Origin of the sequence: Phyllobacterium lublinensis, from assembly GCF_020164435.1 — a bacterium.
Classification (GTDB): Bacteria; Pseudomonadota; Alphaproteobacteria; order Rhizobiales; family Rhizobiaceae; genus Phyllobacterium; species Phyllobacterium lublinensis.
The window spans coordinates 1-57,671 of record NZ_JAIUDQ010000018.1 but is presented as its reverse complement, the minus strand read 5'-3'; the positions used below and the strand labels follow the sequence as shown (position 1 = coordinate 57,671).

General features: G+C 56.4%; 51 protein-coding genes, 2 tRNA genes and 1 pseudogene (1 of these 54 running past the window's edge). 14 read left to right on the top strand and 40 right to left on the bottom strand.

Annotated features, from left to right (window positions below):
* The 6 genes in view from asnB to K9U38_RS19055 are tightly spaced (at most 25 nt apart) and all read left to right on the top strand, a layout consistent with a single transcriptional unit that may run on beyond the window.
* Positions 1-1,758 carry the 3' portion of an asparagine synthase (glutamine-hydrolyzing) gene (asnB, locus tag K9U38_RS19080; RefSeq protein WP_224495940.1) on the top strand. Its footprint begins 192 nt before the window's first position, so 1,758 of the gene's 1,950 nt are visible here — the last part of the coding sequence; its start codon lies off the left edge, out of view; it ends in the stop codon at positions 1,756-1,758.
* Positions 1,759-1,769: 11 nt separating this feature from the next.
* Positions 1,770-2,039 carry an acyl carrier protein gene (locus K9U38_RS19075; RefSeq protein ID WP_224495939.1) on the top strand — a complete coding sequence of 90 codons (270 nt, stop codon included), beginning with the start codon at positions 1,770-1,772 and terminating at the stop codon, positions 2,037-2,039.
* Positions 2,040-2,061: 22 nt separating this feature from the next.
* Entirely contained in the window at positions 2,062-3,600 is a 1,539-nt protein-coding gene (locus K9U38_RS19070; protein WP_224495938.1) for a class I adenylate-forming enzyme family protein, read from the top strand.
* On the top strand, positions 3,600-4,613 hold the full coding sequence (gene nadE, locus K9U38_RS19065) for an NAD(+) synthase (protein WP_224495937.1): 1,014 nt from the start codon (positions 3,600-3,602) through the stop codon (positions 4,611-4,613). Before K9U38_RS19070 ends, nadE begins: the two co-directional genes overlap by 1 nt.
* 25 nt (positions 4,614-4,638) lie before the next feature.
* On the top strand, positions 4,639-5,682 hold the full coding sequence (locus K9U38_RS19060; RefSeq protein WP_224495936.1) for a hypothetical protein: 1,044 nt from the start codon (positions 4,639-4,641) through the stop codon (positions 5,680-5,682).
* 24 nt (positions 5,683-5,706) lie between these two features.
* Positions 5,707-7,161 carry an O-antigen ligase family protein gene (locus K9U38_RS19055; RefSeq protein ID WP_224495935.1) on the top strand — a complete coding sequence of 485 codons (1,455 nt, stop codon included), beginning with the start codon at positions 5,707-5,709 and terminating at the stop codon, positions 7,159-7,161.
* Positions 7,162-7,294: 133 nt separating this feature from the next.
* Here the strand turns inward: K9U38_RS19055 and K9U38_RS19050 are convergent, their stop codons facing one another.
* The 4 genes from K9U38_RS19050 to K9U38_RS19035 form a co-directional block, all read right to left on the bottom strand.
* A complete protein-coding gene (locus K9U38_RS19050; RefSeq protein WP_224495934.1) occupies positions 7,295-8,632 on the bottom strand; it encodes an HlyD family type I secretion periplasmic adaptor subunit in 1,338 nt (445 codons plus the stop codon).
* A gap of 20 nt (positions 8,633-8,652) precedes the next feature.
* Positions 8,653-10,812, bottom strand: coding sequence for a type I secretion system permease/ATPase (locus K9U38_RS19045; RefSeq protein ID WP_224495933.1), 2,160 nt, complete (start codon positions 10,810-10,812; stop codon positions 8,653-8,655).
* Positions 10,813-10,844: 32 nt separating this feature from the next.
* Positions 10,845-12,884: a hypothetical protein gene (locus K9U38_RS19040; protein WP_224495932.1), complete on the bottom strand. Its 2,040-nt coding sequence runs from the start codon at positions 12,882-12,884 to the stop codon at positions 10,845-10,847.
* 111 nt (positions 12,885-12,995) lie between these two features.
* Positions 12,996-13,922: a hypothetical protein gene (locus K9U38_RS19035; protein ID WP_224495931.1), complete on the bottom strand. Its 927-nt coding sequence runs from the start codon at positions 13,920-13,922 to the stop codon at positions 12,996-12,998.
* A 668-nt stretch (positions 13,923-14,590) separates the two neighbouring features.
* Here K9U38_RS19035 and K9U38_RS19030 point away from each other — a divergent pair.
* Together K9U38_RS19030 and K9U38_RS19025 are read left to right on the top strand one after the other, a co-directional pair.
* Positions 14,591-15,418 carry a helix-turn-helix transcriptional regulator gene (locus K9U38_RS19030; RefSeq protein ID WP_224495930.1) on the top strand — a complete coding sequence of 276 codons (828 nt, stop codon included), beginning with the start codon at positions 14,591-14,593 and terminating at the stop codon, positions 15,416-15,418.
* Between the two features lie 4 nt (positions 15,419-15,422).
* The gene (locus K9U38_RS19025; protein ID WP_224495929.1) at positions 15,423-15,905 is read left to right on the top strand and encodes a hypothetical protein; all 483 of its coding nucleotides are present in this window, start codon (positions 15,423-15,425) and stop codon (positions 15,903-15,905) included.
* Between the two features lie 20 nt (positions 15,906-15,925).
* Here K9U38_RS19025 and K9U38_RS19020 read toward each other — a convergent pair whose 3' ends face one another.
* The 3 genes from K9U38_RS19020 to K9U38_RS19010 all read right to left on the bottom strand — a co-directional run bounded on the left by K9U38_RS19020 (position 15,926) and on the right by K9U38_RS19010 (position 19,258).
* Positions 15,926-17,044 carry a hypothetical protein gene (locus tag K9U38_RS19020; RefSeq protein ID WP_224495928.1) on the bottom strand — a complete coding sequence of 373 codons (1,119 nt, stop codon included), beginning with the start codon at positions 17,042-17,044 and terminating at the stop codon, positions 15,926-15,928.
* A gap of 20 nt (positions 17,045-17,064) precedes the next feature.
* A complete protein-coding gene (locus K9U38_RS19015) occupies positions 17,065-17,766 on the bottom strand; it encodes a N5-glutamine methyltransferase family protein (protein WP_224495927.1) in 702 nt (233 codons plus the stop codon).
* Between the two features lie 61 nt (positions 17,767-17,827).
* A complete protein-coding gene (locus tag K9U38_RS19010) occupies positions 17,828-19,258 on the bottom strand; it encodes an oligosaccharide flippase family protein (protein ID WP_224495926.1) in 1,431 nt (476 codons plus the stop codon).
* 347 nt (positions 19,259-19,605) lie between these two features.
* Between K9U38_RS19010 and K9U38_RS19005 the strand changes: the two genes are divergently transcribed.
* The 3 genes from K9U38_RS19005 (at position 19,606) to K9U38_RS18995 (ending at position 22,578) form a co-directional block, all read left to right on the top strand.
* Positions 19,606-21,168 (top strand): glucosamine inositolphosphorylceramide transferase family protein, encoded by a 1,563-nt coding sequence (locus K9U38_RS19005; protein WP_224495925.1) that lies wholly within the window; start codon positions 19,606-19,608, stop codon positions 21,166-21,168.
* 395 nt (positions 21,169-21,563) lie between these two features.
* Positions 21,564-22,241 carry a sugar transferase gene (locus K9U38_RS19000; protein ID WP_224495924.1) on the top strand — a complete coding sequence of 226 codons (678 nt, stop codon included), beginning with the start codon at positions 21,564-21,566 and terminating at the stop codon, positions 22,239-22,241.
* A 79-nt stretch (positions 22,242-22,320) separates the two neighbouring features.
* A complete protein-coding gene (locus K9U38_RS18995) occupies positions 22,321-22,578 on the top strand; it encodes a hypothetical protein (RefSeq protein ID WP_224495923.1) in 258 nt (85 codons plus the stop codon).
* A 3-nt stretch (positions 22,579-22,581) separates the two neighbouring features.
* On the opposite strand, the gene K9U38_RS18990 is transcribed toward K9U38_RS18995, so the two are convergent.
* The 10 genes from K9U38_RS18990 to K9U38_RS18945 form a co-directional block, all read right to left on the bottom strand.
* Positions 22,582-22,728, bottom strand: coding sequence for a hypothetical protein (locus K9U38_RS18990; RefSeq protein WP_224495922.1), 147 nt, complete (start codon positions 22,726-22,728; stop codon positions 22,582-22,584).
* A gap of 199 nt (positions 22,729-22,927) precedes the next feature.
* Positions 22,928-24,226, bottom strand: a complete 1,299-nt coding sequence (locus K9U38_RS18985; protein WP_224495921.1) for a glycosyltransferase family 4 protein — start codon at positions 24,224-24,226, stop codon at positions 22,928-22,930.
* A gap of 14 nt (positions 24,227-24,240) precedes the next feature.
* Positions 24,241-25,467 carry a glycosyltransferase gene (locus tag K9U38_RS18980; protein WP_224495920.1) on the bottom strand — a complete coding sequence of 409 codons (1,227 nt, stop codon included), beginning with the start codon at positions 25,465-25,467 and terminating at the stop codon, positions 24,241-24,243.
* 365 nt (positions 25,468-25,832) lie between these two features.
* Positions 25,833-26,573 carry a TfuA-like protein gene (locus tag K9U38_RS18975; RefSeq protein ID WP_224495919.1) on the bottom strand — a complete coding sequence of 247 codons (741 nt, stop codon included), beginning with the start codon at positions 26,571-26,573 and terminating at the stop codon, positions 25,833-25,835.
* A gap of 8 nt (positions 26,574-26,581) precedes the next feature.
* Entirely contained in the window at positions 26,582-27,838 is a 1,257-nt protein-coding gene (locus tag K9U38_RS18970) for a YcaO-like family protein (RefSeq protein WP_224495918.1), read from the bottom strand.
* 72 nt (positions 27,839-27,910) lie between these two features.
* Positions 27,911-28,294, bottom strand: a complete 384-nt coding sequence (locus tag K9U38_RS18965; protein WP_224495917.1) for a hypothetical protein — start codon at positions 28,292-28,294, stop codon at positions 27,911-27,913.
* A gap of 107 nt (positions 28,295-28,401) precedes the next feature.
* The gene (locus tag K9U38_RS18960) at positions 28,402-28,665 is read right to left on the bottom strand and encodes a hypothetical protein (RefSeq protein WP_224495916.1); all 264 of its coding nucleotides are present in this window, start codon (positions 28,663-28,665) and stop codon (positions 28,402-28,404) included.
* 36 nt (positions 28,666-28,701) lie between these two features.
* Positions 28,702-30,729 carry an AfsR/SARP family transcriptional regulator gene (locus tag K9U38_RS18955; protein WP_224495915.1) on the bottom strand — a complete coding sequence of 676 codons (2,028 nt, stop codon included), beginning with the start codon at positions 30,727-30,729 and terminating at the stop codon, positions 28,702-28,704.
* Between the two features lie 377 nt (positions 30,730-31,106).
* Entirely contained in the window at positions 31,107-31,466 is a 360-nt protein-coding gene (locus K9U38_RS18950) for a hypothetical protein (protein WP_224495914.1), read from the bottom strand.
* Between the two features lie 738 nt (positions 31,467-32,204).
* A tRNA-Phe gene (locus tag K9U38_RS18945) sits at positions 32,205-32,280 on the bottom strand.
* A gap of 191 nt (positions 32,281-32,471) precedes the next feature.
* Here K9U38_RS18945 and K9U38_RS18940 point away from each other — a divergent pair.
* Positions 32,472-33,557 (top strand): Gfo/Idh/MocA family protein, encoded by a 1,086-nt coding sequence (locus K9U38_RS18940; protein WP_224495913.1) that lies wholly within the window; start codon positions 32,472-32,474, stop codon positions 33,555-33,557.
* Between the two features lie 8 nt (positions 33,558-33,565).
* On the opposite strand, the gene yacG is transcribed toward K9U38_RS18940, so the two are convergent.
* The 9 genes from yacG to K9U38_RS18895 form a co-directional block, all read right to left on the bottom strand.
* Positions 33,566-33,775 (bottom strand): DNA gyrase inhibitor YacG, encoded by a 210-nt coding sequence (gene yacG / locus K9U38_RS18935; RefSeq protein WP_224495912.1) that lies wholly within the window; start codon positions 33,773-33,775, stop codon positions 33,566-33,568.
* Between the two features lie 15 nt (positions 33,776-33,790).
* Positions 33,791-34,417, bottom strand: a complete 627-nt coding sequence (locus tag K9U38_RS18930) for a Maf-like protein (protein WP_224495911.1) — start codon at positions 34,415-34,417, stop codon at positions 33,791-33,793.
* A gap of 30 nt (positions 34,418-34,447) precedes the next feature.
* A complete protein-coding gene (gene infA / locus K9U38_RS18925; RefSeq protein ID WP_008122731.1) occupies positions 34,448-34,666 on the bottom strand; it encodes a translation initiation factor IF-1 in 219 nt (72 codons plus the stop codon).
* Positions 34,667-34,794: 128 nt separating this feature from the next.
* Positions 34,795-35,271, bottom strand: a complete 477-nt coding sequence (locus K9U38_RS18920) for an arsenate-mycothiol transferase ArsC (RefSeq protein ID WP_224495910.1) — start codon at positions 35,269-35,271, stop codon at positions 34,795-34,797.
* Between the two features lie 8 nt (positions 35,272-35,279).
* Positions 35,280-35,765 carry a UPF0262 family protein gene (locus K9U38_RS18915; RefSeq protein WP_224495909.1) on the bottom strand — a complete coding sequence of 162 codons (486 nt, stop codon included), beginning with the start codon at positions 35,763-35,765 and terminating at the stop codon, positions 35,280-35,282.
* A gap of 7 nt (positions 35,766-35,772) precedes the next feature.
* Positions 35,773-37,065, bottom strand: coding sequence for a histidinol dehydrogenase (gene hisD / locus K9U38_RS18910; protein WP_224495908.1), 1,293 nt, complete (start codon positions 37,063-37,065; stop codon positions 35,773-35,775).
* A gap of 11 nt (positions 37,066-37,076) precedes the next feature.
* On the bottom strand, positions 37,077-37,514 hold the full coding sequence (locus K9U38_RS18905; protein WP_224495907.1) for a DUF2948 family protein: 438 nt from the start codon (positions 37,512-37,514) through the stop codon (positions 37,077-37,079).
* A gap of 135 nt (positions 37,515-37,649) precedes the next feature.
* A complete protein-coding gene (gene murA / locus K9U38_RS18900; RefSeq protein WP_224495906.1) occupies positions 37,650-38,939 on the bottom strand; it encodes a UDP-N-acetylglucosamine 1-carboxyvinyltransferase in 1,290 nt (429 codons plus the stop codon).
* A 119-nt stretch (positions 38,940-39,058) separates the two neighbouring features.
* Positions 39,059-39,253, bottom strand: a complete 195-nt coding sequence (locus tag K9U38_RS18895; RefSeq protein WP_224495905.1) for a hypothetical protein — start codon at positions 39,251-39,253, stop codon at positions 39,059-39,061.
* A 153-nt stretch (positions 39,254-39,406) separates the two neighbouring features.
* Here K9U38_RS18895 and K9U38_RS18890 point away from each other — a divergent pair.
* Positions 39,407-39,481 (top strand) — tRNA-Thr (locus K9U38_RS18890).
* A 413-nt stretch (positions 39,482-39,894) separates the two neighbouring features.
* Here the strand turns inward: K9U38_RS18890 and K9U38_RS18885 are convergent.
* The 10 genes from K9U38_RS18885 to K9U38_RS18840 all read right to left on the bottom strand — a co-directional run bounded on the left by K9U38_RS18885 (position 39,895) and on the right by K9U38_RS18840 (position 51,164).
* Positions 39,895-40,542, bottom strand: coding sequence for an NAD(P)-dependent oxidoreductase (locus K9U38_RS18885; RefSeq protein ID WP_224495904.1), 648 nt, complete (start codon positions 40,540-40,542; stop codon positions 39,895-39,897).
* 353 nt (positions 40,543-40,895) lie between these two features.
* On the bottom strand, positions 40,896-41,468 hold the full coding sequence (locus tag K9U38_RS18880) for an NADPH-dependent FMN reductase (RefSeq protein ID WP_224495903.1): 573 nt from the start codon (positions 41,466-41,468) through the stop codon (positions 40,896-40,898).
* Between the two features lie 45 nt (positions 41,469-41,513).
* Positions 41,514-42,179, bottom strand: a complete 666-nt coding sequence (locus K9U38_RS18875) for a nitroreductase (protein WP_224495902.1) — start codon at positions 42,177-42,179, stop codon at positions 41,514-41,516.
* 827 nt (positions 42,180-43,006) lie between these two features.
* Complete coding sequence (locus K9U38_RS18870) at positions 43,007-43,633, bottom strand: dual specificity protein phosphatase family protein (protein WP_224495901.1); 627 nt, start codon at positions 43,631-43,633, stop codon at positions 43,007-43,009.
* Positions 43,634-43,700: 67 nt separating this feature from the next.
* Positions 43,701-44,609 carry an inositol monophosphatase family protein gene (locus tag K9U38_RS18865; RefSeq protein WP_224495900.1) on the bottom strand — a complete coding sequence of 303 codons (909 nt, stop codon included), beginning with the start codon at positions 44,607-44,609 and terminating at the stop codon, positions 43,701-43,703.
* 69 nt (positions 44,610-44,678) lie between these two features.
* Positions 44,679-45,785: an ABC transporter substrate-binding protein gene (locus tag K9U38_RS18860; RefSeq protein WP_370632006.1), complete on the bottom strand. Its 1,107-nt coding sequence runs from the start codon at positions 45,783-45,785 to the stop codon at positions 44,679-44,681.
* A gap of 62 nt (positions 45,786-45,847) precedes the next feature.
* A complete protein-coding gene (locus K9U38_RS18855) occupies positions 45,848-46,987 on the bottom strand; it encodes an ABC transporter substrate-binding protein (protein ID WP_224495898.1) in 1,140 nt (379 codons plus the stop codon).
* A gap of 23 nt (positions 46,988-47,010) precedes the next feature.
* Positions 47,011-48,138 carry an ABC transporter substrate-binding protein gene (locus K9U38_RS18850; protein WP_224495897.1) on the bottom strand — a complete coding sequence of 376 codons (1,128 nt, stop codon included), beginning with the start codon at positions 48,136-48,138 and terminating at the stop codon, positions 47,011-47,013.
* A gap of 39 nt (positions 48,139-48,177) precedes the next feature.
* On the bottom strand, positions 48,178-49,311 hold the full coding sequence (locus K9U38_RS18845; protein WP_224495896.1) for an ABC transporter ATP-binding protein: 1,134 nt from the start codon (positions 49,309-49,311) through the stop codon (positions 48,178-48,180).
* Positions 49,311-51,164, bottom strand: coding sequence for an ABC transporter permease (locus K9U38_RS18840; RefSeq protein WP_224495895.1), 1,854 nt, complete (start codon positions 51,162-51,164; stop codon positions 49,311-49,313). The genes K9U38_RS18845 and K9U38_RS18840 overlap by 1 nt, the downstream gene beginning before the upstream one ends.
* Before the next feature lie 480 nt (positions 51,165-51,644).
* Here K9U38_RS18840 and K9U38_RS18835 point away from each other — a divergent pair, with 480 nt between their 5' ends.
* A complete protein-coding gene (locus K9U38_RS18835; protein WP_224495894.1) occupies positions 51,645-52,631 on the top strand; it encodes a LacI family DNA-binding transcriptional regulator in 987 nt (328 codons plus the stop codon).
* Here the strand turns inward: K9U38_RS18835 and K9U38_RS18830 are convergent.
* From K9U38_RS18830 to K9U38_RS18815, 4 genes and pseudogenes are all read right to left on the bottom strand, one after another.
* The gene (locus K9U38_RS18830) at positions 52,628-54,262 is read right to left on the bottom strand and encodes a Na/Pi cotransporter family protein (protein ID WP_224495893.1); all 1,635 of its coding nucleotides are present in this window, start codon (positions 54,260-54,262) and stop codon (positions 52,628-52,630) included. The two genes, K9U38_RS18835 and K9U38_RS18830, sit on opposite strands and share 4 nt — an antisense overlap.
* Before the next feature lie 137 nt (positions 54,263-54,399).
* Positions 54,400-56,043, bottom strand: a pseudogene (locus K9U38_RS18825) (metallophosphoesterase); the annotation flags it as partial.
* Positions 56,037-56,645: a dual specificity protein phosphatase family protein gene (locus K9U38_RS18820; protein WP_224495891.1), complete on the bottom strand. Its 609-nt coding sequence runs from the start codon at positions 56,643-56,645 to the stop codon at positions 56,037-56,039. The gene K9U38_RS18820 and the pseudogene K9U38_RS18825, both read right to left, overlap by 7 nt.
* A gap of 56 nt (positions 56,646-56,701) precedes the next feature.
* Entirely contained in the window at positions 56,702-57,550 is an 849-nt protein-coding gene (locus K9U38_RS18815; protein WP_255607429.1) for an inositol monophosphatase family protein, read from the bottom strand.
* Between the last annotated feature and the right edge of the window lie 121 nt (positions 57,551-57,671).

Genomic DNA, 57,671 nt, shown 5'->3' with positions numbered 1-57,671 from the left:
AGCGCCAGCGGCGATCTGGTCATCAGCTATAATGGCGAAGTCTTCAACTATGTCGAGCTGCGTGACGATCTGATCGCGCAGGGCCACCGGTTCCGTACCGGCAGTGACACGGAAGTCATCCTGCATCTTTATGAGGAGATGGGGCCGGATTGCGTCAAGATGCTCAACGGTGATTTCGCCTTTGCCCTCTGGGACAAGAAGCGGCGTCGCATGATGCTTGCGCGTGACAGAATGGGTGTCCGGCCGCTGTTCTACACCTGGAGCGGAGGCACACTCTTCTTCGCTTCGGAAATCAAGGCATTGCTGCGCGTTCCAGGCGTGGCTGCCGAGATCGACCCATATGGTCTCGACCAGATATTCACATTGTGGACACCCATTGCGCCACGCACCATCTTCAAGGGTATATCCGAACTGCCGCCTGCTCACCTGATGATCGTTGAAGATCAACGGACCAAGGTTGCGCCCTATTGGCAGCTGGAGTATCCCGACCTCGATTCGGCCAGCGCAGGCCGTTCGGAGAGCGATGTCGGCGAGGAACTCAGACACCTCCTGACCGACGCAACGCGTATTCGCCTCAGGGCCGATGTTCCCGTGGGCTCCTATCTGTCGGGCGGGCTGGATTCGTCGGTTGTATCAGCCATAGCGGCCCGTATCGTGCCGGACCAGCTGCGGACCTTCTCGATCGGCTTCGATACTGTGGAGCATGACGAGACCGCCTTCCAGATGCAGATGGTTGAGGCGCTTGGCACCAGACATTCTTCACTGTCCTGCAGCAAGAGCGATATCGCCGCCATATTCCCGTCCGTCGTTGAACATACGGAACGGCCCATTCTCCGGACGGCGCCAGCGCCACTCTATCTGCTTTCGCATCTTGCCCATAATGAAGGCTACAAGGTTGTTTTGACAGGGGAAGGCGCCGACGAGGTTTTTGCAGGCTATGACATTTTCCGCGAAGCCAAGGTCAGGCGGTTCTGCGCACGTCAGCCCGAATCACGCATCCGCCCCCATCTCTTCCGCAAGCTCTACCCCTATCTGCCGGGCCTGAAGCAACAGACCCCAGAGTATCTGGCGGCGTTCTTCGGTGCCGGCGTGGACGGCATCGATGATCCTCTGCATTCGCATCGGCCGCGTTTCCGCGGAACCGCTGCGACGAAGATGTTCTTCTCCCCCGAACTGCGCGAAGCACTGAAGGGCTATGACGCGACAGAAGACCTCGTATCGAGCCTGCCGAAGGATTATGCCCGGTGGCATCCCTTGCATCAGGCGCAGTATCTGGAGACCTCGCTCCTTCTGCCTGGCTATATCCTTTGCTGCCAGAGTGACCGGATGGCCATGGCTCACGGACTGGAGGGCCGGTTCCCCTTCCTTGATCATCGCCTCGTCGAATTTGCTTCGCGCGTGCCGGTTGGCATGAAGCTGAAGGGATTGGGCGAAAAGCACATCCTCAAACAGGCAACGCGAGATCTGGTGCCGGCGTCGATCACGGCGCGTCAGAAGCAGCCTTACCGCGCCCCGGACAGCCAGTCATTCACGGCTGCCGGACTGCCTGAATACGTGCGGGAGCACATGGGGTCAGACGCCATCGCTGATGCCGGACTGTTCAATGCGCCCGCCGTAGCGAAATTGCTGGAAAAATGCACCCGTAATGCCCCCACCGGGTATCGGGATGACTCCGCGTTCGTCGGCATTCTTTCCACGCAATTGTGGCACCAAAAATTCACAAATCAGACAAACCGACAAACGGTTGCAGCGGCTTGAAAGGAATGGACATGACTTCGGTTATCAACGCACAAATAAGAAACTTCATCGTTGAGAACTATCTGTTTGGCGATACCAGCCATCCACTCGAGGATGACACATCGCTCATCGAAACGGATGTCATCGACTCCACCGGCGTCCTCGAACTGGTCACCTTCCTGGAAGATACTTTCCAGATCAGCATCCAGGATGCGGAGATCGTCCCCGCCAACCTCGATTCGATCGGCAGCATCACCGCCTTTGTCGCAAGCAAGGCAGTTCCCCAGAAATCGGTCGCTTGATCCGGGAAAGACGAGTTTCGTCATGCGTATTGAGGAAATTCTCCGGCAGAATGCGAAAAGATTGGGCGACAAAACCGTACTGGTCGCGGGCGGCGAACGACTGACCTATGCCGAACTCGACGACCGTTCCGACCGGTTGGCAGCAGCTCTCTGGTCGCAGGGCGTCACGCGCGGCGACCGCGTCCTTGTCTTCATGAACAATTGCTGGGAAGCGACGGTCGCGATCTACGCAATTTTGAAAGCCGGCGCGGTGTTCAGCCCGATCAACGCATCAACAAAGGCCGACAAGCTCGCCTACATCATCGAAAACTGCCGGGCCCGGGCGATCATCGCACAGGAAAAGCTCGCCCCCATCGCCGTCGAGGCGTTTGGCGACAAGACGTCCTGCGATCTCATCGTTGTGACGAAGAACGAAACGCTTGCAACTCCCAATGCCCGTTCGTTCGACAGCCTGTTGCAGGTTGAGCCCATGCCTGTTCCGCATGGCGGAATCGATGTTGATCTCGCGATGCTGATCTACACGTCAGGTTCTACAGGACGCCCCAAGGGTGTGATGATAAACCACCGCAACATCGAGGCGGCGGCGACATCCATCACGACATATGTTCAGAATGTCGAAGACGACATCATTCTCAATGTGCTGCCGCTGGCATTCGACTACGGCCTTTACCAACTGTTCATGACAATTCGCACCGGGGCGACACTCGTTCTGGAGACGTCGTTCAGTTTTCCGCAAGCCATCTTCGATGTCATGCGACGCGAGCACGTCACCGGTTTCCCGCTTGTGCCGACGATGGCTGCGTTGATCTTGCAGATGCGCGATATCGAACCAGGGTTTCTCCCGGATCTGCGCTACATCACAAACACGGCCGCGGCCCTGCCGCCGGCGCACATTGCCCGGTTGCGCGAACTGTTTCCGGGCGTTCGGCTATACTCCATGTATGGCCTGACCGAATGCAAGCGCTGTACCTATCTGCCTCCCGAGCAGCTTGATCATCGCCCCGGCTCCGTAGGAATTGCCATTCCGAACACGGAGGCCTTCGTTGTCGATGATGAAGGCAAGGTGGTAGCGCCTAGTGTCGTTGGCGAACTCGTCATCCGGGGCCCGCATGTCATGCAGGGCTACTGGGAAAACGACGAGGCAACGACACGGATGCTTCGACCCGGCCTCAATCCATGGGAAAAAGTCCTCTATACGGGCGATCTCTTCTCAATGGATGGCGACGGCTACCTCTATTTTGTCGGCCGCAAGGACGACATCATCAAGACACGCGGTGAAAAGGTAGCGCCGAAGGAAGTCGAGACTGTCTTGCACTCGCATCCGGGCATTGCCGAAGCCGTGGTCATCGGCATTCCTGACCCGGTGCTGGGTCAGGCCATTCGCGCGATCGTGGTGTTGAGTGACCCGGCACTGACGGATCGCGAAATCATACGACACTGCTCGAAGAACCTTGAAGATTTCATGGTGCCCAAATCCGTTGAATTTCGAACGAGCTTGCCCAAGACGGACACCGGCAAGGTGAGCCGCAGATTGGCCGCAGAGCCACAGGAGTCTCTATGATGAACGACCAAACAATCCGGACGATCGCATCTGCATCGCCAATATCGCTGGAGATCGATGCCGAGGCCGAGACGACGCGGATCGTCAACGCCATGCGCGAACAGTTGCGGCATACGCTGCGCAAGCGCGGTCTTGTGCTCGGGCTTTCGGGCGGTGTTGATTCAAGCGTCTGCGCGGCACTCGCTGCCCGGGCCGTCGGCGCGCAAAACGTGCTCTGCCTGTTCATGCCCGAGAATGACTCGGACCCTGAAAGTCTCCGGCTGGGCAAGCTTGTGGCCGATACATTTGGGCTTGCGAGCGTTACCGAAGATATTGGCCCATCGCTCGAAGCCATGGGTTGCTATGCGCGGCGTGATGAATTCATCAAGCAGGTCGAACCGGAGTTTGGTCCGGGCTGGGCTTCGAAAATCGTGATCGCCAATGCGCTGGCGAACGACGGCTACAATATCTCGTCCCTCGTATTGCAACGGCCGGACGGCAGCACGGAAAAGCTGCGCATGCCAAGCTCCGTCTACCTTGGCATAGTCGCCGCAACCAACATGAAGCAGCGGACACGCAAGCAGATCGAATATTACCACGCAGACCGCATGAACTATGCGGTGATCGGCACACCTAACCTTCTGGAATATGATCAGGGGTTCTTTGTGAAAAACGGGGACGGGGCAGCGGATCTGAAGCCGATCGCCCATCTCTACAAGTCGCAGGTCTATCAGTTGGCTGCCTATCTGGGCGTGCCGGCCGAGATTCGCGCCCGTCCGCCAACGACCGATACATATCAGTTGGCCCAGACGCAGGAGGAGTTCTATTTTGCCCTCCCCTATGCCCAGATGGATCAATGCCTGTACGGGCTGAACGAGGACATGCCGGCCGCAACAGTGGCGCTTGCGGCCTCATTGACCGAGGAGCAGGTGCAAAGGGTCTGGCGTGATATCAAGGCCAAGCGCAAGGCAACACGCTATCTCCATCTCGGCCCGCAACTGGTCACGCCTATCGCCGGTTTTTCCGGCGAATAGGCAAGCCACCGGACGGGGCAAGGCCATGAAAAAGATAATCATTTCCGGTCTTGCCACTCTGGTGATCGTGGCAGCGGCACTGCTGTCGCTTCCCCATACGCACGCAAGCTCGCCGAAATTCACCTGGGGCATAAACGGTCATCCATTGGCATCGTATCATGGCGTCTCCGAGGAGCAGCAAGTCACCTATATCAAGGAGCTTGGCCTGACCTCGTACCGGGTGGATGTTCAAAAGCTTGATCAACTCGAAGAACTTGATCGCCTTGTCACTCTTGCGGGCAATAACGGGATCACGATTCTGCCGGTGCTGACCCCGGCACTCGACTTGAAGGAAGCTTCCACGGAAACGATCTATGCCACCTCCCGCGCACTGGCTTTCGTGACAGCGTCGCATCTCAAGGACAAGATCAAGGTTTGGGAACTCGGCAACGAGCTTGAAAATTTCGCCATCATCCAGCCATGCGAGATGCGTGACAATGGCACACTCTATCCTTGTGAATGGGGGCCTGCTGGAGGGCTCGATCCGCTGGATTATTACGGTCCACGCTGGGACAAGGTGCGCGCCGTGCTTCGCGGGCTCTCGGATGGACTGACGGCAGCGGGCGGAGACTTCCGGACGGCGATGGGTACAGCCGGCTGGGGTCATATGGGCGCCTTTCAGCGCATGAAGCAGGACAATATCAACTGGGATATTTCCGTCTGGCACTTCTATGGCGAAGATCCGGAGTGGGCGCTCAAGGAACTGGTCAAGTTTGGCAAGCCGATCTGGTTTACCGAATTCAACCACCCAAAAGGCAGCACCGATGGCGCGGACGCACAGGCGGCGGGCTTGAGAAAGGCGATGGAACGCATCCAGGAACTGCGAAAGACCTATCCGGTCGAGGCTGCGCATATCTATGAACTGATGGACGAAACATATTGGGCGCCAAGCTTCGAGGCATATATGGGCCTGGTCCACCTCGACAGCAACGATGCCGGCGGCTGGCGCCCGGGAGCGCCCAAACCTGCCTATGATGTCGTGCGCGATATCGTGCATGGGGACCAGCTGGCCAAGGGTGAAAGCCAATGACGCGGCAGCTGGCACGGATCAGTCATGGCAACTAACGTTTTCGGCGTCCTTGTGATCCTGTTCGGCTTTGTGGTCCAGTTCATGCACCACAAACACGCGTTCTACACCATGGTTGCCATGACGCTGTTCGGAGCGGCCGCGGCGGTCACCCTGCCTGCAATGGGCGGCGCATCGATTCTGGTAGCGAACGTTTTCATGGTGTTCTTTGCACTTCGGATCGTGCGCATAACCGGCTTCGCGCCGATATGCAGCAGCCTGCTTTATCCCAGTACAGGTTTCTGGCTATTGCTTCTGATCATCTACGGCGTCGTAGCAACGATCTTCTTTCCACGGCTGATGGCTGGTATGACCGAAACCATGGTCGTGCAACGCCTCCCCGGCGGTCTGAGCCGCATCGCTCTCAACCCGCTCGGCTTTTCTGGCACGCACGTGACCCAGACGGTCTATGCCTTGGGCAGCGTCATGTGTTTTGCGGCCTCTTTTGCCTTCTTTCGCATGCGCAACGCCTATCAGTATTTCCTCGGAGCCTTCTTCCTGCTGTGCTGGTTGAACATCATTTTTGCGGTGCTCGACCTCGTTACCTTTGCGACCGGGACGGCCGATCTGCTGGATTTCATACATACGGCGAATTATTCCCTGATGACCGGGGTTGAGATGGGCGGCCTCAAGCGTATCTCCGGGACGTTTCCGGAATCGTCGGCGTTCGCCAGCTTCACCCTGATCCTGTTCGCCGTCACCGCCAGCCTTTATCTCGACAATGTCCGGCCAGTCCTCTCGGGGTTCTTTGCCCTCGCCTTCCTGACATTGCTGGCATTATCAACATCGGGCACGGCCTATGTGGGGCTGGTGATTGTTCTGGCCCTGCTGATGCTCCAGTCCATAGCGCCGGTCATGCATGGCGGGCGGATGCGCAAGCCGTTACTTATCTATGCCGGCAGCCTGTCGGTTCTCGCCATCGTCTTGCTCATTGCGGTGCTTTCGCCGGAATTTGTGGAAGCAATCGCAACCTTCTTCGACGAGAGCCTGTTCGGAAAGCTCTCGAGCGACTCGGGTCGCGAACGCGGGCATTGGAACGAGGTGGCCTTCACCAATTTCATGGACAGTTTCGGTCTTGGCGTGGGCATTGGCGGCGCGCGCGCCTCGAGCTACATCTTCGTTCTTCTGTCGAATGTGGGACTTCCCGGTGCGATGTGTTTTGCGCTGTTCGTCCTTACAACGCTCTTCAGGCAGCCCGTAGCACAGCCGGGTTCAGAGGATCGGTCCATCGTTCGCGCCATCCGTTGCGGCATGACAGCCAGTCTTGTCGCCGCTATTCTCGTCGCGACAGTCTTTGATCTTGGCATGTTGTTTTATGTGCTGGCTGGCGGGGCGGCCGTGGCCGTTTATCCGTCTGTTCGCCGCGCACAGGCAAGGCCACGGCCAGAGCATTCCGCCCCGACGCACCGCCATCTTCACGATACGCGTCGTCTCCTGGGCTGATCGGCTGATAGAACATCCAACAGGCTCAATACTGGGGTGGCGGGTAATCTGAGGTCGACAATATTTGGCGAGGCCGATGTTATCCCATCGCCTCGCCAACTTTTCCTGTGCAGCATGCTGCATCCGGTTCCTGTCAGTACTCCCTGAACGCACGCTCCATGCTGTCGACGACCGGCTTGGCGAGATATTCGAAGAATGTCCGCTCGTGAGTCTGGATCAGGATATCAGCCGGCATTCCCGGCGTGGGTGTGAAACCGTGGATACGGGCAAGCTGATCGGCAGGAATGCTGACGCGGGCCAGATAAATCTCCTGCTTCACATTGGTCGTCGTATCGGTCATCGCATCGGCCGAGACATAGTCGACACGACCATTGATGACAGGTGTCGTTCTCTGGTTGAGGGCACTCAGGCGAACATGGGCCTCCTGCCCTTCTTTCACTTCATCGATCTGCATCCGCGGGATCTGGGCTTCGATGATCAAGGGCACGCCTGTCGGCAGAATTTCGATGATTGGCTTGCCGCTTTCGATCACACCACCAGCGGTGTGATAATACATTCTCACAACTGTCCCGGAGACTGGCGCCTTGACGACCGTGCGGGTAAGCACGCTGTCAGCCTGGCGAATTTGTTCGCGAACCGTGTCCAGCTCGGCTTCGGCACTTTGAATTTCATCAAGTGCGGCCTGCTTTTCAGTATCCTTGGTCTGAATCATTTCCTTCTGGAATTTTTCGATCTGGGCGTTCACTTCCATGATTTCGGCTTCAAGGCGCGCGATCGTCCCTTCGCCGTCGGCAACTGCACGCTCAAGCACGCTGACTTCGGAACGCGCCATGAGGCCCTTCTTGAAGAGGGAATACTTCGCCTGGTACTCATTCTTCAACAGGCCAAGTTGTGTCCGTGTTGCGGTAATCTGCGCATTGCGTCCGATCCTGCGGAACTCCAGCGCTGAAATATTACGCTGCATCATCTGCAGTTCGTTCGCATATTTCGCATGGGCTGCATCGAAGTTGTCGGCCTGGCTGTCATTCACCGCGCGTATTTCGGCATTGGCCAGATTGTCCAGAATGATTTTTGGCGGCTGATACCGCTCTTCACCACGAACTACGGCATGCAGCCGGGCCAGGATTGCCTCGAGCCGCGCCTGCCGCAGGAACAATTGCTGGGCATTTGCACGGGCTGCCGTCTCGTCAAGACGGACCAGCTGATCCCCCTCAACAACGCGATCGCCTTCCCGCACAAGAAGCTCCTTGATGATTCCGCCTTCAAGGTGCTGAACAACCTTGTTCTTGCCGGTGGCGACGAAACTGCCAGGGGCAATGACTGCGGCTGCAAGAGGCGCAGTTGCCGCCCATGTTCCAAACCCGCCGAAGCAGACGACAATGATTGCCAAGCCGAATTTCGTGTAGGGCTTTATTGAACGTGGAACGCCGTCATACCACTCCAGATTATTCAATGCGGGTGTCGTGGCCATACTCGTGCCCCTCCAGCAGTTTATTCGGCAGCGCTGATGCTTGGAACCGAATCTGCCTGTTTGTTTTTCTTAGAGAGCGCTTCCATAACGGTCGCGCGCGTACCGAACATCGTTACGCTGCCGTTGCTCAGAACCATGATCTTGTCGACACAGTTCAGCAGTGCGGGACGCTGTGTGATGGTGACCACGGTGATCTTGTTCTTCTTTGCATGGAACAGCGCCTTGGTGAGCGCTGCGTCGCCCTGGGAGTCGAGATTAGAGTTCGGTTCATCCAAGACGACCAGTTTTGGATTGCCGAAAAATGCGCGGGCAAGCGCGATCCGCTGCTTCTGTCCACCGGACAGCGGAGCACCGTCGGCCGCAACCATCGTCTCATAGCCCTGAGCAAAGCTTGAAATGAGCTCATGCACGTCAGCAAGCATTGCAGCATCGAAGATCGACTGGTCGCTGGCATCTTCGCGCATACGGGCGATATTGGCCTTGATCGTGCCTGGGAAGAGCTGCACGTCTTGCGGCAGATACCCGATATTTTCACCGAACTGCCTCTGATCCCAGTTGCGCAGATCCATCAAGTCGAGACGAACACTTCCTGACGTAGGCAGGATCGATCCGACCAGCATCTTGCCGAGAGTGGTCTTGCCCGCTCCGGAATTCCCGATGATGGCCATGGACTCGCCTGGCTGCAACGTGAACGAAATGCCGTTCAGGATGACTTTCTTGTTGGGTGGCGGAACGTAAAGAATACGTTCGACGTCGAGGCGACCTTGCGGATCCGGCAATCTCAACCGTTCAAAGTTCAGAGGCGAGTTCTGCAAGAGATTGCGGATTCGGCCAAAGGCTGCGCGGAACTGGATGAAACTGTTCCATCCTTCGATCGCACCTTCGATAGGCGCGAGGGCGCGGCCGGCAATGATTGAAGCGGCAATCACCATGCCGCCGGTCATTTGTCCATCGATGGCCAGATGGGCACCCCAGCCGAGCATTGTTACCTGCGTCAGCAAACGCGAACACTTGGATAGGGTCGCGAACATGATGTTGCGATCTTGCGCCTTGACCTGCGAGCGCAGCGAGCCGGCCATGTCACGGCCCCATATTTTAACGGCCTCGGGGATCATTGCCAGCGCATTGATGATCTGTGAATTCCTCGACATGGAGTCGAGGTGCAGCATGGCCCTGCTCTGGAAGTTGGTCGCATCGGCAAAGGACGCTGCTGTCGCGCGCTGGTTGAAGATAGCGATGATGAGCAAGAGCAAAGCCGAAATAACGACGATATAGCCGAGATGCGGGTGAACAAGGAATACCGCAAGGACGAACAGCGGCGCGATTGGCGCATCAAAGAACGAGAGCAAAGTGCCGGACGTCAGAAACGAGCGCAGCTGCTGCAGATCGCCGAGCACCTGATAGTCCTTGCCGTTGCCATGGAGGGATGCACGTGCCGCGGCGCTCAGGATGGGCGCTCCCAATTGCACTGCCACTTCAACGGCCGTCCGCATCAGAATGAAGCGGCGTATCGCGTCCAGTATGACCTGAACAATAACTGCGCCCACGATCACGATCGTCAGCATCACCAGCGTGTCTGGCGACCGGCTGGTGAGAACGCGATCGGATATCTGGAACAGGTAGATGGGAATTGCGAGCACCAGGACGTTCAGGAATATGGTGAACCCCATGGCGATCATCAGATTTCGGCGTACGGCATTCAGGCCGTTCCGGAAGCTTTCGCTGAAATTCACGGCGGCCGTGCGCTTGTGGAAACTGCCGCCATTGCCGCCATTACCAACGATATTCTGGTCGTTACCGGAGCCACCTCCTCCGGAATCGACTTCTCGCGACTGCACGGGACCACGGTCACCCTCGATGACCCTGCCGACTTCCGCATTGGCCGGAATTGCTGAAATCAGTCGCTCAGCGTTCGGCGCGGTCTCGGCGACTGGCGCCTCAACTTCGGTTATCGGTTCATCGACAACTTCCTGCGGCATTGGCTCCAGCGGTGTAGGCTCTACCGGTGCGGGGTCGATGCGCTGGGACGATTCGGTTTCGTCGCGTGATATTTTTGAAATGGCGGTTTCCATCTCCGCGAGCAACTCTTCGAACTGAATCCGCTCATGCTCGCGGCCCGCCATGGCACGCCGCGAGTTCTGGGAGATGACCCGCAAATCCGCCTGCTCATCATATTTCATGCTTACCGCGCTCCTCGCGCATTCTTCTTTTTCTATGCGAGAACTGTTTGCATGACATCGACCGACTGGCACGTATCCGGGACGTGAACCGGCGGAGCGTGGTCATCGTTGCAATGTTGCGAATCGCCTTCGTTTTCGAGGAATGCCACGATTTCGTTGGCAAGCTGCTGGCCTTGCCCGGTAGGATGGTTCGAACCGGGATCGGTATTGATAATGTCAGCCTGGATCAGAATGGCATCGGAGTAGACGCCGCCGCCCGCATACGATGTCCCGCCACTGCCCGGATCATGGTCAATGATGGTGGCAATGTTGATCAGGGCGTTTGAGCCGGTGCTGATGTCCCACACAGTGTCCGACGAGGCCGTCAGAAGAGCATCTTCATAATGCTCGACATAGTCCGCGTCGCCGAGAACATTGGTCTGTTCGATATAGTTCACGTCATAGACGTTGCCGGAAATGTAGAGAACCCTCAGACCCTCAAGCCCCTGGAGAGCCTGGTCGCCATGGAAACCGGACGGCATATTGTAGCTGCCCGTCGCGAGATCATTCATGGCCTCAAGATAGTGACTGGGAAGCCCCGCAACCCAGTTGGCCGGACCATCGCTCTGAATGCTCGCCTGGTTCCACAAAAGGTTATCGCTCGAAGACAGTTCGCCGTCATAGGCACCAGCGGCGCCACAGGTTGTGAACGTGTCATTGTCGAACAGGATGTTGGTCTGGAAGATGAAATTCCCGTTGTACATGTTTCCGCCGATCATCACGAGATCGTAGGAATTGCACAGTTCGGCGAATGACGCCGTGTTGAGCGTCATGTTCGCGCCCGTCACGATCGTTGTATAAGAGCCGGTCGCCGACAGGACATGGGCATCGTTGTCCGAAAGGAAATTGTACTGGGAAATCCAGTTCATCTGAATGAGGTCACCATTGACGACGGTAACCTGCCAGGCCTGCGGGAATACCGGCGCGTCGTCAGACGGACCATCCGACTGGCCGTGGTCGACCTGCTGCAAGAAGCTTGCGACGTTCATGGCGTTGGTTGCCGGCTGACCGAGGCTCTGCTGCCCTCCAAAGCCGTTCTGGAACGTATCGCTATCGCTATAGGCGTTGGTCTGAACGATCGCATTGATGTTGTAATAGCTTCCACCCACCGCGAAATGGGCACCGACGGAACCGCCAAGACTGTTTATGACGACTTCGTTGACCAATATATTGCAACCGGCCTGGACTTCGACGGACCCGATAATCTCGTTTGAATCGATGACAAGGGACTGCGTCGTTGTTGTCACCGTTGCCGAAGAGTCGTTCTCTGACGGCTTGAGTTGTTCCGGTACGTAGTCATCAAGCTTGGGAGCTTCATCGGTCTCGACGCCATTGACGTAATGACCTGAAGGTGCCGTGACAACGGTCACGCCTGGCGTCGTCGCGAGCGGACCCTGCTCTGCGGCCTGGATGTTCGCGATCTGATTGTTGAAGAACTGCTCCAGTTCTGCGCCGGATCCAGGAATCGTGTCCTGGGTCAACGGCTCAGAGATTGAAAGCGCGCTGTCGGTGAGGCTGTTGAATGCCGCAACGTCGACAAAATCCATGGTCGAGGGCGCATGATTGCCCATCATGACAACATCGTTGTCCTCCATGTGATTGGTCTGCTGAACGGCGACGTGCGTCTCGATTGGGGGTGGCCCAAAATTCGGGGCTGCCTGACTCGTTGTATGGAAGATTGAAGAGCTCGAGTCGCTTGACCCGGACGAATGCAATTTCGCAACGGGGTGTTGCAGCCTTATCCCCGCAACGTCGACTTCGATGGGTACGAAGTTGACCCAGGGCATCGTGACTTCCCCAACGGGCGACCACGGCGCTGGCAGGTAATTCATATTGGATTGAAACGAGCCAAGGTCCAATCGCTGGCCTGGATCCGTCTGAATGGTCAGAATGTCGTTGAGATGAGGATCTTTGTCCGGCGTTGCGTTGAACTCACGGTACTCGACTCGCGCTCTGGCTGCTTCGATTGATGTATGAAAATAACCTACGAAGTGAGCGATGGATTCTGAAATCTGATCACCAAATCCGAGCATGTCGATGACTCCCTATTTCCCGCTGTCACCTGCAACCCCGTCGACAAGCGGTCTGCGCAAGATGTTGCGCAGACCATTGTCAGATCAGGCAGGTCCGCCTGGTTATTGTTCTTATGATAGGTCGTCGCCGGACGTATGGGTCTCGATTGTGCCAAAGTTGATATCGACAGCGTTCTGCTGCAGATTTGCGCCCTGGATGATTTCCTGGATGCCATTGGTCACTGTAATGTTGGCTGCTGCGCTTGCTGCACTGGAGCCGTTCACATCGTGACCTGCTTCTGTGCTGCTGCCATCGGAGCCGTTGTTTCCATGGTTGTTGCCACCGAAGAAGCTGTCCATGCCGCTCCAGCCGCCGTCCCAACCGCCGCCGCCGCCGCTGTCAATACCGTCGCCCGCATGTGCGGAGCCGCCCGATGCACTCAGTGAGATACCGCCCGAGTTGTTCTGGCTGATCTGCGATGCCTGGTCGTTATCAACAAGGTCAAGAACCTGGTTGATAGCAAAGTTGTTGGTGCCGCCAGCAAAATTAACGGCGAACCCGACGTCATTGCCCGGATCATAATTGATGGTGCCGGTATCGGTGATGAAGATGTTGTCGAACGTGTTGCCATGCAGATCAAGATCGGCAAAGTCATCATCGGTCGGCAGATAGCCTTCAAGGTCGACACCCACGTCGACATTGACGCAAACGTCAGTTGAATTGTGGTTCTCGTTGACGTTGTAGCTTTCGTTCAGGTTGCCGTTGGCATTCAGGTTGCCGTTGGCATTCAGGTTGCCGTTGGCGTTCAGGTTGCCGTTGCCATTCCCGTTCAGATTGCCGTTGCCGTTGCCGTTCCAGTTTTCTGAGCTGGAATGCTGGTCCTGGCTCTGACCTTGTCCCTGGCCTTGTCCCTGTCCTTGGCCCTGAACTTCAAGCTGTCCCTGACCCTGTGCCTGCAATTGAAGAGCAAGTGCAGCAGCAGCGGCTGAAGCATCTGCTTCAGCTGATGCGTCGTCGCCAGGATGATAATTGTAATGTTGATTGTTTCTGTTGGACATAACAAATCCTCCGATGTGCCTCGGAGCAAGCAAAAGCCTCTATGCATTTCAAACGAGGTTATAGTTGCGAGCCCGATAAGCTTTTTACGTTGAGCAAACATCAACGATTCAGATAGCATTCGGCGCGAACCAAATGCTAAATACGCAATACGAGACTGATGTTTACGGTGCTGTTGCTTGGATGCCCCCACTAAGAACCACGATATCCAAGCTATTGAACGTTAGGACTCAAAGCCTGAGACAGTAAGTTACCAATTCTGATTAGTCCCGAAAAAGGCCGTCCAACAGAAAATCGCGGAGCGCCAAAATTCACGAATTATGGAAACTTTTCAGCCGCTTGCGGGTATGGAGTCAATTTGACTCAACTTCGACTAAAACCGTTTAGTATGATTTATAATCAATATTGTCGAACCAGTGGTCTAAGTAAAAGTCGCCGCTGTCTTTGTCGACGCAATCAGCGCGCCGAATCAGTAAATATACAAACCCTTTGACTCATGTCACGGCCGCGTCACGCTCCTTTTATTAATCCTCTGTTAATCAACACGTCTAGCCGGGGGCTTAAAGACATAGTGGTGAGACTGAACAAAAGAACTTAAAGAAACTAAAAATCAAAAACGCAAATAAATCCTGAGAGAAATACTTCTCATCAAAGGGCGTAGGGGGCTATTATGTCTGGAAATATACCGCGTACAATCGGCGACCATATCCAATATGGATCAAAAATTGATGGTGATTCCAAATTCAAGAGTGGCATCTTCATTTATGCCGAAGCAGGAGCCGTCTTCCAGGGATTAGTTCAATCCCTCGAGCGTACGTTCCCTGAAATTCGGGTGAACCTGTCGAGCAAGCTGCTGGAGACGGACGAGTCCGACGAGGACATTGGTCTGGTCTTGGTACATACCGGTTTCGTTCTCGAACTCAATGAATGCATCGCACGCTGCAAGCAGCGTTTTCCGAATGCATCCGTGACATTGATGATCGATGATCACAGCGCCGGCCTGCATGAGCTGAACAGCCTGTTCGACCAGCGACTGGTCCAGGGACTTTTGCCATTCAGCCTGAAACTCGATATCTGGCTGGCGGTCATCTGGCTCCTGTTGAATGGCGGCGAATACTATCCTTCCGCCATCGCGCGCTCGATCGAAAAGCCTTTGAACAATGGCGGGCAGCCTCAGCTTTACAGCAGCCAGCTCAAGAACACTCTTAATGGCGGCAGACCCATCAAGACATTGACGCTGCGGGAGCACCAGATCCTGGAACTTCTCTCGGAAGGGCTGCAGAACAAGATCATTGCCGATCGCCTGACGCTTTCGGAACATACGGTCAAGGTCCACGTGCACAACCTTATACGCAAGCTGCGGGTTCACAATCGCACCCAGGCGGCAGCGGTATATCGCAACAGCATGGACCAGGAGGCTTTCCAGCCCCCTTTTAGAGGGTATAATAACCCGATGGGGCGATTAGATAGTTCGCTGGAAATGGGCCGAGTCGTATAAAGCAATGTCCCGCATCAATGATGTGCTGATGCTGGTGGGCAAACTCAATTACACGTGGACGAACACCGAAAGCCTGTTCATCTACCTGATTGCCCACCTGCTCAAGACGAACAAGGAAGCGGCAACCGTCATCTTCCTGACACTCAACACGACTAGGGCAAGAATCGACTTGCTCGAGCGGCTGGCGAAAATCAGATCGACCCCGCCAGATACCAAGGCTGCAGTCCTTGCAATCACCGGCCGAATGACTCGCGAGCAGCGGCTGCGCAACAAATACAACCACTGCATATACTCGTTCGACGAAACAGGTCACAACGCATCAACACAGCTGATGCGGATTGTCGATATGAATGACAATCTGAAATACGGAAAAGTTGAAGCGCTGGACGACGCGGAAATGTTGAGGATTCAATCGACCATCGATGCCATCGCCGATGTCAACAAGTCGATCTGGTCTTTCATAAAGCTAAACAATATCAGCGTTTAAACGTCCGCCGCATCGCGCCTTCAGTTGAAATCGTCGCCATTGAGCCGATTCCAGCCCTCTCCGGCCAGGCCGTTGAAGAAGGCATTTCCTTCCGTGAACGCATCAAGCACTCGCGAATCGCGCGAATGCACGACTGTGGACGACCGTTGGAAGAATATGCCCCGGCGCACCATCATTGCCTGAAGGAGGTGGGGCTGTGTGCGGGCACGGACTGCAACGGCACCGTTGGAGCGTGCATGGTTGAGCAGGCTGTCCAGTACGGCCCCCTCCCGTTCCTTCGCAGCCAGAACCTGCAACACCCGTGCGATCCGCCCGGGAGCGCCATGATAGAGATAGGCTCCGACAGGCACGCCATTGCGTGATCGGACGACCCGGCTGTACATGGCGCCATAGCTCGATTTGGTTCTCGCTTCCTGGAGGATGTATTCAAGATCCGGTGTATCCCAGACCGGACGCAGGCTGAAACGTTCCAATAGTGATGGAATAATGCCTGCGAGTGAGTCGCAGTCGATATCACTATCGACAAATCCGTTCATCTCGGAAATGGGAGCAGAGTCCGGATGACTCCCTTTGGAGAGCTTGAGGCTAGCGGCATCAAGTGGCTTTGCCAAGGGTGCCAAGAGCCGCATTCCCTGAAAGCGGCCGGCGGCAACCTCGATGGCGAAGCCGGCGGGACGAAAAACCCTGACCCATTCCAGACTATAAGCTGGCAGTACAGATCCGCGCAATTTACACCACATGATTCGCGAAGTCTCGTTGGCCGTCTCGCTGAGAGAGACGTCCTGTGGGCCCGCGAGAAATGCCCGAAGCAAACGTGCCCCGGCCAGAGGATCATCGGCGTAGTCTTCGACCATCAATGGTCCGCAAATGGCCGCGCGGACAAGCGAGCCGTCGAGCGACATTCTTAACGGAATTGAACCGATGAAGCCGTTCAGCACACCGTCGCCGCGAACATGGACCTGCGAAATAATGTCCGAATCAGCACGTGACGGATGGAGGTAGAGTTTGGACAGGTAATCCACCAGCGATTGGGGCACGGATGCCTTAGTGGTCTTGAACATATTCCAGAACATGCTTGCGACCGCAGGCATGTCCCGCGGTGTGATGTTTCTCACTTCACTCATCGCAATCCTGTCCAAGTACTCTACTCCTTCATCAATCAAACTTGTTTGTGCGCTACCGCAACGCGGGGGATACCCGCCTCATTGTCGACGAAAGATATTTGATCATATGCAGCAGCCCTTGAGAGGAGGTGGGCGACTTGCTGATGCTGTCCCTCGCCGAATTCAAAAGCCAGGATGCCACCCGGCCGAAGGAATGATGCCGAATCGCGCACTACGCGCTGGAGGATCGAGATGCCGAATGGGCCCCCATCGAATGCCTCCCTGGGTTCATTGACCAGAAGATGCGACAAACTATCCTCGAGGCGTCGCGCTGAGATATACGGCGGATTGCAAATGATCATATCCACCTTACCCACGAGATTCTGTCCGTTCATCGCATCAAACAAATCCCCCTGATAGATTTTGACGCGCTGCTCAAACCCCAAGCGCTCGACGTTCCGGCGAGCAAGATCAACCGTTTCATCGGTAAGATCGGCTCCCAGCACCCGTGAATTGGGTAGGGCAGCGGCCACCGCAAGGCCCAGATTTCCGGAGCCGCAGCACATGTCGATCACGAGAACGGCAGATTGTTCCTTCGCCAAGATGTTGATCGCAGTGAGGCCGAGCAATTCTGTCTCTTCGCGCGGGACGAGAACGCCCGGAGCAATCTCAAGTTCGACGCCAAGAAACCGGTGGAGCTTCGGCGAAACTGTAGCAATGCCTGATGCGAATTCTGTCGTTCCGGTTGTTTCGTGCATTGTTCCCTCTCCTGTCGTCTGCGGTCGGCCGATTGATTGATACTGGCCGGTTAGAACCTCGTTAGGTGCTTTCCTGTCTCTGAATCGAAATGCGCGGGTGTTTCCAAAAAAAGCAAAGGTAGAGTGTTCCGAGCACGCCGGAATAAATCACGGCACCCGTCAAAATCTGCAGACCGAGCTGTATCTCTGGTGATACGGCGACTGCTGAAACCCAGATCACACCCGCCACCATCGCTATCAGAGCCGGTGCAACGATAGAGGCATGAAACCCGACGGTCTTCCAAGCGACTCCGCCGTAGTGGCTTTGCAGCCAGATCGTTACACAAACCGTGATCAGGCCGGCCATCAACTGACCGATCGCTACGCCCACCGTTCCAAATGATACGGATGCCAGGATGAACGTCACCGCGATCGCCGCATTCAAAAGCGAGATGAATGGCAAGCGGCGCACCTGTCCGGTCAATGACAGCAGGGGCTCAGTCAGGACATTGGGTATGTAAAGCATGTAGACAAGGGCTAGGATTGACGTAAGCGGTGCAGCCGGGTGCCATTGTTCGCCGAGCAGGAGAACAACCAGATTTTCCGATATCAGGGCCAATCCGATGAAGATCGGTGCAGCCAGCGCGAGCAGGATCGGCAGGAACACGGCTGCCTCCTTACCCACGTTTCGTTTCAGTTCGGCCGCACTGTGATCTTCCCGCACGGCACGCCGGAGGCTCACCCAGGCAATCAGGCGAGCAGGTTCTTCCATCAATTCGGCGAAGGAGGAGCCAAGGCGTTCGGCCACCCGATAGTAGCCAACGCTGGTTGCACCCAGAAAAATACCGATAATGAACGTCACCGCATAGGTATGAAAGTAGGCGACCATTCTGGTGGCGAGAATATAGCGTGAGAATTCGGCCAGTTCGCGCACCACAACCCAGTGCAAGCGCAGGCGGGGAATCCATCTCGTCGTCGCAATGGCACAAGCGAGGTACGTAATCTGCATGCAGAATTTGCCAAAGGCCAAGGCGAATATGCCCCAGCCTGACATCAGGCCGAACAACGCCGCCAGCAGGCCAACGCCTTCGCCCACCATGAGAAATATGGAATGCAGTTCGGCACGGCTTTGCCGCACCAGTAATCCGGCATAGACGGCACTGACCGTTGAGAATACGACCCAGACCGAGAATAGCGCCAGCAGCTCGCCAGCCAGCACCATGTCGAAAAAATCGTACATGACAGCGGAGGCCACGGTTCCGGCACACATGGCAATTACACCGCTGACGAGGGCTGCCGTGGCAATCTGGTCGAACAGTGAGCGGTCTTCCCGGCAGCTCATGAGGAACTCCCGGGATCCCGCCTCGGATACCCGGGTCAAGAAAATTGCGACCGCAAGGGTGAGGGTATAGACGCCGAATTCAGCGGCTGAAAGCATGCGCGCAGCGAGGACAAAGACGGCCACCTGCGCAAGCTGCGCGGAAACACGTGACGCCATTGCCGCAAAGCCCATCACAGCCGCCTTTTTGGCGGAAACGCTTTCCGTATTCTTCTTAGCTATCTGTTCCAGGTCAGTATCCCCAATTTCGCCCAAACTCCGATAGCATCGGATCGGTAGACGTTCTGACTTCTTGTTTTCATTTGAGAATTTGCGGTTGGCCCACAAATGAGCACTCCATAATTGATACCAGATTAGCGGCCCTTATTCAGGAACTATCTTGCTAATCAATTAGATTAGGAGTCCTAGACGACCACCTTTTAAAGTGTGACATTCAGGATGGGATCGTACTCAGCCGGCACGGTTACGACGCCAAAAAGGTGCGCTGGGGGAGCTGGGTACGCTGCACTTTTGGGGGCGATATGTCAAAGCTTCGCATTGGCGTTCTAGCAGCGTCAATTGATCAATTGCGCAATTGGGAACTCAAGCTTCTCAACGACATTCTGGCCGATGACCGGCTTGATTTTTATGCAGTGCTCCTGACCAAGCCATTCACGGCACCGGCTGCGCCACTGTTGGGAAGACTGTCGTACAGTCTGGACAAACGCGTGTTTGCGCGTCAGCCGGCCTATCCGGCAAAGCAGGTGCTTTCGCGTCTGCGAACCCGGCCGCTTATCAACCTACTCGACGACAATGATCTGTCGAACCTGAACCTGGACGTCGTCGTCCGTCTCGCCGCCGAACCACTTGCCGATGAATTGCTCAAGCACATCCGCTTTGGCGAATGGACATTGAGCTTCACGGATACTCAATCACCAACGTTCGACTGGACAGGTTTCTGGGAGGTGAAGGAACGAGGTCCCTTGACGATCACTGCGGTCAACGTCCGGCGAGCCTCCGAAACCCGGTCCCGAACCCTCGCCACGGCCGCATACAATACCAAGTTCAGTGCCGCGCTGAATGGCGCATTCGTCGAGGAAAAGTCCGTCATTCTCATGATGCGCGAACTGCGCCGACTCGCAGATACGCGGGAATTGAGGGTTGAACGGCCAGAACAGTTCAAAGCCAAGGCCGAAATGCCAGGTACGCTCGATGCCATTGCGTATATGTTCAGGCTTGGCGGCAATGTTCTTGGAAAGATCCTGATCCAGGCGAGATCGAGGCTTGGCCTCGACGCCAGGAGCTGGCGCGTGCACATGGGGCGCGGGACGGTGGAGAATTTCTCCCCCGGGCAAACAACCGAGCTGAAGCTCGCTGACGGAATGTGGGCTGCAGATCCATTCCTGTTCCGCTGGAACAACGAAGACTATATTTTCTTCGAATGTTTTCCGAACAACCGGCAAAACGCCTGGATATCAGTCGCGAAATTAACCGACAACAAGGTCGAGTTGCTCGGCACCTGTCTGCGTACGAACTATCATTTGTCCTATCCATTCATCTTCAATGATGGTGGCGAGATCTTCATGATCCCCGAGACCCATCAGACAAACCGCGTGGAAGTCTGGCGCTGCACCGAGTTTCCCCTGCGCTGGGAACTTTATGCTACGACCCTAGAGGGCCAGAGCCCCGCCGACACAATCATGTTCCGCACCGGCGGACAATGGTGGCTGCTAACGTCCCTGTCGGACCATTACGCCTATATGGATCACTGCAGCGAACTCTACGCCTTTGCAGTCGATGGACCTGCTCTGCGGTCCGTTGTCCCCCACAAGCGCAATCCCGTCATTATCGGCAGCGACGTCGCCCGCAATGCCGGACGCGTGCACATGGTGGAAGGTCGTCTGCTGCGCCCGTCACAGTGCAACTCGAATGGCACCTATGGTTACGGACTGAACATCCAGGAAATCACGAAGATCGACAGCGATGACTATGTGGAAAGCGCTGTCCGGCTGGTGAGGCCTGATTTCATGTCCGGAATTGTCGGATGCCACCACATCGACATCCTTGGTGACCGCTTTGTCATCGATTTATGCAAAGCGAAATAAGGCCGGATACATCGGATGGATTCGCGGCCATATCAAAGGCCTTTTGTGAGTATTTCACAATTATTTTATCGAGCATCCATCTTCGCCATAAGGCATTAGTAATTATTGCTAGTGACATCCGCTACCCCGTTAATCACTATTAATTATTGACGGAAAACCAATATACTATACCTTATTTGAACAAGCAGAATCATAAAAAAGAACATAATAACAGTACAATAACGACAATACTTGTACATATTGCGTATAGATTTGTCTTTGTATTGTATTCAGCTTTGATAGTTCTTGGGGTATCAACGAAAAAAGCCGGTCGTGGAGTAACCATCTCACGATCTAAAAGCAATACGCTTTCGAAAAGCGTTTAGTATTCGAAAGGGTGGGTCGGGGCCAATATCATGTCGTACATATCAGAACCGCTGATTGAACAGCGGGCCGAAAACACGCCGGTAAAAAACCGGTTCCTTTATGAAACTGCCAAGAGGACGCTCGACATTGTTTTTGCTGTCGCTGCGCTTGTATTCCTCTTTCCGGTTTTGGTTGTTATCGTCGTCGCGCTGGCACTGCACGACGGCTTTCCGCTCGTCTACAAGCAACGACGTATCGGACTGAATGGCAAAGAGTTCACCTGCTACAAGTTTCGTTCCATGGCGAAGGATGCGGATGCGCGCCTGGCGGCATTGCTTTCGCAATCACCCGAAATACTGCGCGAATGGACGGAAAGCCAGAAGCTTAAAACTGATCCGAGAATTCACAGGCTCGGACGGTTCTTGCGCGTCTCAAGCCTCGACGAGCTGCCTCAGTTCATCAACGTCATTCGCGGCGAAATGAGCATTGTCGGACCACGGCCGATCGTGATGAACGAAATCTGCCGTTATGGCGACTCATACCGCTACTACAAGGCTATGAAGCCTGGAATAACGGGCTTGTGGCAAGTCAGCGGGCGGAGCAGCACCGGCTACGAAGCCCGGGTCAAACTGGACACGGACTATTTCAAGACGCGATCGATCTGGGTTGATTTGGGGATCATGATACGCACGGCGTGGGTCGTGTTCCTAGCGAAAGGTAGTTGCTAAAGCAAAGCACCTGCCTCCTCGCGGCCGCGATACGACCAGACAAAGCCATTTCACACAACTTCTATTGCCCGGGGTATTTATGCGTCACCGCCTTCAGACATTTTGTCCTTCGAAAACGGTGCATTCACGCATCGTGAATGCGCTGTGGATCGAGAATGGTGGTACGCCCTGGAACATGCCGCCCGACTGGGAACCTGACCGCGCCTGGGCTGCGCAGCTGGACCTGAACCTGATACCCAATCTGGGTCCGATGTCTGTAGCAATCCTGGAAGAGTGGCTCGCTGCCGGGGATGATGAAGATCCGGACGATGCTCCTGAACCGGAGCCCCAAACATAAAGATCAGAGAAGGCGCCAGACGACAGTCCAGAAAATCACGCAGATCAAGAGGGCTGCCCAACGGATCAGATACTTTTCCTCGATCATGTCGAAAAAAGACTTCGACGGACGATCATCGGATGATTTCAAATTCTCGGATGAATTTTGCATCGATCTCTGGAGTTAGGACTCATCGATCGAGACAGCCGATTTAATCCTGGACTAAGCCGAAAGCTGGCCCGGTCAAGGATTTAATCACCTCTCTCTCCCCTCAATGCAGACTATATGCCATAAATATGAATAAATGGATAGCCGTTAGGGGCCTTTCGCAGGCATCCCTCAAAATGTGTAATCCATAGTGTCCCAAAAACTACAGCGAACTTGATAGCCGCTGCGTCGATGGCGGGGCTGACGCACGCAGCTGCATAGCGTCCATTTCAGGCCGAACCTGTTCGGCCAATCGCGAACGGTAGAGGGCAATGAATTCGTTGCACCAGCTCTGCGGCGTATTTGACAATCTTGGAGAAAGCTCGAACGCCAGCTCGCTCATGCGATGCACGACCCCATCGTCATCCAGTTTGGCAAAGGCTTCGGCCAGGCTCGACGCCGTTACCTGTTGGGCAACGATGCCGCAACCCAACTGCTGCGCTTCGTTGGCCACGAAGGCGGACTTGAATGCCACGATCGGAATCCCGCTTTGCATACTCTCGTGGGCCACCAAGCCGAACGGTTCAGGCAGTCTGCTCGGCATGACGACAAATCGGGCGTCCTGCAGTAGCCGGTTGATTTCATCATGGGTGCGCCACCCTTCCCATTGGACTTCGGGATAGCGCTGCAGCAATTCTGTGCGAAATGCTCCGTCACCGATGACCCGGAGCTTGCGGCCGACACGGCGCGCAGCTTCGGCTGCGATATCGACGCCTTTCTCGAACTCCAGCCGGCCAATAATGAAGATATCGCTGTTATTCTCCGCCGTTACGCGGGTTTTTGCGAATGGCTTGACCGGATTCAACACAGTCTTGATGCGTTCTCTCGGGATTCCACCACGCTCAAGCCAAGCATTCATCATGGGATGAATCGACGCGATCGTGCATCCCGAATTCGAAAGGTCCAGCAATTGCGTACGCAGCCAGGACCGCATGAAACGCCATAGCTTGTCCGCATAGCGCCGCTTGTCGCAACTGGAGGCGAGACACTTCGCACTCAAGGGGGTCAGCTCACAAACGGTGTTCTGCTTGAAATTGGCGTAGCTGCCGTTTGGACATACCAGTGTGAAATCATGCGCCGATACGATCAAACGGTCGTGCACCGGCTTGAGCGCGGAGAATATCGACGGCGACAGGATCTGCGCCCATGCATGGACATGGTAAATGGTACCCGGCGTATCGTTGAGTTCAATGTAGCGGCGGATCGCCTTGTGGGCTGCGGAATTATAGGCGCCGTTGATGATGCGCTTGTGAATGGGCAGTTTGAGCAGCGGTGCGCTGCCGAGCCCCGAAACTTCGATTTCCTCGTCATGCAAGGAGAAATCCGCTCCGGAGTCGCCGCTGAGGAAAGTTACGGGAATGCCTGCCTCGATCAAGAGCCGCGCAGACAAGAGCGCCAGCACCGCAGCGCCACCGCTTGCGACGGCCTCATCGTTGATAATGACAACACGTTCCAGAGTCATTGCAGTTCCCGCAGTTATAAATTCGGACGTATCACATTGGAATTGGCCTGTGGTTTGGTCTTCATCGAGAGCACCAAGCCGTTTGTCCTGCCCCAGGCTTCCCCGACCGCAGGCGCATTGCCTTCGATCTGATCAACCGTGGCCTGAACTGCGCGCCGCTCGAACTCCTTGCGTACGAGAGCGCTGATCTTCTTCTTGAAATTGTCCTTGCTGAACCGCAACGAATGGGCGCGGATGGCCGTTGGCGAGAAACTGTCGGCCATGGCTTCAAAGCGGTTGACGCTTTCGGTGAGGCTATCGACGGTCTGCTCGGAAAACAATACGCCCGAGAGACCGTCGATAACGGTATCGACTGCGCCACCCCGCCCAAAAGCAATCACAGGTCTACCGCTTGCCATCACTTCAACTGGAACAATGCCGAAATCCTCTTCGCCCGGGAAGATCAACGCCTTGCATCGCGCCATGTGGCTCTTCAACGATGCGAAAGGTTGATGGTCGAGGAACCGAATGGTTGGTCCGGCACGGCTCTTCAGTTTTTCCATTTCCTCGCCGGTGCCAATGACCACGAGGTTCTTGTTCATCGCTGTAAACGCATCGACGGCCAGGTCGACACGCTTGTAACCGACGAGCTGACCTGCACACAGATAGAAATCCTCCGTGGTGTCGGAGATTGCGAAATCGTCCACGGACACCGGTGGATGGATAACCACCGCATCGCGCCTGTAGTATTTCTGCACACGGTTGGCGATATGACGGGAATTGGCCACAAAGCAATCCACCCGGGCGCTCGTCGATACGTCCCACTGGCGCAGCCATGAAGCGATGAAGGGCATGAACAGCCTTTTCAGGAACCCAGCGCTTGCATGGTAGAAGAAGTAATGGTCCCAGATATAGCGCATTGGTGAATGGCAATAGCAAACGTGCACTGCGTCGGGCTTGGGTATGATCCCCTTCGCAGGACCTGACTCGCTTGAGATGATCAGATCATATTCGGTTAGATCCATGGTCTCGAGCGCCAATGGCATAAGCGGAAGCAGCATCTGGTAGTGCTTCTTGGCGCCAGGAATTTTTTGCAGGAATGACGTGGTAATCCTGTGGTTCTTCAGGCGGCCCGAGATGGCATCAGGATTATAGACGAGCGTGTAGATGTCAGCGTCCGGATAGATCTCGCTGAGTGCTTCCAGCACCTTCTCCCCACCCCGCATCGACAAAAGCCAGTAATGGACAATTGCTACTTTCACGACTCGCCCCTCAGCTGAAGCCTAGCCATGCCGCGCACCAGGAAGGCGCGCAGGAAGCGGCTGGTTTCGTTGTTATTTTGATATTGGTTAAGCTGGACGGATATTGTGTAGTGCTACGCCGGAACTCCAAATTCAATCTTAATAGAATTCCGGCGTAGGTCCCCCACTGACTGCCCGCTTGCTCCCACACACGTTCTGATTTTTTTGTTACTTTTTCATGCGTTTAAACTTGCGACCACGAGATTGAAATTAGGTGCCCCCCCGTTACGCAAGCGTGACTCAACTCTGTATCGGTCGACTTTTAGGCATTTTCACCCTAATCAATAGGATTGTAAGTCGATCGGGCGAGACCAATCTAAACGCGCCTAGACGCGCAGCTTGCGCCATTGCGCAGTTTCATTGAACTGCCACCCGGAAAACGCGGGAGACACCTTGGCGAGCGGGCCAGAGTGTTTCCGCTGGAGCAGCGCATCGAGCAAAGCCTCGGCATCCTCCCGCTTAATGTTGCGGATGTGAGGTTGCAGGCGTTCGGCCGGGCGCTCCATATCCGATGAGACGGCATCGAAAATACGCCGCCATGTACGCTCCTTGAAGAAGACAGCGTCGGCTTTGGTGCGCGCCAGCGCCTGCTCATCGCGACTGATCGAGCCGGCTGCCAGGGCCGCATCCAGCGTCGCGTCAATTGTGACCATCGCCTCGCTGAACGCGACGTAACCGAATTCGGCCGGTGCATGCACCTGCGCAACCGCGGCATCATCTTCCAAGCCACCAAATGCGTAACGCTCAAACACCGCGCCGATGCCAATCATGCCGAAGGGATGACACTCGGCAGCGCGCAAGGCACCCATGCTGGCGGCGCCATAGACGACGACGCCCTGTGAAAGCGCATGGAGAATTTCCTTGTGCCAGACTGCGGCGACATCCTCGAACCGGCCGTCAACCAGGCCGATGACGCGAAAGCCCTGATCGACCGCATGGGTGATATCTCCGCATTTTGCGGGCCCACGACAGGTCAACCCATATTCGGGCAGGACACGATCTTCGCCGGCACGCTTTGGCACGAACTCCGTTCCGGAAAGGCTGGGACCTGCAAAAAGGATCTTCATCGCCGCTCCTATTGCCGCAACATGGCGTTGAGCGCCCGCCCGCCAAAACGGTGCTTGCGCGTGCCGGCCGGGCTTTCGAGCTCATTGACCAATACGCGGCAGACCGACATGTCATATTCCTCGCCCCCGAGCGGCACGGCGACGACACTGGTAATGCCACGCTGGCGCAATGGCTCGAGATACGTTTCGAGACTGGCACGCAAATGCGGCTCGGGCTCGTCGAACCGCCAATGATCGGCGGGTTTGGCGTGAATGTAGACCGAAAGGTCCGGCGCAAGACGCTGGTGATATTCGGACGGATCGAAATCGTCACGTGCGCCGGAAATATTGGTGATACGCGTCTGCGCCGCCTCGGTAATCGCCCGCATGGCCGCGACGCGCGGCGAAAGATGGCAGCCATACCCGGCGGCGAGATCGAAATGCAGATAAGTTGCGTGCTTTGTCGCCGGGCTTATGGTTGCCATGAAGACAGGAAGGCCGATATCCGACGTCGTGTTGAACAGACGCAACACGAAGTTGGCCGCGGCGATCCGCCCCGCCAGCCAGTCAATGCCACTATCTGCAAAAACCGCCGGGTCAACGCAACGGGCCTCGACACCGGCATCGCGCTGGAAACGCCAGAGCTCAGTGGCATCGCGCTCGACGCGCTCGCATAATCCGTGGATAACGGCTTCCAGCAGGCAATTGCCGGAGGCGAGCCCATCGGTCGACTGACAATAGTGCCAGGATTTGCGCGCCGGCGTGAAGTCGAGCGACACCAGTTCACGCGGGACAAATACTGGCTTCTGTTTCAGCAGGTCGAAACCTTCAAGCCAGTAGTCCGTCTCCTCGGGCCCGGCCTCATCTGCCCCGCGCATCAGGAGCATGCGACCGTCAAACACCTCGTGGCCAGCGTCACGCAATTCGCGGCGGCTAACGGCAAGGGACGGAAGGAGAAGGTCTTCAGCAACGGCGATCTCCGCGGCTTCCATCACGGCAGAAGCCCGAGCGTGCGCGGCGCTGATACCCTTTCCCTGGCTGACGGCAAGCGTGCGGCTATTGGGGCGAACGGCCATCCAGACGGGAATGCCGATGCGATCAAGGCCCGTCACTTCGGCCATACGTACTATACCGAGGCGAGAAAAATGCGGGCGCAACCGGTTCACGGTTTCATCCGCATCGATCAATCGGGTAGACGATGACTCTCCTGCGCGGAAAGCAGAACGAAGGTTTGCTTCGTCTGCCGCCAGCCGGTCCGGAACCGGCATCCCGGCCAATGGTCGCATTGTCACTCCATCAGCCTGCAAATTACACACCCGTTAGACACTATCCGAACATCCGGACAGTCATACTACAGCTCAGTTCAAACCGGCGGGATTCGCGGAATGCATACGATCCGATGAATCGCCGCCGAACGAGAAGGCACGGTCCGACGGATCACTCCTGCCGTCAAATGAGAAGGCACGGTCCGATGCATCACTCCTGCCGTCAAATGAGAAGGCCCGATCCGATGGATCGCTCCGGCCGTCAAACGAGAATGCGCGATCCGATGGATCGCTACGAGTGTCCCTAGCAACGACATCGCTGCCGATCATGCTACCGATCGAGTTCAGAAATTCATGCCCGGCCAATCCCAAGGATTCGATCACATCGCGATCGAGACACTCTGCGCTGCGTGTTTCGCTGTTCACAAGCCAAAGCTTGTTTCGGTCTGAATCATTCACGATGTAAAACTTTGCCATGCGAATACCTTTCTATGAAGGAGAGCCCACATGGCAAAGGTATGACGATTCCAATTCAGATCAAGAAGAACTGTGACCTCTTCTTCAATTTCGGCAAATATTTTTATTTATTTTTTACCTGCATCGGGATTGACCAAGAAGGAGTCGCTCTTGGCGTCAGTCCTACTACTGGTAGCGACTGCGACGCTTACTCCCTTTATAGTCGTAATTCCATTCTTTCGTGCCTTGTCAATTACTCCGATAAACCCAGGGTCTGCAGCATTGGACTTCTTTAATGCAGCGTCAGTTACCGGCTCAACAGTGCGGTTGTCGACATCAACTAACCACAGCTCATTGCTGTTTGCCTCGCCGATAATGAAATACTTGGCCATGCGGTAGATCCCCCAAATGTTACTGTGCGGTGAAGATTATTGAAAGCCGGCTTCCCGTAAGGATGCTTCGTATCTCTTGCGCTGTTCTGGCAGCCTGACACCCAACCCCTTGATCCAGTCATCGATCTTGAAGGTCGGATTGTCTTCCAGCGCATACTGCCTGTATTCAGTCGCCTTTTCGCGCTCTCCGAGCATTGCCCAACAGGCTGCGATCAGGCGGGCAGCCGCGCGAGGATTCTGCATCTGTTGAAGGAGAGCCAAAGCTTCAGAATGACGCTCTAGATTATGCAGCGCGCCGCCCCCAACCCAATAATAGTAGTCTGGGGCCAGCGGATTGTGGGCAATCGCCTGATTGATCTTCTCGACCGCCTGATCAAGCCAGCCATAGTGCGTGAGCGCATCGGCATAGTCAGCAAGCAGATCGGCATGCTGTGGATTGATGGATTCCCCCTGGTCGAAATATTCAAGGCTGTCTTCGAACTTGCCGAGATACATGCTGATGGTACCTAGCTCGCGCAAGGGCCGCTCGTCATCCGGGTCCGCTGGTGCGGCACGCTTCGCGACCTGTTCGCCCTCCAGCAGGATATCCTTCTCGCTGCGCGCCAGCATGAGCCACTCTTTCTGCATGGTACGCGCAATACCGCTGAGCGCGGGAACGAAATCCGGCGAAGCAGTCAGGGCATTCTTGAATGATTGGCGGGCCTGACGCAGTTTCGGAAGATCAAATTTGTCGATTTCCCGCTTGCCTACAAGATACCAGTAGTAGGCATTCGGATCCTGGAACAGCTTGTTGTAGCGATCGAGTTCGGTTTTCTCGATAACAGACACGACGGACAGGATGATGCGGATCGACAGCTGCCTGTATTGCTGCTCGGGCAGGACATAGTCGAACTTCTGCTTCTCGGCCCAAACGATTTCCTGCGTGGCGACGTCGACCAGCTTGACTGACAGGAAGCAGAACCCGTCGCGGCGCACGATCTTGCTGTCGACCGCATAATTGACGCCGAACTGATCACTCAAGCCGGGAAAACTGTCGATTGAAGACTCGGCTACCACCCTGGTCGATGTGTAGGGCGCAACGACGGACAATGTGCGCAGGCGGCAAAGACCAATGGTGATGTCGTCGACCAGCGAGGCGGCGAGCTGTTCCATCGGATCGGCCGCGTTGTGCGGCATGTAGAGCACCATCACCCTTGGCAGGCCGGCCTGCTTGTTCTGCTCGATCTGGTTTTCGGCGCGCATCCCGCGCGGCATCTGGATTTCCACGCCACTGCCCTGCACCGGACCGGTTGGTTGCGGCGGTATGATGAGGCTGCGTGTGGTGGCGGGCGAAAGCTTGGGCAGGAGCTGCTGATAGAGCTCGATCGTCTCTTCTTCGGGCTCCACATCGAGGTCATCGCGCAACTTCTTCGTGCACTCGCGGAAAGTGCGCTCTACCTTCGCGATCAGGCCAAGTTGGGATGCAGTCTGCATCAATGTGCGATAGCCAACTTCCTGGTAGGGATCGATCTCGATCAGCTTGCGGGCGCATTGGCGCTTTTCATCTATGCTGACGCCTACGGGCTTGTTGACCATACTCAGTAGCATGGTGATTAGGTCGTCGCGCAGCCTGACGCGCTCCACATCGAGCCACTCGTCGAAATCGGAATTCTGCGGTTCATTCTGTGCGAGGAGATCGCCAGTATAGAGTTCGCACAAACCCAGTACGGACTCGATATCCCCCTTGCGGGCGTAATTGATGTAGTCGAGCAGGTCAATGCGCAGCAGATCCGCCTTGACCTGCGACAGGTTTAGATAGACGTAGGTAGCATCACCCTGAACAAGGTTCAAACCGTATTGCTCCTGGAACTTGCGGATGCGTGCCAGACTCTGGCGCAGGTTCATGGATGCATGGGCTTGATCCGTGTCGGACCAGAAGAATTGTGAGAGCTTGCCGCGGGAGACAGAATGGTTTTCGTTTTCCAGCAGGAGGTATACCACGATCCGCAAAAAATTCGCGGGTACGCGCGGGACCAGTTGCCCGCCCAGACTAACAGTTGCCTCTCCAAAAACCGCCAGCTTCATTCGTCCTAAACCTTGGATTTTATTTGATTTTTACGTATTCAGTTCCTGCGAATTCATTATTTTTATGCACCAACCAATTTAACTCTACTATAGCTTTAAGTAGTTCTCTATAGGGCATGCTATACAAAAGTCTAATAAATTGGCATTAACGGCGCCACTGCTTTTCACGCGTACTGAACCCCTCAAACATGGGCGCAAACGGACGCTTTCAGCACTTTTGCGTTGAAGCAAAAAATACCGTTGCGAAAATGAATCGCCAGCGAATTACCCCAGTGAGGCGAGCATGCCCCCAACGCAAATTACTATGGACGCAAATACTCAACAGAAGTTGTTTTGTTTCCTTTGGAAACTATTTCATTACTGAACAGCTTGCTATGTCAGCTGTTGTTTCCCATCAACCGGTGTTCCCGGATAAACGAGCCGATGCTGCCGAGAACTCCCTCGACGAATTCAAGTTGCGTATCAAGAAACATAATACGCTGTTCGTAACCTTGAATTGAGACCGTCAGGTCGTCAAGACGCGATTCGTATGCATTGGTATCGTTCTGGCCCGACATGGCCTCCAATGTAAGCGCTGCATCCGCAGACGTGTCGGTGAACCGCTTGCGCAACCCTGCCTTCTCGCGTTCGATTTCGGCAAGCACCTGGCCGAGTGTTGTCTGCATGCGCGTGAAGCGCGAAAAATCGGTCTCTCGATCCCGCCCGAGGCTTCTCGTCGAAAATCCGAACATACCCATGTTCCCGCCTCCTTGCAGATGCACATCAAGCCACGCCCTTTTTATCATATTGCGTCACTGCGTGGCGAATTATTGCGCTCTCCGTCTGCGTCAGGCGAATCTACCCAGATCCCGGCTTTCGCATGTGTCCGGCGATAATGCCGAGGGGTTTCCGATTCGGTCAACTCAATCGAATTCCTTATGTGGATATCCTGCTACGACCCCTCGTGACCGCAATTCCAAGCAAGATCGACCGATGACGGCGCATCATAGCAATGTGACAAGGTCAGGCTCACGGGAACGGCCTTGGCCCGGCGCATATCGCGATTTCGACTTCGTCAGGAGGCTGGTGCAGCTTGGCGCATCCGGGCGGTGTTTGCGGCGTCTGTCGCGAGGGTTTCACGGCATTGATCATATTGGGCTGAACCGGGCTGGACACCGAAGGACCGACATTCCGCATCATGAGATCGCTCAAGATCACCCTCACCGGTCATGGCATTCGGGGTAGTTTGACAACCGGCCAAACCCAATACGAGTAGTGCAACCAAAGGTACTCTCATCCAGTTCTCCAGGACAGGGCTGGCGATGGGCCCCCAGCAGTTCAATCAAGAGAATTTACGCCGCGGCGATAACACAATGCTGCGGCGGCGAAGGCAAGATGTAATTCGGCCACGCCTGCCGCCCGACCGGCATTGTCAATTCTTCCCAAGCGAGTCGGATGAAAAAAGCAAGCGGCAGCGGAGAACCTGGAAGGAGAAGTGGTGCCCAGACGCGGATTCGAACCACGGACACGCGGATTTTCAATCCGCTGCTCTACCAACTGAGCTATCTGGGCACTTCGATGGCGTTACCGTTACCCGGCAAACCCTGACGACGGCTTGGCTTTCCGTCAGAAGCGCGTGGGTTATAACACTAAAAATCGTGCTGTCCAGCATCAACTCGCGAATTTTTTGCCGTTTTTCTGCCTCTTGCACAGGGCATGCATTGGTGCCTTGTTGGGCATATTGGAGACGGGATTCGCATGGCATGAATGAAACGGGGGAGAAAGCGGCCGAAAGCGAGCCTTTTGGCTGGGGAATCATTGGTAGCGGGGAAATTGCCCAGCGATTTGCGTCCGACCTTGCGCTGGTTCCGAATGCGGTCATCGCCGCCAATCATTCGCGTACTTTGGCAAAAGCCGAAAACTTTGCACAAACCTACGGGAGTCGGCGGGTCTACGCCGAACTCGATTCCTTCATGGCCGATTCAGCCATCGATGCCGTCTATATCGCAACCCCCAATTCGCTGCATCTGGCACAGGCCCTCAAGGCAGTGCGTTCCGGCAAGGCGATCCTCGCGGAAAGCCCGCTCGCGCCGTCACACACGGAGGCCTCCGTCATCCAGCGTGAAGCCGCGCGAGTAAACGTCTTTGCCATGGAAGCACTCTGGACGCTGTTTCTTCCGGCGGTCATTGCCGCCAAGACGAGGGTCGATGCCGGCGAGATCGGCACGATTCGCAAGATCACGGCCGAGTTCGCCCATAAACGGGAATATGACCCGAAGAGCCGTTACTTCAGCCGGTCGCTCAGCGGCGGCGCCAGCCTTGATCTCGGCCTTTGTTGCGTGGCGCTTGCCATGCATTTCCTCGGACAGCCTCAGAAGGTTTCGGGCGTCTGGCACGCGGCTCCCAACGGTGTCGATATGAGCTCGGACATCACACTGCATTATGATGGAGCGGAGGCCCTGCTCTCCTGTGGATTTGACCGCGACGGTGCCAACCATTTCATTATTGAGGGGAGCAAGGGAGCACTGCGTTTGAATGGGCCCTTCCCGAATGCGTCGAAGCTGACGAGCTATCACGGCTTCGCGCAAAGGCCGCCCTTCGGACCGGTCCCAGGAGCGGCCGGCGTTCTGGGCGCAATCCTCGATCGACTTCCGGTTCCGGGAAGAAGGATCGAAGATTATCCGTTCGAGGGAAGCGGCCTGCAGTTTGGGGCCATGGCGGTGATGGAAACAATAAAGGCCGGCAAGAAGTCCTCGCCCGTCATCCCCCTCGCCAATAGTATCAATGCCCTGCGCGCCATCAGCATGGTGCTCTCACAACACGCAACGCCGCGGGTCATCAAGCTTTAGCGCTCGGGCTAGACGTCATTTTCCTCGTCGCTGTCATCCGCACTTTCGACCGCGGGCAATGCATAGGCGCCCGTCAGCCACCGGCTCAGATCAATATTGCGGCAGCGAGCCGAGCAGAACGGGTAATGTTCGCGCTGCGAGGGACGCTTGCATTCCGGGCAAGGCCGGGTCGGTCGCAAAGGCGTTACCGATGCCGTGCTTTTCTTTTCGTCAGTCAATGGGATCAGCCTCGTCTAGTGCTTCGAGCCCTGCCAGTTGGCATAGACCGGATAACCTTCCCCATGCAAAAGGCTTGCGGTTTCATAGAGCGGCAAACCAACCACATTGCTGTAGGAACCAACCAGCTTGACGACAAAGCCGCCAGCAAGTCCCTGGATCGCATAGCCGCCGGCCTTGCCGCGCCATTCGCCGGACGCAAGATAACTCTCCAGCTCTTCGCGCGACAGCCGCTTGAAGCGAACACGGGTCTCGATCAGGTCCTGACGCAGTTTTCCCTTCGGCGTTATCAGGCACAAACCGGTATAGACGCGGTGCGACCGGCCAGAAAGCAGCCGCAGGCAGGCCGTCGCATCGTCGAGGATTTCCGCCTTCGGCAAAATGCGCCGCCCCACGGCCACGACCGTATCGGCCGCCACGATATAGGCTGCCCCCAGATCAGCATCGCCCTTCAGCTCTTCAGCAATCTTTTCGGCTTTCAACCGTGAAAGGCGACGCGCCAAGGAGCGCGGATGCTCGGCCCGCAGCGGCGTTTCGTCCACATCCGCAGGCAGCAGGCGATCCGGTTCAATGCCGATCTGGCTCAGCAGCGCGAGACGGCGCGGTGAGCCCGATGCAAGAACGAATTTGTTTTGATCGCCCATGAAACAATTCCTGCGAGGAGGCGGAGCTGATTATTTGAAACGGTAGGTGATACGACCCTTGGTCAGATCGTAGGGAGTCATCTCGACGAGGACCTTGTCGCCAGCAAGGACGCGAATGCGATTCTTGCGCATGCGGCCAGCGGTATGAGCAATAATTTCATGATCATTTTCAAGCTTTACCCGGAACATCGCGTTGGGCAACAGCTCCGTCACGAGGCCAGGAAACTCCAGTACTTCTTCTTTCGCCATGCGTAGTTCTATCTCCGATAAGGCAACTTGTGGTCGTGCTCGACCGCAATTTTGGGCGGAACCTATAGTATTGCGCACCATTTGTGAACAAGGGAGTTCGATGCAAATGTGCACTAGGGGCGGGATACTCAGTTCGTTTGTCCGAAACGTTCCTGAATGTGACGTTTCAGGTGATCGCGAACATCACGATAGGCATCCAGTATTTGGCTACGACGCCCCCGCACCAGCGTAGGATCGGGGGTCGGCCAGTATTCCACATGCACCGAGGTTGTTCGGGTCAACTCAAGTGCCATATGGTGTGCCTTGGGCGACAATGTAATGATCAAGTCGAAGTAATGGTCTTCCAGCTCGTCGAATGTCTTCGGCATGGCGGAGATTCGCTTCAGCCCGATCTCTTCGAGAATCTCGTCGACAAAATGATCCGGCTCGCCTTTCTCAACGCCTGCCGAAGCAATATAAACCGTCGAAGGCAGCAGATTGCGCGCCAGGGTCTCGGCCATAGGCGAGCGAATGGAATTCATGCCGCAGATGAACAAGACCGCGCTCGGCATCGCCGTCTTGGCGGTTGCCTGGTCGTCCGGGGATTTATCCGGCTCAACCTGCATTGGTTCGCCTATCCCCGCCAATGAAGCACACATACCAACGTGAAGAGACGGCGTGCCGTGTCGAAGTCCACTTCGATCTTGCCGCTCAGCCGGTCCATCAATGCCTGTGAACCTTCATTGTGCAACCCCCTACGTCCCATATCAATGGCTTCGATCTTGCTCGGGCTGGAGGAGCGGATAGCCTCGTAATAGCTTTCACAGATCAGGAAATAGTCCTTAACGACCTTTCGAAGCGGCGTCAGGGAGAGAATATGCGTGACGACATCATCCCCATTCTCGCGGGCAACAGCAAAGATCAGACGCGATTCAATGAGTGACAGTTTGAGGCGATAAGGTCCTGCACCCTCATCGTTCACGGGACGAAACGAGTTTTCCTCGATCAGATCGAATATTGCGACGGCGCGCTCATGCTCGACATCGGGCGTTGAGCGGCCGATGGATTCGTCCAGCTCCACATCGATCAGCCGTGCATCGGTCTCGCCCGTTGCTGTCATTATCTTCCTATAGGTTCAACCGAATCGCGACCGAATTGCCATGCGCATCCAGACCTTCAGCACGGGCCAATTCGATGGCCGCCGGACCCAGCGCACGCAGCTGTTCTACGCCCAGCTTCAGGATGGAGGTTCGCTTCACATAGTCAAGCACCGAAAGGCCGGATGAGAAGCGAGCCGAACGCGCTGTCGGCAGGACGTGATTGGAACCGCCAACATAATCGCCGATCACTTCCGGTGTGTAACGACCGACAAAGATCGCCCCCGCATTGCGCACGCCGGCCAGAAGCCGCTCCGGATCGGCGGTTGCGATTTCCAGATGCTCGGCAGCAATCCGATTGACAAGCGGCAATGAGGCCTGCAGATCCTGTACCAGGATCACCGCGCCAAAATCGCGCCAGCTTGCGCTCGCGGTCGCCGATCGCGGCAGTGTCTGCAGCTGGCGCTCGACAGCGGAGATCACGGCATTGCCAAAACCCTCGTCATCGGTGATCAGGATCGACTGCGCGGCGCTGTCGTGCTCCGCCTGTGCGAGAAGGTCGGCGGCGATCCAGTCGGGATCGTTGTCGCTGTCGGCCATTACCAGAACCTCAGACGGACCGGCAATCATGTCGATCCCGACGGTGCCGAAGACGCGGCGCTTTGCTGCTGCCACATAGGCATTGCCCGGCCCGACTATTTTTGCAACCGGGGCAATGGTTGCTGTGCCGTAGGCCAGCGCTGCAATGGCTTGCGCTCCGCCGACGCGATAGATCTCCGAAACACCCGCGAGGCGGGCAGCGACCAGCACAAGCGGATTGAGTTTCCCGTCAGGTGACGGAACGACCATGACGATGCGCTCCACACCTGCCACCTGGGCGGGAACTGCATTCATGAGAACCGAACTTGGGTAGCTTGCGGTGCCACCCGGCACGTAGAGCCCAACCGATTCCACGGCTGTCCAGCGTGAACCAAGCTCGACACCCAGCGCGTCCGTATATCGATCATCCTTTGGCATCTGCCTTGCATGATGGGAGTGAATGCGATCGCGCGCCAGTTTGAGCGCCCCGACAGTCGCTGCGGGGGCTGAAGCAACCGCCTCGTCAATCTCGGCGGTCGTAACGGCCAGGCCATGTTGTGCCAGATCGATGCGATCGAAGGCTTTTGAATACTCGATCAGGGCTGCGTCGCCCTCGGCGCGGACCTTGTGGATGATTTCGGCGACCGCGCGATCAACATCCTCGGAAGCTTCGCGCTTAGTTGCGAGAAACGCGGAAAATCGCAATTCAAAATCGGGATCTGACTGCCTCAGCACAAGTGCCACGTGTATGCTCCTCAGGCTTCATGCTCTGGTTTGAATGACGTCTCCCAGGCCGGGCCGAGATCGGTCAATTGCACTTCAATGGCCTCCACCTCAAGCCGCAGCGCCTTGCCGGCAGCAAACGTCAGTTCGATGATGCCTGATGGCGCATCTGCGACATTGAAACGGATCGCCAGGAGTGCGAGGACATCGTTGGCGTGACGCCGGTCGATGCCCGTCACCTGGACCTTGCCGACCCGGTCGAACAGCAACGCCGTGCGGCGGCGCTCGAAACTGCGGTGGCGCTTACCATCGGCAGCCATCTCCCAGACAAAGCGATTGACACCGAGAACGAGCTTTTTCTCGGCTGCCAGATACTCGATGTCCTTCACCTTCAGAATGGAATCCTGGAGATGCGCGGAAAGAATTTGCAGGTCTTCCTCATCAAGTGCGATGAGTTTCAGCGTGTCCATGTCTGCTCTTTGCCTCACGTGTCGGGGGCGCGATGCATTGAAAACACCGCGCTCCATACCCTGTTAGAGGAAAGTGCACGCAAATGGAATTATGCATTGGGCATAATGTACGACGTTCGTGAAAAACCGATTCGATCAGTCGCTGATGCGTTCCACCACCGCACCGCAGCGCGTCAGCTTTTCCTCGAGGCGCTCAAAGCCGCGATCAAGATGATAGACACGGTTTACGGTGGTCGCGCCCTCAGCTGCAAGGCCCGCTATGACGAGCGATACCGAAGCGCGCAAGTCGGTCGCCATGACCGGGGCGCCCTTCAAGCGTTCGACACCTTCGATCTTGGCGGTCTGCCCCGAGAGGGAAATCTTGGCGCCGAGACGTGCCAGTTCCTGCACATGCATGAAGCGGTTCTCGAAGATGGTCTCGGTGATGAGTGACGTTCCCTTTGCCTTGGTCATCAGCCCCATGAACTGGGCCTGAAGGTCGGTCGGGAAGCCAGGGAACGGCTGCGTCGTCACATCGACCGGCATGATGCCATGCCCGTTGCGGACAACACGCAGGCCGGAGTTGGTCTCGGAAATTTCCGCACCGGCATGACCGAGGGTGGTCAAGGCCGCGCTCAGCAGGCTGGCATCCGCCCCCTCAAGGATTACGTCGCCGCCGGTCATTGCCACAGCCATCGCGTAGGTCCCCGTCTCGATGCGATCCGGGATGACACGAACACGTGCTCCGGACAGACTGGTAACACCGTCGATGGTGATCGTCGGGGTGCCCGCCCCGCGAACCTTTGCGCCCATGGCATTGAGGCATTCGGCAAGATTGACAACCTCAGGTTCCTGAGCGGCGTTTTCGAGGATTGTTTCTCCCTTGGCAAGGGTTGCTGCCATCATCAGCACATGGGTCGCGCCGACAGAAACTTTCGGGAAGCTGTAGCGGGTACCGACGAGACCGCCCTTTGCGCTGGCCTTGACATAGCCGTTCTCGATTTCGATGTCAGCGCCGAGCGCGCGGAGCCCATCAATGAACAGATCAACCGGACGGGTGCCGATCGCACATCCGCCGGGCAGCGAGACAGTGGCCACACCCATGCGTGCGAGGAGCGGGCCAATAACCCAGAAGCTTGCGCGCATCTTGGAGACCAGCTCATAGGGCGCAGTGGTATCGACAATGTTGCGGGCAGTGAAATGGATCGTACGCGAATAGGCCCCATCCTGGCGTTCGCGGCGTCCATTGACCGAATAGTCGACGCCATGATTGCCCAGAATGCGGATGAGTTGCTCGACGTCGGCCAGATGAGGCACATTCTCCAGCGTCAGCGTATCGTCGGTCAGGAGCGATGCGATCATCAACGGCAAGGCCGCGTTCTTGGCACCCGAAATCGGAATGACGCCATTGAGCTGGTTACCGCCAACAATCTTGATGCGATCCATATTGTGTCACTTTCGCGGGAAATTCCCGTCCTGTCGTTTGAGACCCTTGGTAGAGCCGGTTGCTGTAAACCATCACACGCAATGGTTCAAGAAAGGCTTATGACCCAATTTCGGGCCATTCATGATTCCTCAAGCGAGGCATCGGCAGGTTTTTCGTCGGCCGCGACAATTCCCTCGTCGCGTTCATCAGCGCTGCCGGCCCGGCGCGAACGCAGCTGCTGCTTGCGCCGTGCCAGATTCGCACGCAATTGTTCCGAGCGCCGCTTCTCGCGGTTGATTTGCTCCAGATTCGGGCTTTTCGACGACGAAGTCATAAGTTGTCTTCCGAACTCCGAGAATTTTTAGCGCCATTTCAGCTGCAAAAACTGACATTTGCGGCTGTTGCGCATATTTTGCGGCACAGATTACGATTGCTTGCTTGCGATTTCGGTAATGATATGGCAGAAGTCCGCCGCGTTCGCAAATCGGCTGCGGTAGCTCAGTGGTAGAGCACTCCATTGGTAATGGAGAGGTCGAGAGTTCAATCCTCTCTCGCAGCACCAGCGAAATCTCAATAAAATCAATGCATTATGCACGGCGATTACGCCAGACGCATTTCCCGCCATCACCGTGGCACCATCGCGCTTGCACCATGTTGCAACTGGCTCCCATTGATTTCCAACGACTTTCTTCGGGACAAGGCGAATCCAGCGCGTCATAAGAAGCGCGCACATGGAAAGTAAACTCGGCAAATACTGCTGTATGTTTGCAGTACGCACGGGCCGCAGCGGGCTGGCGGCTGTTGACGAGAAGACTGTCGATAGCAGACCCGGGCCGCCGGCAGCGGACGAGTAATTGGGTCTTGAGTGGAACCGAACCTAAGATACGTCTTCCGCAGTTCCACATGAGATATCATGCGCCTTTCCAAGCATAGATCGAGAACGATCTGGTACCAGCAATCCTCAACCATCCCTACTTAGTTGCGAAGCGTTATGGCCTTCTTGAAAGCCGTGGGGTCATCAAGAATCTTCACCATATAGTCAGCTACGTCCGCACGCGTCGCCGTCGATGTGATGTGCCAACTCAGATCTGTTCCTGCCCTCAGGTTTCCGCGACGAGGCTTGAACGTCAACGTTGCTGGACGAATGATTGTCCAGTCGCAATCGCTTTGCCGAACGGCCGCTTCTTGCTCCTCCTTATCTGCCATGACCTTTTTAAGTGCGAGTTTGACGAGAAAGCCTGCACCGAAGCTTCCCGTGGCGTAGCTCTCGCCAACACTGACCGAACTCAGGACAACAAGTCGGCCTCGCCCATGAGGCATGGCTGCCAGAATGTTCTTGGTGCCCACCGAACTCACCGGAACACCAAGCTGGCGTCGACCCAAATCTTCTTTCGCCTGGGGTATCGGCCCCAAGGTGCAGATAATGGCATCAGCACCCGGGATTGCAGGTGCTACAGTGCCAAAATCCATTGCATCTCCTTTGACGATTCGGAGGTGTGGGTGTGTCAGGGACATTCGATTTGGCTCACGGACAAAGGCTGTGACGAGGTGACCCGCAGACAAGGCGGACTCTACGACGAGGCGCCCTGTGGATCCTGTTGCACCAAAGACAATGACTTTCATCATACCTCCTGTCCTGCGGGCCCGATTGGAACGCGTGTGTTGCTTCAGCAATCGTTCGCCAATAATTCTGAGGCCGTTCATGTCTCCAGCGGCATGACACCCTCGCATTCGGGGTCGTCAAACATTCGTCCGCTCGTTGCATCGCATCCCGCATGCTCAGCAGGCGCTGCCGGAACGTGCGGGATGGATCACATCTCGAGAAGAGCTCCCGGATGCATTAATCTGGAACCAGATAGAAGAACCACCAGATCTCAAATCCTGAATGACATCGCCTGTGCCGACCAGGATTGTCGGAGAAGAGCCATGGTTCGTCGGAGGTACCGTACGGTTTAGAGACTTTCGCCGTGATGCCTCTACGCGTCTTTCGGCAGCACTGAGCGAACCCTTGCGATGAAGACATGGAAGTCCTGCATGAAAGTGCGAAGGAAATCGGCGGTGGTGTCGTTCGTGACCTCGCCGTTATCGGTGATCAGCCCAGGTGTGAACTGGATATAGGCTTCTGGGGCATTCATCTGGGGAGAGTTGCAGAAACTAAGCACGCTGCGCAAATTCTGCTGCGCAACTGCTGTGCCTATCATCCCCGGGGAAGTGCCGATCACCGCTGACGGCTTGCGTGTGAACGAGTTGGTGCCGTAAGGGCGGCTCGCCCAGTCGATTGCATTTTTCAGCCCGCCTGGGATAGATCGATTGTATTCGGGCGTGACGAACAGCACGGCGTCGACGGCCGCTATTGCGGCCTTGAATGCCTTGCCAGCCGGAGGGTAGTCGGCGTCATAATCGTAGCTGTAGAGTGGCAGGTCCTTGAAGGATATCTCCGACATCTCAAGTTCCGGCGGTGCTAACCGCACCAACGCATTGGCAAGCTTGCGATTGATCGAGCCCTTGGCGAGGCTGCCGATGAAATAGCCAACCTTATGTGTAGTCATAGCGTTCTCCAATAAAGAGGGTCTCTTGCCTTTGAGCGCAAGCCGCTAATCGCCGAAGAAGGTGACCGTCTCGTCAAGCGGAGCGCGACCTGTACGGGCGGTACGGACTGCAGGGTCCTCGTACCCGATCGACATGCCGCAGAAGAGGATGAGTTCGTCCGGGGGCGACAGGACCTCAGCGACCGTCTCGCGAACTTGCGACCACGCCATCTGCGTGCAACTGTGCAATCCTTCCGCGCGGAGCAACAGCATGATGGTCTGCAGATACATGCCGACATCGGCCCATTGGGGCCTCCCCAAGTCGCGGTCGATGTAGCAAAACAGGGCGACGGGCGCGCCGAAACAGTTCCAGTTGGCGATCGCTGCCCGCTGCCGCGCCTCCCAATCCTCGCGTGCAATGCCGAGCGCGCTGTAGCGCTCCTTGCCGAAGGCGGATCGGCGCTCCGCGTATGGGGACTTTAGCACGGTCGGGTACATCTTGTACTGCCGCTTGTCCCAGGGGTCGCCATGGGCCACACGCTCGACGGCGTTCGTCTTGAGCTCGGCCAGCGGCGCGCCCGTCACCACGTAGGTATACCATGGCTGGATGTTCGATCCGGACGGCGACCAAGATGCGGCGGACAACACGCGCTCGAGCAGCTGCCTCGACACAGGCTCGTCCTTGAATCCGCGCACAGCCCGTCGACTTGTGACAGCCTCATATACGTCCATCATCGCCTCCATACCGTCGGCCGCTCATTTCGATCTACCGGGGTGCGAGGTATTGTCCGTATTCATGGCCCTCTCCTCCTGACTGTAGCTTTTCGATGTGGATCATTATCTCCATTCGCAATGGAGACGTAATCACACCGTGGTCTAGGAGGCGTATAACCAACGTATATCAGAGACCGATGCATCCGAGGGGCATGTGTGCAGGCTGGACGTTTGCTAGCCACCACGGAATCAACGCTGTTACAGCGGTTCACATGACTGTCGGCTCCATTGCTAGGTCGCACACGGGACATCGCAGCAAATGAAATTGCCGAACTCGTCATTTGTCCGACACTCGCCATCGCCTCAACAGTTCCTATACGGAACACTCAAAACAACTAGACTTCACGATACTATCTGATGCTGATGTTTTCGGCGGCTCTTGCTCGCGCCATGCCGGCGCAGCTCTTCTCTGAAAAAAAACCGCAGATGCCCAAGCGATCGAAACCCCAGCATGCTGGGCAGACGATGCACCGTTGTCGGGGAAACACCACATCTGCGCGCGAGAGTATTAGCGCTATCAAAGGCAGCGGAGTCCGGTCGCTCAAGCATCGCTCTGGTGAGGACAGCGAGCTTTGCCGGAAGCGTGACCTTCCCGGAAGCAATCAAGAATTTTAATTCGACGATCGACCCCGGCGGTTGTAAGCACGATCTGGATTTCACGGTGTTCCTCTTCTCCCAAAGCTGCTTATCAATCTGCAAATTCAAGAACACCTATCGCGGCTAGCTATCAGGCAGACTGGGGTCGAGCATAGGAATGGCATTCAATGCCACTGACAACCCAGCGCCTATTGATTGCCGTCGATTGTCCTGATCCATCCCGCTGCACGGCGTGCGGCATCAGCGAGTACAGGTTTTGGTGCTTTGTACCATTCGTTTTCCGGCAGTTCCCGCCGCACGCGAACGAAGCCAATCGCCTCGTCAAGTGTGGGGAATTCTCCCGGGAGGGTGAGATGCAGAAAGAGCGCCACAACGGCGACAGAGCGGGATCGGCCGCCGCGGCAATTGATCAACACGCTGCCTCGCTCCCGCCGTGGATAGGAAGGTTTGTTCGGCAGGACCTGCTCCAGCGCGGCGCGCAAGATGTAATGGGCCGCAACCATTTGAGTCTCGGGATTTCCGGCGCCATCAATCAGGCCGATCTTGTAGTAGCGGATTTCGCCGGGTCCATATAGGCTGCCTTCATGATCCGAGACCACCTGCGGCTGCTGAACGAAATTGAAGTCCAGATTGACGGCGCAATTGACCACCGTGGTGATGCCGTTGCGGCGCAGGAGCTTGAGGTCGCTCGCGCCTTCCTTGCCGGAAATGAAGAGATCAACCCCGTAGAGCGGGTGCCGCTCGTAAATGAGACTGAGTTTGGGCAGTTCATTTGATTCCGGTTGCTGGGCGATTCCCCGATCGAGTTGCTGCATATCATTTCTCCGTATCGCCGATCTGCGGGTCGGCGCTATTCCAAGTTTAGGCAATCGCTCAGCCTACTCAGGCGCGGACTGATTTCTGATCTAGCTGCTGCACGGCTTTCGCAATGCGAGTTTGAGAAATGGATCGCGCGACCCGCTCCAGTGTCGGATAATTCGCGCCCTCACCCGTTGCAATATAGCCCGGGCAAAGAAAATCGGCCGAACCTTCCGCCACTTTGCCGAGGGTTAGAGGCTCATACTGGCCGCCGGCATTTTTAAGGATAAGAGTGGCAGCCGCCACGTCCCAGGCATTGACGCCAAAACCTGTCGCCGCGTCCGTCCATCCCGCTGCAACATGGGCAATGCTAAGCGCAGCGCTTCCTGGCCGCCTTAGCGTCGAGAACGTTTCGACAAGCTCGCCCAGATTGGCCAGCGCAAAATCGCGTCCATCGAGCCGGAAATCTCGCGATACCGGATAGCCCGTGATCAGGGTAGCTCGCGTTTCCTCCGCGACGGAGCGGGAGTGGAGCGGCGCTCCGTTCAGATAGGAGGCTTTGAGGTCTGCAGCGAACATCAGATCGGCGACCGGATCATAGATCGCACCGGCTACGACATTGCTGTCGATCACAGCGGCGATCGAGATGCACCAGAAGGCAAGGCCGCGGGCAAAATTAGCGGTCCCGTCTATCGGATCTACGTACCACTGGATCTCACCGTTGCCGATCTGGCCGCCTTCCTCACCCATGATGGCCGAATTGGGTTCGTGATCCAGGATGAAGTTGCGGATGGTCGTCTCTGCTCGCTTGTCGTGTATAGTGACGATATCGTGGAGATCCACCTTGTAGTCAATCGACATGTCCGAGCGGAAAGCCTCGAGAAGGGGGGCGCGGACGGCGAGCGCGGCGGATTTAGTGATGTCCATTAGTCGCGTCGACCGGGACATCGCCTCGGCTGTTACGGAGTTGATTTTGGGTGAGAGGCTTTGCATCGATCTGTCCAGTTTGTCGGTTCGAGACACGGCCGGCGCGGAGGAGTCCCACGCCGAACCGGAGAGGGATCATTTCTTGTAGTTTACGCGCCAAAAGTCCTGCCATTCTTCGCGCCGGTCGAAATCGTCGAGACCTGTGGAGGAATCGTAGCCCAGCAGCTTGTCAGCAACCTTCATCAGGCCCGACGGTTCGTCTTCAGGCATCTTGATGTCGATATTGGTCGGCAGCTTTCCATCCTTCATCTGCGGCGCGATCCCCTCTTCCGTCAGGATGTACCGGATGAAGAGCTTCGCCGTGTTCGGACTCTGCGTCTTTGAAGCGATCAGGCCGAGCTTGATGTAGTTCCAGCCGACCCAGGGATCGAGGCTCGAGCAAATGCCGAGCTTGTACCCCTTGTCCGCATTGTCACGAAACTTGGCTGAGCTCAGCAAGCCAAAAAAGGGCTCCTTTTGGCCAGGCGCGCCCACAGCTTCAGCAACTGGATCGTCGCCATCCGTTGCCAGTGGGGCGTTCTGGGCAAGCGCCTTGATCCAAGCGGCGGCCGCACTCTTATCGGTCGTCTCAATGTCCTTGCCAAAATAAGCTTTATAAGCGGCGGCCACCTTTTCGGTGCCATGCTTTTCAAGCTGGTTGAACCAGTCTGTATAGTTACCTTTTGTCAACGGATCGACCATCGCAACCTTGCCCTTCCATTTGGGCTCCGTCAGTTCCCATATGTTGGCAACCGGGCATTTGTCATAGACCTCGGTGTTGTAGGCCCAGACGTTGGCATTGGTCGAGATTGCCAGTGGGTTTTGAAACTGTGCCGGTACCTTGGCAGTCATGTCGGCAGGCAGATAGTTTTCGACAAATTCCTCCGGCAGTAGCTGGGCAAGTGCCGCTGGCGCGTCCGTAATGAGCACGACATCGCCCTGCACATTGCCCGCCTGACTTTCGCGGATGATCATTTCGAGTTGGCTGTTGGCCGAAACCTTCATACCTGTCGCTTTCAGCCCGTATTTGGCGCTGAAATTCTCTGCCATCTCAACGATCTTGCCGGTGCTGTCGTAAATATTGATTGGCTTTTCCTGTTTGGCGGCGGCAACCAACGCATCGAGATCGAAGGCGTCCTGCGCTCCGGCGGAACCAACGAAGATCCCGGTCGTCAAGCCGAGGGCCATAATGGCCGCTGTCATATGCTCGTTTCTTTTCATCGTTTTTCCTCCCACGGAAAAGGTAGGCTCCCGCCTATCTCGGTTCATTTTTTATAGTTCACACGCCAGAAATCCTGCCAACCCTCCCGCTTCTCAAGGTCGGCGGCAGCCGTTGCGGCATCGAAGGCCATAAGCTCATTAAGGTGGTTGGCGACCCCCGAGGGCTCATCCCCAGGCAAACCAATCTTGGCGTTACCGGAGATCTTGCCATCGGCAGTCTGAGGCGCGACTCCTTCTTCTGTCATCAGGTAACGTACGAAGAGCCTGGCTGCATTGGGGCTCTTGGTCTGTCCGGCAATCAGGCCAAAGCCAGGATAGAGGAAGCCCGAGAACGGCTGGACGCCCGAGCACAGGCCGAGCTTCAACCCCTTCGCCTCGTTGTCCCGGTATTTCGCTGTCGAGGTGATGACGAAGAAGGGATCCGCCTGACCCGGCGCGCCGGCTGCTTCCGCTACAGTTGACGAGTCAGAAAGTAAGGGGGCGTTTTCGGCAAAAGCCTTCACCCAGGCAGCCGTCGCGCTGCGCTCGCTGGTCTCCAGCTTCTTGCCGTAGAGGTCTTGGTAGGCCTTAGCAATATCCGCATCGTGGTGCATCTCGATCTGGTTGAACCAGTCCGCATAGAGCGGTTTGTCAAACAGGTCGAGCATGGCGAGCTTGCCCTTCCACTGCGGTTCCGTGAGCTGCCAGATGTTGTCGATCGGGCACTCGTTGTATTTCTCGGTGTTGTAGGTCCACACATGGGCATCGGATACGACGACCAGTGGATTGCGCAGTTTTTCCGGAATGTCGCTCTCAATATCCGGGGGCGTCCAGCTGGTTACGATGCCCTCCGGCAGGAGTTCGCCCATCGCGGCAGCTACGTCGATTGCGACGCTGACGTCACCGACAATATTGCCAGCCCGATTCTCGCGAATCATCAATTCGACCTGGGTCGCCTCGTTCACCTTCTTTGCACTCGCCTGAACGCCATATTTGGCTGTAAAGGCTTGAGCCGTATCCACTATCTTGCCGGTGACCGCATAGATCGTGATGGGCGGCTCCTTCTTCGCTGCCTCAACGAGAGCATCGACGCTAAATGCCTCATCAGCAAGCGTCGCACTGCCGAGCATCCCAGAAAGGATCAGGGCCAGCGAGGAGGCGGCTACCTGCCACCACCTCTTTTTTGTTTGCCAGGTTTGGATCATGATGTTTGCTCCGGGACCGTCACTTATTTCTGATAATTTACTCGCCAGAAGTCCTGCCAGGTTTCGCGCGCGTCCCAGTCTTCGAGGCTGGTTGCCATGCTGTAGGGCATGACCTGTGCGAGAACGGCACCGATTCCCGAAGGCTCGTCGGCGGGAAGGCTGACCTGCGAGTTGGTAGACATCTTACCGTCGATCGCCTGTGGCGCGATGCCCTCGGCGGTCATGACGTAATGGATGAAGAGCTTGGCCGCATTGGGACTGTCGGTTCCCTTGGTGATCAGGCCAACGCCTGGATAGAGCCAACCCAGCCAAGGCTTCAGGTCCTTGCAGAGGCCGAGTTTCATTCCCTTGTCTGCATTGTCACGGAATTTTGCCGAGCTGATCAGACCCATGAAAGGTTCGGACTCTCCAGGCGTGCCCACGGCCTCGGCAGCCGCTGCGTCTGCATCCGTCAGAAGCGGTGCATTGGCAGCCAGCGCCTTGACCCAAGCGGCGGTGGCGCTCGTCTCTTCGGTCTGGAGTTCCTTACCATAGAGCTCCTTGTACGCGGCTGCGATCTTGTCGTCGCCATGCTTGGCCATCTGATTGAACCAGTCGACATAGGAAGCCTTGCCGAGTGGGTCCTGCATGGCGACCTTACCCTTCCATTTCGGCTCAGTCAGTTCCCAGATATTGGCGACGGGGCATTTGTCGAACAGCTCGGTGTTGTACGCCCAGACGTTCGCACTGGTCACGACCGTCAGCGGGTTCTGATATTCAGCGGCAATGCTCGCTGCGAGATCCGGCGGGAGCCAGCTCTCGGCAAAACCCTGCGGAATGAGCTGGGCCATGGCGGCCGGCGCATCACTGATGATTGATACATCGCCCTGGATATTGTTCGCACGGGCCTCGCGAATGATCATTTCCAGCTGTGCCGATGCCTTGACTTTCGAGCCTTCGGCGGAAAGTCCATATTTCTTGGCGAAGTTCTCCGCCATTTCGACGATCTTGCCGGTGCTGTCGTAAACTGTGATCGGCTTTTCTTTCCTTGCGGCTTCGATCAAGCCATTAAGGTCGAAAGGCTCATCCGCCTTAGCCGCACCGCCCAATATAGCCAGAATGGCCGTGGCGCATAGGAAACGGCCTTTGCCGCCCATTAGATTTCGCGTCATACTGCTCCTCCTTCAGCAAGCTGCTCATTTTTATGTATTTCAGTTATAGGTGCTGCTTCTCAGCAGTGTGTCGGCTTCAGTTATCCGCTGCTCCTTCTCGTCGAACACATGCAGCGCTTCCGGCGGTGCGTAAAAAAACACACGTTCGCCGTTATCGACTCGCGGCAATGAGTGGGTCGTCAGGAACAGCGTGTGGTTCTCGCTTCTTAATTCGAGGATCCAGCTACCACCTGTCGGCAGAACGCCCGTCACAGTCATTTCATTGGAAAAGCTCCCCTGCGGCACATCCTCAAGCTTCCCTGCGTAGCCCATGGCTTCCGGCCGTATGCCGACCGAGCCGATGCCGCGCAGTTGCGGGTATCGAGCCGCGAAATAGGCCTGCGCCTTATCCGCGACGTCGGATATCCCGGGCTTTCCAAAGGTCAGAATGTTAATCGGCGGGCTGCCCACGAATTCAGCGACGAAGCGGTTGGCGGGGCGATCATAGATGTCGTTGGGCGTGCCCATCTGCTGCAATGTGCCCTCATTCCTAACCGCAATTGTGGTCGCGAGTGTCATCGCTTCCCATTGGTCATGCGTAACGAATACTATGGTCGTCTTGAATTCCTTGTGTAGCCGCTTCAACTCGGCCCGCATTTCCAGCCGCAATCGTGCATCAAGGTTTGACAGTGGCTCGTCGAGCAAAAGCACGCCGGGATTGACGGCGAGCATGCGGGCCAGCGCCACGCGCTGCTGCTGGCCGCCTGAGAGCTGTGACGGATAGCGGTCGCGGTACTTTGCTATATCGAGCGCCTGCATGACGCGCTCAACTCGCGCTTCGCGCTCGGCTTTCGGTAACTTGCGTAGCCTGAGGCCAAAGTCAGTATTGCGTTCAATGGTCAGGTGCGGCCAGAGGGCGTAACTTTGGAAGACGAGGCCCATCTCTCGCTTTTCCGGCGGTACGAAGATACCCGCCGACACGGAGTCTATGATCTTCTCGCCGACGCGGATCTCGCCGCCGGATAGATTTTCAAGTCCGGCGATCATGCGCAACGTAGTCGTCTTGCCGCATCCGGAGGGCCCAAGCAAGCACATGAACTCGCCGTCGCGGATTTCAAGGTCGAGGTCGGAGACCGCATTGGCGGAATTTACACCGTAGTTCTTCTGCGCACCGCGCAGGTTGATAGTAGGCATCAGCTTCCAAGTCCTTCTGCAAGATTTGTGCGGGTCAGCTTCTGGGCCAACAGCGTGCCGAAATAGGCAATGGCGGCGATGATAAGCACAACCGCGTTTGCGGCCTGCGTGTAATGATAATCAACCAATCGCAAGGAATACGTGGTCAGCACGTCCGTGCTCGGCACAGCGAGGATTACGAAAAGACTTAGCCCCTTGATGCCCGATATGAACGGCAGGAGTACACCAGTTACCAGTGATCCCTTCTGGATTGGGATAACGATCGAGATCATGCGGCGGAACCAACCGGCACCGGCAATCTGGGCGGCCTCTTCCGGGTCCTTGCCAAGCTGGGTCATGGCTGAGATACCAGCACGCGAGGCATAGGGCATCTGGTCGGCGATGAGCGCCAGAACAAGGATGGTGACCGTACCGTAGAGAGCAGGCATCGGGCCACGGGGAACCGCAAACAGCGAGAGATAGGCTGCGGCAAAGGCGATGCCTGGCACCAGATAAGGCAGGAATGTCACTTGGCGCAGATAGACTGACAGGGCACGAACCGGGGTGCGGATAACGACATATCCAACGAGAAGACCGAGAATGCCGGACGTGAGCGAGGCGAGGCCGACGATCATCATCGTGTTTTTCGCCGCTGCCCAAAGGTCGGGGCTCAACAGAATGCCAGTCTGCAGCGCAACTGTATGAAGATCCGTGCCGATCCAGTAATCAAGCGTGAAGTTTTCAAGCGCGAACCGGCCCGGCATCTTCATGATCGTTGAAAGGGAAAGTGTCAGCAGGGGCAATCCGACGCTCAGTACAAAAATGGCAGCAGCAAAACCCGTGGCTGGAAGACGCAACCGGCCGAGACGGCTCAACCTGTTCATGGAGCCCTTGGAACCGATGGTGACGAACCGGCGCGCTTCCCTCACAAGCCGGGCATCTATCATCAAGGTGATGATGCCGATCAGCATGATCGAAGCGGCGACGACACCTGCAACGCCAGTCTGGCGCGAAGCGATGCTGCGAAACAGCGACGTCGAAAGCACTTCGAACTTCACGGGCAGGCCAAGCACATAGGGCACACCAAATTCGCCGAGACATTTTGCGAAGATCAGCACCATCGATGACAGTAACGCGGGTCGCATCAGCGGCAGGATGATTTGCACGGCGACATCAAAACGCCCCGCACCGAGTATGCGGGCGGAGTCTTCAAGCTGCGAATCGAAGCGGCGCAGCGCCGAACCGAACAGCAGGATGACGAACGGGGTGTAGTGAAGTGCCAAAATGATCGTGATCGGAAAGCGACCATAGGCCACCCAGTCCGGTGGCGTCAGGCCCATCGCTTCCAGCCAGCCTGGCTGACCGCCGATGGTCCGGTTCTTGAACAAAGTCGTCCAGGCGAGCGCGAAGGTCCAGGCCGGCAGCATGTAGGGAACGATCAGCGCGGTTGCAAACCACCGTCGACCAAACATGTCCGTACGGCTGATCAACCACGCAAGGACGGTGCCGATCACAAGTGACAGTGAGATGGCCCCAAGCGCTACTGTGAGCGTGTTGAAGAGCGGCCGCCAGAAGAGGTCGGACGCAACTGGAGAGAAGAATGCCCGGTCGAGATAGTAGAACGTCAGTTCACCAACGTCCTTGCCCAGCCGGCGCTCATGTCCGAATTGCACCCGCACTGCATCGAGCACGATTGATATGATCGGAACTACGATCAAATAAGTGAAGATGAAAGCAGTTAGTATACCAATCAGCGTCGTGGGTTCTCGCAGGGCGACTTTCAAACGATAGCGCCAAGCCTGCCACGGCGAAGGCAGGGCAGCGGAGCTTCGCCCCAGCACCTTTGTCTTCGTCGATTCATTTAGAAAAGCCATCATACCTCCCGTGACTTATCCACTTCGCGTCGCACACGCCTGATGTTAGGCGAACGATATCCGCAACCACACAGCGCCGGCCACGCGGCTACCCTGGTCAATTCGGACGCGAAGTTGTCTTCTAACCTCCTGCGACAGGTTCCTTGGACCCATCGACATTGACGAATGCTCGGCTCCTCTCCGAACCACCGCCTGCATCAGACTCAACGGAATATTCATTCCATTTCACATCCAACCATGGAATGCATGATCTATGGTGAGGGCCGTTTTGTCAATAAAAAAATGCACACGCGGTCAATATGTTAACTATTTGTTTTTGTTAAGTATTTAACTACGGCAATTGATGTTTTTGTTGAGCGCCTGTATGCTACCATCAACGTGGATGGAATGTCTCAGGGCGACACCGTTCGATTTTTTATATTGGAAAGACTCAAACTTTGTGGCCTCTGATGGCCAAACACTGATTCGACAGGATGCGCGATGGGAAGAGGGTTTGTAACGGCGGAGGAAGTGGCAAAGCGTGCCGGTGTTTCACGTTCGGCGGTGTCTCGCACGTTCACGCCCGGCGGCAGCGTGTCCAAGCCCGTGCGACGCAAAGTGCTCAAAGCGGCTCAAGAGCTGGGTTACCGCGTCAACCGCCTTGCCCAGGGCCTTAATAACGATCGATCCAATCTTATCGGCGTGGTTGGCTCGAACCTGAGTTCACCTTTCATTTCCAGGCAACTCGACCTCCTGAGCATCGGCCTGTTGCGGCGAGGACTTCAATGTCTGCTGCTAAATGCAGCCGATGCGCGCAAGGATATTGCACCTTTGATCGAGCTTCTTTTCGAGTTTCGGGCGCAGGCGATTGTCGTCCTGTCGGGGGAACCACCGGCCTCGATCGTCGATGAATGTATCGCCAATGGGGTTCGCCTCATCCTGATCAACCAGCGTCTCGACCGCGCCGATACCAATATGGTATTGAGCGACGATTCACATGGCGCGCATCTCGCCGCGATGCGCCTTATCCAGGCAAAGTGCAATAAAGTAGCGGTTGTCTCGAGCGGCAGCCAGACGCCCGCACAGCTGAGGCGTGTCAGTGCCTTCACCCAGCATATGAATAGCGAGAGTATCGAAGTGGTTGCTTGGTCAGGAGGTCCCACTAGCTATGAAAGCGGATATCGGGCGGGCTGCGAACTGTTATTAGACAAATCGATTGATGGAGCTTTCTGTGTTACTGATCTGCTGGCCTTGGGATTTCTCGATGCTGCCCGGCTGGAAATGGGGCGCATCGTTCCCGAAAATTTGTCGATAGTCGGTTTCGACGACATCCCCCAAGCGGGCTGGAAAAGCTATCAATTGACCACGGTTGTCCAGCCTCTCGATACATTGACCGAAAAGGTGTTGAAGGCGTTGGACAGCGACGAGCCCGAAACGCGCCTTCAGTTAGTGCCCGTCACTATGGTTGAGCGGACGACAGCGCGTTAGCCAGTCTGACGGATCCGGCTTTCGATCAGGAGACCACTCTGATTGAGGATCGGATGGGCTACCGCAGCAATGTGGGCGTTTATGCGCTTCAAGTCGCGCAACATATCCAGATGCAGTGAACTTGTCTGGATACTGTCGGTGCGACCGTCGCGCAGACGTTGCAGATGCCGTTCGGACGATTGCTTTTCCAGCCGGCGTACGTCTTCCTTCACCTCAACCAGCCGACGTGCCAAATCAGAATTCTGCGTAGCGAATACTGTTTGCGCCATGCGAATATTGTCGAGCGTGATGGCAAAGAGACGTGCAAGCTCTTCCTCTCCATCCTTGGAGAACTGCAGCCCAAGGCTGATCTTCTTTGCGATTTCGGGGCGAATACCCTTTTCAATGATGTCGCCGATATGCTCGAGATTGATGGCGTATTCGACAATGTCCATTGAACGCCGTTGATCCCGATCACACAGCCCTTCATGGCCAACCTTCGAGACATAGACCTTGATTTCGTGCTGGATGCAATCGACGCGGCCTTCCATAGTGCTGATGTCGGTAAGTTTGGAAAGCTCGTTGAGTTGCATCGCCTCGGCTGCCTTCGACAGCATTCTTTCGATCAAGTCGCCAACCAGCATCACCTCCCGACTTGCACCGGCAAGCGCAGCGACTGGCCGTTCTAGGGCGTGATCGTCGAGATAGCTGCTGCGGCGGCTGTCCTTCTGCTCCGGAAGCAACGCTGTCGTCAGGCGCAAGACCAATGGTGAGAGTGGCCAGGCGATGATTGCGACTGCCATGTTAAAAAGCAGATGCGCATCCACCGCGAGGTTGAGGGGCGAAAACGGCGTTAGAAGTTCCGCACAGTAGCCGGCGAGTGGTAGGGCTGATACGCAGCCAACCGCTCGCACGATGAGATTACCCAACGTGACCCGGCGCGCGGTAATCGGCGCCTTGAGCGTTGCCAGCACTGGCGGAACCGCACCTCCCAGATTGGCACCGAGAACAAGAACGACTACGAGGCTGGTATCAATGCTTCCACTCGCCGCCAGCGACAGGATCAGTACGACAACAGCAAGGCTGGATGAGGCGATTACTGCCAGAACGGCAGAGAAGATCAAAGCCACCGGCCAAGCGTTGCCAAGCATGGTGATAAAGAGGTTGAGCGCCGGGGAGTGGCGGATCGGATCGGTCGCGGCCGATAAGAGATGCAGCGAAAGCAGCATCAGGCCGACGCCGACAATTGCTGCCCCAGCGCCCTGCCTAACCATTGATTTAGAGCGTGAAAGGACAACGCCGGCCAAAAGCAGCAGCGGCGAAAGCCACCCCAGGCCAAGTGCCACGATCCAGGCGGTCATCGCGGTGCCGACATTGGCGCCGAGCAAAACGATTTGCGCCATAGCCGGCACAATCATATCCTTCTCGACAAAGGAGGCGACCATCAGCGAAGTGGCGGTAGAGCTCTGCAATGCAACTGTGGCTACAAAGCCTGCGATGAAGGAACGGGCGCCGCTTCGCGTGCCTGCCGCAAGCCAAGTGCGCAGCTTTGTTCCGAGAGCGCGCGACATTCCATCCTTAATCTGACCAAGCCCGAACAGCAACAACGCTACCGCGCCGAAGAGGTTGACGCTGATAATGACTGATCCCATCAAATCACCTCATGTCTCTAGCAGCGTGTTGCATTGCCAACATCTGGTTGCGTCACTCGGGACGGCCGCAATTTTTGGATAAAGCTTCCATTGCTCGCGCTCGTCATGTTTTCGCCTACTACGGGAATCGGGACGGTGAGATGGGGTGACCCTCCTTCGGCGCGATCCAGAAAAACGCCAAGAGCGCCGAAGAAGATGCCCAGAAAGCTTGGAAGCGAACCGTCATGTGCTTTCGGTTCGCGCCCGAAGTGCTTTGCGAGCATGCGATAGAGCCCCAGCCTTTCAGATTCGATATGCCGAAGGGCCAGGCATGCACCTTGACGCAGGCAGTACCAGTCAGTGATTAGTTCGACCATTGGCAAAGCGTCAGGCGTGGCAACACCTGTCGCCTCGTAGCCTTCTCCGGCGCTAAGCTGCGCAACGATGTCTGAAATGCTCCGGTCGCTGACCGCTGCGACGATATCCGAAGCCCATTCTTTCGCGAAATACCGATGGCGTACCAACGACCGCTTATGGCCGCGCAGGAAGCCACCGTAATTTTTCGCCGCGAAGGCCGGATCCGGCGGGTCCTGGCAGAAGCCTGCTTCGTGGATATAGCCCAGACACAGGCGATCGTTGACCGCCAAAGCCCCCATTTCCACCGTGTCGACCCTAATTTCCTGCAGCGAAGGTTGTACCACCTTGAAGGCGGGTGGAAAGGCGACAAGCGACGGAACTGCGATATTGGTCAGCGTACGATTACCCCCGCTTTGTCGCGTGACGCCTTCCACGTGTAGATGACCGCTGAAATGGACGGCCAGCCCGGCCGAAAGCAGCGCGTCTGCGACTGCCTTGCGTGGTGTGCGGCGAACGACATTCGTTTCACCGAACAGAGTGGCCTCCGCGTCGGTTGCGCCATCAAAAGGGTCAAGTGCCGGATAGTGGGAAAATGCGAGGAGCGTTTTGCCAAGTTTTTCGGCGCGGCGACTGACATCGGCAATCCAATCGATGATAAAGGCCTTGCTGCGCAGCAACGCATTCCAGCCACCGGACGTGCTGTCGATGAATGCGGCTTCCTCTCCCCTTTCAAAGTCACCGTCGAGCGGCTCGAACACGTTGGCATCAATCATCAACAGCCAAAGCCCAGGCTCCGGCTCGACAAGGTAGGAGGCATCCATCAGCCGGTAGGTATTTCTGCCATCCGGCGACGTAACGTCATAGAGACGGTCTTCCACTGCATCGGACCGAGCGAATGGCGTTTCCCAATGCACATACTCCGGCCGGCGGAAATAACCGAATGATGCCATGGGACCAAGACCCGCGGGATAGCCTTCGCAATACATCCGGTCACTTAGAACAATCTTCTTCCCTGCCCGGCGTGCATCACTTGACACCGAAACGCATTTTCCATTGTCCACCAGGAAGTTCTTGGTGTGATGCCGGCCGCAGGGCCCGAAGATATCGTGATTGCCGGGCAGGGCGTAGAAGGCTGTGCCGTAAGTTTCGTTGTGCTTCAGTAAGATGCCCTGCAGCGTTTCCGTGGTAGCGCGCTGACCATCGTCGGTGTAGTCACCAAGCAAGACGACATGGCGGACACCGCGCCTTACCACTTCTTCGAGCGCGGCATGGAGTACATCAGCGCTCTCGTTGAAAACGCGGGTCGACTCCCGTGTATCGGACCAGCTGCGCATCGTCATGCGCTGGCCCTCAATTTCGATGCCGGCAAAGCCGAAATCCGCTTGGGTGTCGTGGAAATGGGCGTCCGCAATGACCGCGATCATCGGGAGGCTCGGCGTTAGCATGGTTGTGTCTGCTTTCTGTTTTCGATTGTGTCGATCCATTCGGAGGCACGGCGTGCAGCGGCATAAAGCATGGGTTTCGGGGTCTCGAACCATTCATCCGGACGCAGCTCACGCTTCGCGCGAATAACGGCAACAGCGTGGTCGAGCGTCGGGTAGAGATGCGGCTGCTGCTTGTGCAGAAACAGCGCGACGAGCGAGACGGATCGGCTGCGACCGCTGCGGCAATTGACCAGCACATTACCGCCATCCTGGAAGGGATAGGTTTCTCGTTTTGGCATAGTCTGGCGAAGAGCACCGTCGAGGATGTAGTAAGCGCCTAGCATCATCGTGTCCGGACTGCCCTCACCATCGATCAGCCCGAGCTTGTAGTAACGGATGTCGGCGTAGCCGGTTGCACGCAGGTCTCCCTCGTCGGCTTCCGCCTGTAGGAAGTTTATGTCGAGGTTGACGGCGCAGTTCACAACCGTCGTGATGCGATTTCGACGGAGCAGACCGAGATCCCGCGCCCCGTCGCTACCACCGATATAGAGAGCTACGCCATGCGGCCCTAGACCCTCAGCAATAAGACTGATGGCAGGGCGGTCATAAACTGGTCCATCCATTTGAACTCCTCCGCGCTCCGTCGCGCCTCTCTTTGCTTTGGGAATATGCGCCGGTTCTACGCCATCGTTGTCTGGCGTTCCTCGCTGTTTTGCGAGCTCGCCAACGGAATATGCGATGCCTTGCTGACGCCCGCAGCGACGCCCGCTGCTGCCGCGAGGACCGGCCCCCCTTCCCTCAGGCTGCCGATTGTAAAAAAGGGGCAAACTTCGCCTCCCGCCTCGCTGACCAGAAGTAGGCCGGCGAGGCAATCCCATGAGTTCATATGCATCTCGATATAGCCGTCCGACCGGCCATCGGCGACGTAAGCCAATGCAAGCGCTCCGGATCCCGCTCGTCTAACGTTGGCTCCCATCTCCAGCAGACTCTGAATAACTTCCAGATAGACGGAATTCGCTACACGAGTAGACCATCCCACCTCGACCGAGGCGGCATCGAACCGCAAGGTGTTCGCAACCCTTATCGGCAGGCCATTGCGCGTCGCTCCCTCCCCACGCCGGGCGAAATACAATTCATCGAGAGCAGGATTGAAGATAGCACCAATCTCGGTGCGGCCGTTTTCGACATAGGCGATAGAAATGCAGAAGTGCGGGATACCGCGGGCGAAGTTCGCCGTGCCGTCGACCGGATCTACGACCCAGACCCGGGCTCCTATCGAGCCCCCTTCCTCTTCCCCGAAAAAACTGTCCCCCGGGAAATACGCCCCTATCATGCTCCGAATGTGGGCCTCCGAGGCGGCGTCCGTCGCTGTGAGAAAATCCTGCGGGCCTTTCATCGAAAAGCTGCGAGTCTGTTCTCCTTGAAAGCCTTTCAGGACAAGCTGGCCAGCAGAGCGAATGACCTCACAGCAGAGTGCGGCGCGAGCCTCAAGAGTATCGGCATAAGACGTCGGCTCCACGGTTACCATCCACTAAAATCGTTGCACACGCGTGCAATTTTGCACACGTGTTCATATAATTCAAGGCATTGTTTTCGTGATTGTTGTCGGATGTCGACATTGAGTATTTGTAACCGACGTTCAACAGATT

Coding starts and splice junctions, on each gene's coding strand:
- infA (WP_008122731.1), bottom strand. CDS start 34,666: ATGGCGAAAGAAGAAGTACTGGAGTTTCCTGGCCTCGTGACGGAGCTG.
- K9U38_RS18860 (WP_370632006.1), bottom strand. CDS start 45,785: ATGACAGCGGCCATTATGGCCCTCGGCTTGACGACCGGGATCTTCGTT.
- K9U38_RS18865 (WP_224495900.1), bottom strand. CDS start 44,609: ATGCAAAGCCTCTCACCCAAAATCAACTCCGTAACAGCCGAGGCGATG.
- K9U38_RS19035 (WP_224495931.1), bottom strand. CDS start 13,922: ATGTCCAACAGAAACAATCAACATTACAATTATCATCCTGGCGACGAC.
- K9U38_RS19040 (WP_224495932.1), bottom strand. CDS start 12,884: ATGCTCGGATTTGGTGATCAGATTTCAGAATCCATCGCTCACTTCGTA.
- K9U38_RS18815 (WP_255607429.1), bottom strand. CDS start 57,550: ATGGTAACCGTGGAGCCGACGTCTTATGCCGATACTCTTGAGGCTCGC.
- K9U38_RS18930 (WP_224495911.1), bottom strand. CDS start 34,417: ATGGGCGATCAAAACAAATTCGTTCTTGCATCGGGCTCACCGCGCCGT.
- K9U38_RS19055 (WP_224495935.1), top strand. CDS start 5,707: ATGGCAACTAACGTTTTCGGCGTCCTTGTGATCCTGTTCGGCTTTGTG.
- K9U38_RS18940 (WP_224495913.1), top strand. CDS start 32,472: ATGAATGAAACGGGGGAGAAAGCGGCCGAAAGCGAGCCTTTTGGCTGG.
- K9U38_RS18840 (WP_224495895.1), bottom strand. CDS start 51,164: ATGGCTTTTCTAAATGAATCGACGAAGACAAAGGTGCTGGGGCGAAGC.
- K9U38_RS18835 (WP_224495894.1), top strand. CDS start 51,645: ATGGGAAGAGGGTTTGTAACGGCGGAGGAAGTGGCAAAGCGTGCCGGT.
- K9U38_RS19070 (WP_224495938.1), top strand. CDS start 2,062: ATGCGTATTGAGGAAATTCTCCGGCAGAATGCGAAAAGATTGGGCGAC.
- K9U38_RS18905 (WP_224495907.1), bottom strand. CDS start 37,514: ATGGACACGCTGAAACTCATCGCACTTGATGAGGAAGACCTGCAAATT.
- K9U38_RS18995 (WP_224495923.1), top strand. CDS start 22,321: ATGCGTCACCGCCTTCAGACATTTTGTCCTTCGAAAACGGTGCATTCA.
- K9U38_RS19050 (WP_224495934.1), bottom strand. CDS start 8,632: ATGGCCACGACACCCGCATTGAATAATCTGGAGTGGTATGACGGCGTT.
- K9U38_RS18870 (WP_224495901.1), bottom strand. CDS start 43,633: ATGCAGCAACTCGATCGGGGAATCGCCCAGCAACCGGAATCAAATGAA.
- K9U38_RS18895 (WP_224495905.1), bottom strand. CDS start 39,253: ATGACTTCGTCGTCGAAAAGCCCGAATCTGGAGCAAATCAACCGCGAG.
- K9U38_RS18875 (WP_224495902.1), bottom strand. CDS start 42,179: ATGGACGTATATGAGGCTGTCACAAGTCGACGGGCTGTGCGCGGATTC.
- K9U38_RS19000 (WP_224495924.1), top strand. CDS start 21,564: ATGTCGTACATATCAGAACCGCTGATTGAACAGCGGGCCGAAAACACG.
- nadE (WP_224495937.1), top strand. CDS start 3,600: ATGAACGACCAAACAATCCGGACGATCGCATCTGCATCGCCAATATCG.
- K9U38_RS18950 (WP_224495914.1), bottom strand. CDS start 31,466: ATGGGTATGTTCGGATTTTCGACGAGAAGCCTCGGGCGGGATCGAGAG.
- K9U38_RS19005 (WP_224495925.1), top strand. CDS start 19,606: ATGTCAAAGCTTCGCATTGGCGTTCTAGCAGCGTCAATTGATCAATTG.
- K9U38_RS19030 (WP_224495930.1), top strand. CDS start 14,591: ATGTCTGGAAATATACCGCGTACAATCGGCGACCATATCCAATATGGA.
- K9U38_RS18975 (WP_224495919.1), bottom strand. CDS start 26,573: ATGAAGATCCTTTTTGCAGGTCCCAGCCTTTCCGGAACGGAGTTCGTG.
- K9U38_RS18880 (WP_224495903.1), bottom strand. CDS start 41,468: ATGACTACACATAAGGTTGGCTATTTCATCGGCAGCCTCGCCAAGGGC.
- K9U38_RS18885 (WP_224495904.1), bottom strand. CDS start 40,542: ATGAAAGTCATTGTCTTTGGTGCAACAGGATCCACAGGGCGCCTCGTC.
- K9U38_RS18855 (WP_224495898.1), bottom strand. CDS start 46,987: ATGATCCAAACCTGGCAAACAAAAAAGAGGTGGTGGCAGGTAGCCGCC.
- K9U38_RS19010 (WP_224495926.1), bottom strand. CDS start 19,258: ATGGGCTTTGCGGCAATGGCGTCACGTGTTTCCGCGCAGCTTGCGCAG.
- K9U38_RS19015 (WP_224495927.1), bottom strand. CDS start 17,766: ATGCACGAAACAACCGGAACGACAGAATTCGCATCAGGCATTGCTACA.
- K9U38_RS18985 (WP_224495921.1), bottom strand. CDS start 24,226: ATGACTCTGGAACGTGTTGTCATTATCAACGATGAGGCCGTCGCAAGC.
- K9U38_RS19045 (WP_224495933.1), bottom strand. CDS start 10,812: ATGAAATATGATGAGCAGGCGGATTTGCGGGTCATCTCCCAGAACTCG.
- K9U38_RS19075 (WP_224495939.1), top strand. CDS start 1,770: ATGACTTCGGTTATCAACGCACAAATAAGAAACTTCATCGTTGAGAAC.
- K9U38_RS19060 (WP_224495936.1), top strand. CDS start 4,639: ATGAAAAAGATAATCATTTCCGGTCTTGCCACTCTGGTGATCGTGGCA.
- K9U38_RS18845 (WP_224495896.1), bottom strand. CDS start 49,311: ATGCCTACTATCAACCTGCGCGGTGCGCAGAAGAACTACGGTGTAAAT.
- K9U38_RS18970 (WP_224495918.1), bottom strand. CDS start 27,838: ATGCGACCATTGGCCGGGATGCCGGTTCCGGACCGGCTGGCGGCAGAC.
- K9U38_RS18820 (WP_224495891.1), bottom strand. CDS start 56,645: ATGGATGGACCAGTTTATGACCGCCCTGCCATCAGTCTTATTGCTGAG.
- K9U38_RS18915 (WP_224495909.1), bottom strand. CDS start 35,765: ATGACAGCAACGGGCGAGACCGATGCACGGCTGATCGATGTGGAGCTG.
- K9U38_RS18830 (WP_224495893.1), bottom strand. CDS start 54,262: ATGGGATCAGTCATTATCAGCGTCAACCTCTTCGGCGCGGTAGCGTTG.
- K9U38_RS18955 (WP_224495915.1), bottom strand. CDS start 30,729: ATGAAGCTGGCGGTTTTTGGAGAGGCAACTGTTAGTCTGGGCGGGCAA.
- K9U38_RS18960 (WP_224495916.1), bottom strand. CDS start 28,665: ATGGCCAAGTATTTCATTATCGGCGAGGCAAACAGCAATGAGCTGTGG.
- K9U38_RS18920 (WP_224495910.1), bottom strand. CDS start 35,271: ATGCAGGTTGAGCCGGATAAATCCCCGGACGACCAGGCAACCGCCAAG.
- K9U38_RS18850 (WP_224495897.1), bottom strand. CDS start 48,138: ATGACGCGAAATCTAATGGGCGGCAAAGGCCGTTTCCTATGCGCCACG.
- K9U38_RS19025 (WP_224495929.1), top strand. CDS start 15,423: ATGTCCCGCATCAATGATGTGCTGATGCTGGTGGGCAAACTCAATTAC.
- K9U38_RS18990 (WP_224495922.1), bottom strand. CDS start 22,728: ATGCAAAATTCATCCGAGAATTTGAAATCATCCGATGATCGTCCGTCG.
- K9U38_RS18965 (WP_224495917.1), bottom strand. CDS start 28,294: ATGGCAAAGTTTTACATCGTGAATGATTCAGACCGAAACAAGCTTTGG.
- murA (WP_224495906.1), bottom strand. CDS start 38,939: ATGGATCGCATCAAGATTGTTGGCGGTAACCAGCTCAATGGCGTCATT.